Here is a 57,671-nt window from a genome sequence, read left to right as displayed (position 1 = left end):
CTAAGGTGATGCTGCTCACCTGATCTGCGTAGTGCCCGTTACGAATATCTGAGAGGGAGACCTCTTCCCCTATACGGCGCGACACTTCTCGTTGCAGCACGCGCAATGCGGCATATGCACCGCCTAAGGCCTTGAAGCTTCCAAGACCAAAACGTGGACCTTCATGTTTGTAGAGGATCGCCCCTACCCCAATCTCCTGCGCCAAAGACGGTAAAGAACACAATGGGCTGGGTGCATACCCTTCCCACTGAGTGATCTCGGCAATTGCCTGAGCGAAAGCAGTTTCAGGCAAAACGGAGAGTACTGCCGGGCCGAAATCGGGAGACCCCTGCGTATATGAGATGCTTTTGGACATGGGATACTCCTGCTTACTTACCTTTTGGGAGACGCTGCTTTGCCAACTCAGCCCAGAACCGAGCTCCCGTCTCCAAAAGCTCATCGTTGAAATCATAGTCAGCTGCATGCAAAGGTTTGGCATGGGCGCCTTCCGTGCCGTTTCCCATGAGAAGAAAACAGCCAGGAACTTGCGCGGCAAAGTTTGCGAAGTCCTCAGAAAACGTCATGGAAGGGCGGGCACCGTCATGCTCCAGCCCCATCGCTTTGGCAGCTTCAATCACATGAGAAGCGGCATCGGCATCATTGATCGCTTCAATAAACTCCGTACGGAATTCCACTGAAACATCGAGACTATGGCTCACACCAATACCTTCTGCGATCTGCCTCAGATGGGTCTCGACCTGTTTTCGGTGTTCTGGAGAGGCAGCGCGCACTTCCCCCTTCAGCAGCGTGTGACCCGGCAGGACGTTGCGCTGACCATCGGTGATAAACTCGGTTACTGAAACGACAGCGCCAGAGGACGGCGGTAGCTTTCGAGAAACGATGGTTTGAAGCGCCAGAACCAACTCGGCAGCTGGGGTCATCGTTTCGCGACCGGCCTGAGGCATTGAGGCATGTCCACCCTGCCCATTGATCGTAATCTCAAACAGGCTTTCACTGAAGCAGATCACCCCTGCCCGGGTAGATATCCGCCCAATAGGCTCGCCGGGCAGGTTGTGCAGACCATAGACCTCATCAATCGGAAAATTCTGCAAGACACCTTCGTCAATCATGGCCTGCGCACCTAAACCATGCTCTTCATTAGGCTGGAACAGGAGTACAACCGTTCCATCAAACTCAGGAGATTTGGCCAGAAGCTCCGCAGCCCCCAGCAGCATGGTGGTGTGTCCATCATGGCCGCAGGCATGCATCACGCCCTCATTGCGAGACCGATGTGCAAACTCGTTGAGCTCGGTGATGGGCAGCGCATCAAAGTCCGCCCGTATGCCGATGGCTTTATGGCTGTTACCTGCTCTTAGCACGCCAACAACACCGACGCTCTCGTGGGTTTCAATGCCCAGATCACGCAGATGGCGCGCGATCCGTGCCTTGGTCCACTCCTCCTGAAAGCCAAGCTCAGGATTTTGATGAAACTCATGCCGAAGGGCCTGAAGACGATGCGCAAAGTCAGTCATGGAGTACTCCCGAGAGGCAGCGTGCTGCAGTTCAACTGATTATCTGAATTAATACTTCATCAGATGTGAAAAATGCGCTGAATATAGACGCTTGATATGCAATAATCTTTCACATGACACCTTTAGACTCATATGACCGCGCCATTTTGCGCATCCTACAAGCAGACAACCGCACCTCTCAGCAAAAAATTGGCGAGGCCGTCAATCTGTCCGCCCCCTCCGTCCAGCGCCGCATTCGGCGTATGGAAGCAGAAGGTGTTATTGCTGCCAATGTTGCTGTGGTTGATCCAGCGATGGTGGGACTGCCAATCACAATTTTTGTTGAGGTAGAACTGGTCAGCGAACTGCCAACCGACATCGACGCAGCCAAGCAAAACTTCCGTGATGCCCCGGAAGTTCAGCAATGCTTCTATGTTACGGGAGAGATTGATTTCGTACTGGTCGTCGTCGTGGAAAGCATGTCAGCTTACGAAGAATTCACCCGCCGCATCTTCTTCAAAAACGGAAACATCAAAAAATTCAAAACCTTCGTTTCAATGGACCCGATTAAGACAGGCGTGAAGGTTTCGGTTTGATGGGGAGAGACTAGCGAGCAGGTGGAGTGAAATGCCAAGCTATCGACAAATCAATGAGCTGACGATTTATTATATAACAATTTCAAGAATATAAGTGGTGCCCGGAGGCGGATTCGAACCACCGACACGCGGATTTTCAATCCTGAACTCTTGTCTAAATTTCAATGGCTTAGATCCGTAAAAAACGTCAAACCGCTATTTAAACGTCAAATAACTGGGCGAAATTTGTCAAAGGTTTCTCGCCTACTGAAGTGGGGGAGGAAATGATGGGTAGCTCGACTAGTAAGATACAGCATTGTAACAGTCTAACCATCCAATACAGCGACAAAGCTGTCTGGATTAGCAAGCTGTGCCGGGACCATAACTTTTCAGCATCAGAAAAGGTCGTGGGGATCGCTCTGTGTGACTACTTCAACACAAAGCCGGAGATGCCTGGCCAAGCATCTCTCGCCTTGAAGAAGACGCAGGCACCAGCAGAAGAACGGTGATCCGAGCTTTGAAGAAGCTAGAGCAAGCTGGATATTTTAAAGCTCAACGCGCACGTGGTCGTGGGCAAAGCAATCATTATGCCTTTTGCCATGTAGGGGATGAAAAACGTGACAGCAGAGCACCTATGGTCGCACCAAACTCGCTGTCCAAACACAGTTGCAGTGACAAAAAAGACCAAAAAGCGTGCCAAAATGAGCAGCTAAAGGGTGACGTCAGAGCACCACGAAATAAAGATAAATATACAAATAATAATACAGGTGAACTTCAATCAGTGTCATCTAGCGCAAAAGCAGCAGCAAAGCTGATACTCAATCAAACATCCAAGTTTATCTCGGTATCAGACCCACTCTTTGAGGTTCTTTGTAAGACCTCAAAGAGAAAGGTCTTGTCTCAGAATCTCTCAAAGCATGACGGCAAGACAGGCCATTGGTTCTTGAAAGAAGAAGTTGCAAAAGAAAGGCAACGATTAGAACGCAACCAAGCAGCGCTCCATCATTGAATGCCCTTCTCAGTGCTTTGGGCACCTCAGCAGCCACATACTAAAAAGGCCTGAGAAGCTCACGCTTCCCAAGCCAGAATATTCCTTAAGAGGCAAGCCTCTCATCATTCCAACTTACTTGCTTTTAGAGATTTCCAGTGCACAGGGATCAAGCAGCTCTGAGATCTTCTCGCCGCTTTCCTGCACATCATTGATGTGATTGCGCACAGTATCAAACAGCGTCAGCAACGCTTCATATTCCTGAGTGTGCTCCATTCGTTCACTCATCACCACGCTCATGGAATAAACTAGATTTTTGAGGTGATTGCTTGATAAGCGAAGCTGATCCACTTCATTGCGAAGGGACGTATGGGCACATTTCTCTTTTCCAGTATCAGTCATCAGTAAGCCCTCTCTACTGGCTTGTTGAACAAGCCGCTCAGCAGAAGGCTTTCGACAACCCACTGGCGAGCGGGAGGTTCGAAACCTGGTAGAGTCAGGCGGGTTTATTCCCCCGCAAAGGGTATTGTATTCACCGCCCTCCCGCCCATAAGCGAGAGTTTGCGTTTGAAGACCTAACTCCAGACACAAAAAAACCGCCAAACAAAACGGCAGCGGTGACCGCTCTACGAGGTTTCGAAGCCTCGCTTAAACCATGCGATGGATTGTTTAAACTGTCAATGAGATGAAGGTGAAAAATCCTATAAACCCATAGGATTAGCGGGGTTAGAACATGAGAACAACAACATGAACATAAACACCAAGCCTCCGCAAACCCAACACAAGCGCAAGCCCTGCCCTGCTGAACTCCCCGCAAGACGAGAAAGGGCTGGGAAGGACCCGTAGGCAATCTACTTGGTTTTGAAGGCTTACGGCGACAAGTCACCCTGAAACAGGACCCATTATGGTGGATGATACACAATGGTTGAGGCGAGCTGGCCGCTGATCAGGCCGTTGGAATAAAACGGGGTCGAGAAAGCTACACTCATAGTTGCTCTCCTATCCAGTTTTATCACAATGGCAGACTTCGTATCAGCTCATTTGATTGCAAAGTGGGTAGCTGTGAACGTAAAGCCGAACACGCCAATGCCTCCTCTTTGGCTCGCCACAAGTATACAGCACTCTTGGCTGGGTTAAAAAGCAAACAAAGGCATTTTGTAAGCTCATAACCATCTGAATGGCTCCAAAGGTTCCCTCTGGAGCCACATTGTCTATCAGGATACGTGAAACCCTTGAGAAGTAATATTGCAGGTGTTCTCCCGAGATATTCACTGGACAGTGTTTATTTCAGCAAATCCGGTAGCAGCACAACAAGAGGCAAGTTACTACGCGAGCGCCACTATATACTCACTTCACAAGTTGTCAGACTTTTAGCTTAGAGCTCTCAGCAAGTCTTCTAGCCCGAGCACCCCACCTGCGAACTCAGCAGTTGCGTCTTCCAGCACATCCCAGATGTATGTGGCTGACGCGCTGTCTGTTAGGAAATGGAAGCCAAGCTGTCCACCGAGATCATCGCGAATGATGATCGCACCAAGACGTGCCGCAACTGTTTGAGCTATCTCTTTGTTGGCGAACATTTCGGCACGAAGATCCACGCCGCAGATTTTGGCGAACATATCCGAAGTTTGCGCGCCACTGAGGTAGATCCAGCTGTGTGTGTCCTGACGAGGGAGCGGATAACCAATCCCTTTGTCAGAAGCCACATGATCTGCTGCCCATGCAGCATCTAACTCTGCAATACCTGCTGTTTCGCCCTGCAATGGCGACAACAGAAGGTATTCTTCATCCGACAACCGGCACAGGAGTGTTCCGTCCTTCTGAAGCTCAGCAGTGTTTGGCTTGGCTGGAACTGCCAGACTTTTGGAAGAGAGCCAGTCTGTTGTCCCATTTCCTTTAAAGCCTGAGCGAACCAAACCTGAAAGGTCGCAGAAGTTTACGCCACCGGCCTCATATCCGGAGCCGGATACGGACGATGCCACAGTGTATTCGCCACGGCGTGCAAACTGAGCCTGTTTTGCATTCAGTTTGCGAGAAAACGGGCTTCTGGCCAGCGCCTGATCTGGATGAATGTCTTGTGCATTAGCCATAACTCAGAGCTCCTGCCGTTTGTTTTCTGGATCATAGAAGTGCGGTGAAATCACCTTACCTGTCACGGTCGAGCCATCGCTGTGACGAAGCTCGATAGCAGAGCCGATTTCCGCATCTTCACGCGCTGCGTAAGCAAGTCCGATTGTTTTCTTCAGCGTAGGGGATTTGCAGACAGAGGTAACAAAACCAGCGATCTTGCCGTTTTTGAGGACAAGATTGGATTCCAGAACCGGGTTTGCAGGATCATCTTCCACTGAGAAGCCAACCAGCTTTCGTTCAGAGAGCTGCTTGTCGCGGATTTGCAGTGAACGCTTGCCGACGAAGAATTTCTTCTTCTTGGCAATGGCCCAGGTCATATCCAGCTCTTCTGGTGTTGTCAGACCATCCGTGTCCTGGCCTACGATAACGTGGCCTTTTTCGAGACGCATAACACGTTGCGCTTCTAGGCCGAACGGATGAATGTCGAACTCTGCACCTGCTTCCATCACAGCATCCCAAAGAGCTTCGCCGTAACGGGATGGCACGTGAATCTCATAGCCAAGCTCGCCCACGAAACCTACACGGAAGAGCCGTGCTGGAATACCAGCCACTGTGCCTTCACGGTATGCCAGATATGGGAATGCTTCTGAGGAGCAATCGATGTCGCCTGTCAGCTTTTCGAGGACTTTACGAGCGTTCGGACCAGCCAAGTTGAGCGCTGCATATGCGGAGGTAACATTGACGATATCAACATCGAGCTGCCACTGAGCGTTCCACCAGAGCATATTGCGATAAATGCGCTCTACACCTGTTGTGGTTGCAGTGATGTAGAAATAGTCCTGCGCCAAACGGCACGCTACACCATCGTCAATCACCGTGCCTGCTTCATTGGTCATGAGCAAGTAACGGGTCTTACCTACTGGCAGTTTGGCATAAGCAAACGTGTACATGCGGTTGAGGAACTCAGCAGCATCCGGCCCACGAACATCCAGACCACCAAGCGTCGACACATCGATGATGCCTACATTGCTGCGGGCATTATTGACTTCAAAATCAATGCAGGACTTCATGTCCTTACGATCTGTGTTCGGATAATATGCCGGGCGCACCCAGTTGCCAGCTAAAAGCCATTCAACGCCGAACTCTTCGTGGCGATAGTGCATGGCAGTTTTGCGCTTAGGGTCGAACTGGCGTCCAGCGAGAACTGCGATTTTTTCAGCCGTGAAAGGCGGACGCGCTGTTGTAACACCGATTTGTGCGACTGATCGGTCTGTTTTATCCGCAACCAGACGGGCTGTTGCCAGTGCAGCGTGACGGCCCTGACTTGGGCCCATGCCAACCGTTGAGTAGCGCTTCACCAGCTCCAACTCACGATAACCATCGCCCACTGCATTGCGGATATCTTTGACCTGCAGATCTTCATCGAAGTCTACAAAGTCTTTTCCATCCGGATGCGGGAAGATTGGCCATGGGTGGTTTGGAGAAACCGCAGCGCGAGCCGGTTCTGCCACAGGCTTTGGCACAGTAAGACCACAAAACTGAGCTGCTTTTTGGCCCTGATGGCGGCCATGCGCCAGAGTTTCTTCAATGGCGTAATAGCTGTCGATGGCACCAGCCAGATGCACATTTTCAGGCATGCCTGTCAGCGAGAAGGTTGCGGTTGCGTCTTCATAGCCGATCTTACCACCCGCCTGGATTGGCAGCTGATAGGTTGGGGTGTAACCAACAGACATGCAAACGAGATCACAAGCAATGTTCTCGCGTTTGCTGGTAGCTACGCCTTCATCATCCAAATAGGCAATGGTAACGCCTGTGACGTGGCGGTGCCCTGGAGCTGGATGCGCTTCATAAACACATGCATTGCTTACAATGCGCATTCCTTTAGCTTTTACTGCTTGAGCTAACGGGCCTTTTGAGGTTTTACGCAAATCTGCGACAGCTGCAACTTCAACGCCAGCATCAAGGAGATCTAGAACGACACCGTAAGCATCATCATTTGCTGCCAGAACTACGGCTTTCTTGCCCGGTTGAACCCCATAGAAGCTAATCAAACGCTGCGCGGCGCTTCCTTGCATTACACCGGGCAGATCGTTGTTCCGGAACTGCGACGGCTGCTCAATCAGACCGGTGGCGATCACCACTTGCTTTGCACGTACTTTATGCAAACGCTTACCCTGAATCACTGGCAGCCAGTTATCAGAAAAATAGCCGTTGCAAACCGCATCTACCATAACTGTGATGTTTTTGTGGTCTTCGACATCTGCGATCAAAGACTGGCGCAGGCTTTCAGCTTTTGTCGCTTCAGCATCAAAGCGACTGAACGTGAGTGCGCCACCCAAAATTAGATTTTCTTCAACCAGCAGAACCTTTGCACCAGCATCCGCTGCTTCTAGCGCAGCTGCAAGACCAGCAGGACCAGCACCTACGACAACAACGTCATAGAAACCATAGGCTTTATCATAGTAACCTTCGGTCTCTTTGGTGGTATCGATTTCGCCAAGGCCCGCTTTTTTGCGGATGATAGGCTCCCAGAACTTGTCCCAGATACCTTTCGGCTTAAAGAACGCGCGATAGTAGAAACCGACTGGCATGAAGCGACCGAAACGATTGAGAATGAAGTCCCGGTCCTTCTCAAGAGTTCCATTCACGTTCTGTGCTTTGACGTCCATGCCCTCTTCAATTTGATGGCGATCTGCGAAGACGTTGGGCTCGTTCCCGATCTGCACGAAGCTGTTGGAGTCTTGTGCTGCCATTGTCAGCACACCGCGCGGACGGTGATACTTGAAGGAGCGCGACAGGATCCATTTGCCACTGGCCGCCAGAGCGGAGGCAATACAATCACCTTCCTGCCCCTGATATGTTTTGCCTTCGAAGCGGAAAGAAACAGGCTTATCCGAACGGATCAGCAGCCCTTTGCGTGGCTTTTGTGCTGTGCTCATGAGGGTACATCCGCTGTCGTAGAGCCGGCTTTAGGTGCCGGATAGGTTTTCAGGATTTTGTCGGTGACGGTATGGCGTTCTGCAACGAACCAGTAATTGGTTGGCGTGTGACACCACCATTCGCGCACAACGCCAGCGGTGTTATTGGCGAACCAGATGTATTCGTTCCAGTTATCGTCAGAAACAGCTTCCGGGTCCGGCTGCTCGATGTACTCACCGTGGCACTGAAACTCTGAAATGTTGCGTGGCCCATTCAAAGGGCAGTTCATGATCTTCATGTGTGACCTCAGTGGCTGGCTGCCGTTGCACCCATCTCATTGACGAGCTTGTACTTGTAGAAACGGTCCAGAGCGAAAGGCTTAATCATGTCTGGCATGGCCTGGTTGGCGACGGTTTGCGCCATGTAGTAGCCACTGGCCGGTGTGGACTTGAAGCCCCATGTGCCCCACCCCGCATCGAGCCAATAGTTGTCGAGTGGCGAGGTACCCATGATCGGGCTATAATCCGGCGTCATGTCGGTGATACCTGCCCATTGGCGCAGGATCTTGAGGTCACCGATAAACGGGAACATTTCCAGCGCGCTGGCGGCCAGGCTTTCCTTCATGTCGAGTGTGGAGCGGGTGTTGTAGAGCTCATAAGGGTCTGAGCCGCCACCAATCACCAGCTCACCGCGACCAGACTGGGAGATGTAGCAGTGCATGGCCGTTGAGGAGACCATCGGGTCCAGAAACGGCTTGAGCGGCTGCGTCACCATCGCCTGAAGTGGGAAAGTACGGATCGGGAGCTTGATGCCTGCCATATCCGCAACAACGGAGGACATGCCCGCAACGCACTGCACGACCTGACCAGCTGCGATCGCGCCGCGATTGGTTTCAACGCCAACCACCTTGTTGCCTTCGACCTTGAAGCCTGTCACCTGCGTGCGTTGGTGCAACTCCACCCCACGTTCGCAGGCACGAATGGCATAGCCCCATGCCACGGCATCATGGCGGGCCGTTGCCGCATCCGGGTGCCACAGACCGCACAGGATTGGATGTCCTTCGATGTCCAAGTTGAGCGTTGGGACGAGTTCTTTGATCTGCTTGCGATCAAGGATCTCGTTGCGCTCACCGTGGAACGTGCCGGAATCAGCACGCAACCGCAGCGCCCGCGATACACCGTCTGAGTGAGATAGGGTGATCTGGCCGCGGCGGCTGTACATGAGGTTGTAATCCAGCTCATTGGCCAGGCTCTCATAGAGGCGCATGGACTTGGCGTAGAACTGGATGGAATCAGATGTGATGTAGTTGGAGCGGATCACCGTGGTGTTTCGCGCCGTGTTGCCACCACCGAGGTAACCTTTGTCCAACACCGCGACGTTGGTGATGCCGTGGTTTTTGGCGAGGTAATAGGCCAGAGAGACGCCGTGACCGCCTGCGCCGATGATGACCACATCGTAGCTGGGCTTAAGTTCGGGCGTTTGGGGGATTTCCTCCCGGGCCGGGTGGCGGCGGGATAATCCGTATTTGAGGAGAGCAAATGGCACGGTGCTTATCCAATCTTAGGACGCGGTACTGAGAATTCGTCGTTCTTCTCGATCAGGCGAGCGACATTGAGGATGAGCTTTTCATCGAAATATCTCCCGACAATCTGCACGCCCATTGGCAGACCTTCGCTGTGAAGACCGCATGGGACGGTGATGGCCGGATGACCTGTCATGTTGAAGAAGCTCGTAAACCGGGTGATTGCATTGCCGACCGGCTCGTCCATACCATCAACCTTGGTGGTGACGGTGCCGATGTGCGGTGCAATGGCTGGGGTGGTTGGGGTGAGCAGGATGTCGACATCGTCAAACAGAGCATTGGTCTGCTGACGGTAGACTTCAATGAAGCGTTTGGCGCGGACGTAGTGCTCCGCCAGCAGGCACTGGCCCAGGGCGAGACCTGCGCGGAAGTCTTGACCGTACAAATCACCGCGCTCCTCCAGATAGCGAGAATGGACGCTCAAGGCTTCCGGCATCTGCACTGTGAGGGAGACCGTGCGGGTGTTGGTCATGTCTGGCATGGTCACTGGAACCAGCTGCGCTCCATGGCTGACCAGATAGCGCTGCACACGCTCTACCGCTGCCAGAATTTCTGGGTCTGTGCGCTCGTAGAAGAAATTGGCTGGGATACCGACGCGGAGCCCTGCGATTTCGTTGTCCAACTCAAAGGCGTAGTCATCAACCGGGACGTTGACAGTGACCGGGTCTTGCGGATCGAAACCGGCGATCAAGCCAAGCAGATTGGCGCAGTCGTGCACTGTGCGCGTCATCAGGCCAACGTGATCCAATGTCCAGCAATATGGCATGACACCGCGGGTGGAAACCCGGCCCATGGTTGGCTTTAAACCGACAATGCCATTCAAAGAAGCCGGTGCGCGCACAGAACCGCCTGTGTCAGTTCCCAATGTTGCAGGTGCAAGGCCGAAAGCCAGTGCGGCGGCAGAGCCACTTGAAGAACCGCCTGCCAAGCGTGTAGTGTCGTAGACATTGGGGCACGTGCCAAATTCTGGGTTTTCTCCGGTCGCGCCATATGCAAACTCATGCAGATTGAGTTTACCAAGGGAGATGGCCTTTCCCGCCTTCAGCCGTGCGATGGAGACCGCATCTTTTTCAGCAAGGTGGTCATGGAAAACGCGTGAGCCACCAGTGGTCTTAATACCTTCCACATCGAACAGATCTTTTGCAGCGAACGGAACACCGGCAAAGGGAGATTTTTCCAGATCGTGACGAATGAAGGATGTAGCGGTTATACGAGCTTCGTTTGCCGTTATCGCAATGTAAGCCTTTGAAACACAGTTATATTTCTTGATACGCTTCAAATAGATATCTGTCAGCTCAGTTGCTGACAAATCACCTTTTACCATGAGGTGGTGCAGCTCGGTAGCAGATGCAAATGCGATATCTTCTTCGGACTGAAGTTTTGAGTGCAGCATAAACATGTTCAGTTTCCTTTCTGAACACTCATGGCTGGTGGTGTGTGTCCCAGATCTGTTTTACGTAGAACTTCCAGCTGATCGAGCAGCTCTTGAAAGCCAGTGATGACACCCAGCTTCGGATGAACCAGCTCTTCAATTTCATCATAATGCCAAGGATGAGAAGCCAGCTGATCGCAAAGGTTTACTAGTGTTTCTTTTTTTAGCTTTTTCATTTTTTGCCCACGTCATGAGCGGTACCTTGCAACTTTGACACCGCCTTAAACCTCGTGTTCCGCTAACGAATGATGAGTGTTTCTGGCGTTTGATTTGTCAGGATCTCAGCACCGGTTTCAGTCAAAACCACAGTGTTGGAGATAAAGTAATCAACGCAGTCCGTGTTGGTGAACCAGGAGTGTGCGTGGAACACCATGCCGGTCTTCAAGATGCGTTCGGAGTTAGGTGCCAGACTGGTGACCATGCTGCCTCCAGTCCAACTTGGTGGGAAGCCGATACCAACCATGTAACCACAATGGTGGCGATGGTAATTATGCAAACCGGCACTGTTGGCGACTTCTTTCCACGCAGCATACGCTTCACCCGCGTTTGCTCCGGGCTTAATCGCATCACAAATGGCTTTCATGCCGCTGATAGCCAGTTCAGCGGACTTTTCTGCCCCCCTAGGAGCTGAGCCGACGTAGGCTAAACGCCCCATTGGAGCTTGATATTTCCGGTATGCAGCGCAAGTTTCAAGGAAGACAGCATCCCCATTGCGGAAAACGTCTCCACGCCATGTTGTATGCTCTTCGCCAAGACGGGAGGTTGGGCGGATAAACGGGCCAAATCCCGGGTACTCACTCCCGGCTAGAATCATAGCACGGTGGTATTCCGCAGAAATCTCATAATCGGACGCGCCATCTCGGATAGCTTCCACGGCTGCTTGAGTGCCAACGTCTACGGCATGGGCCGCTTTGCGTACATACTGAACTTCTAGTGGAGATTTCACCTGCCGAATATCATCAACGAGGCCAGAAGCATCGATCCACTGTGCGGCCTGATCGCCAGCTTGAATCATTTCTGCAATACGTGGCGTCATGAAAAGGCTACGCTTTTCAATGCCTATTTTGCCGCCATTGATACCAAGATCCCGCATTGCCTTCAGCACATAGTCTGATGGCTCCTCATGGTCTTTATGACCATAAAAAGTAGCATTCTTAACCTGCTTGTCGACCGTGATCTTTTCCATGCCGCGGCACATCAATGCCATTTTGCAATCGCGCGTCACCACAAGAACGTGACAGGCGAAAAAGCCCCAATGATCCAGACCCGTCAAGTAATAGATGCTCTCTGGAACAGAGATTAAAAGCCCATCGAAATCATGAGTTTCCATAGCTTTACAGACGCTCGCTACGCGCTGCTCTAGCTCTTCTTGTGAAAACGGATCATTCAACGCTAATTCCTCCCGAGCAATAATTAGCCTCAATTTGCCTATAGGTATACCAATTGTCAAAGATTTTTTACGTACAAACGCATACAAAATTTTTCAGCCACCTAGAATTAATTCTATACCATTGATATTATTTATTTATTTGCAATAATATCTAGAATACCTGCGATTTATGTTTCCCATACCTTGCTTTACATAATCTCATTTCAAGATATTGGTGTACCACTTGGCGTATGGAGGTCTTATGAGAAAACTAGAGTCAATTGCCATTGCCGGATTGGGTGCGATCGGCAAACGCGTTGCGCAAGCAGTCATAAAAAATGAAATTCCAGGCTACGAGCTAAAGGCTATAGCTGTGCGCGACATCCAAAAAGGGAAAGAATTCCTGAAAGCACTTCCCGAACATTCCTGTCAGCCCCTCCCACTAGATGAACTTCCACTTGTCGCTGACATCGTTCTGGAATGCCTACCACCGCAACTATTTGAAAAAGTCGCACGACCAACACTCTCCTGCGGAAAATCTCTTATAGTAATGAGCACCAGTCAGTTACTCTCCCGCATGCACCTACTAGATCTTGCGAAGCAAAACGGGGCCAACATCATTGTTCCGTCGGGTGCAATTTTGGGCCTCGACGCTCTCAAAGCCGCCGCAGAGGGGACCATTCAGTCTGTTGTCGTACGAACAAGCAAGCCACCTCAAGGCCTTGCGGGTGCAGCTTACCTCATTGAGAACAGCATAGATGTAGAAAGCTCCAACGTACCTACCTGCATTCTTTCCGGCTCCGTAAACGAAGTTGCCCAGCACTTTCCGGCTAATGTGAATGTAGCAGCAGCACTCGCTCTGGCAGGACTCGGAGCTGACAAAACCACGATGGAGATCTGGGCCGATCCCAACCTTTCAAAAAACACACATACGGTGTCCGTGACCTCAGACAGCTCCGACTTTACAATGACCATCTCAAATCGCCCAAGCGACGAAAATCCCCGAACAGGGCGAATTACAGCGCAGAGCGTTTTAGCTGTACTCCGTACCCGCACATCGCACATTCAGATTGGAAGCTGACACTCCATGATATCTCTTTCCTCCATTCAAGAAGCAGCAAAACGCATCGATTCTGTCATCATAAACACGCCCTTACTGGAGTCCGATTTCATCAACAAGCGCAGTGGAGGGCGAATTCTTTTTAAACCTGAATGCCTGCAGCGCACCGGCTCTTTCAAGCTGCGCGGAGCTTACAATCGCATCGCAAAACTCACTGAAGCAGAACGTAAGCGTGGCGTTGTCGCCTTTTCATCTGGCAACCATGCCCAAGGTGTTGCCGCCGCCGCTGCACAAGCAGGAACCACTGCCCGCATTGTGATGCCTGAGGATGCACCTGCAATAAAGATTGAGAACACGCGCAGCTTCGGCGCTGAAGTGATTTTGTATGACCGGGCAACCGGCGATCGAGCCCAGATAGCAAAAGACATAGCAAATGAAACCGGCGCAGTCATGATTGCTCCTTATGATGACTATGCCATAATGGAAGGGCAAGGAACTATAGGGCTGGAGATTATAGAGAGCCTGCGTGCTAAGGGCCTCACAACTGACGCCGTAATTTGCCCTGCTGGTGGCGGAGGCCTATTGGCCGGAACCTCAACGGCAATCAAAGCTCTTTCGCCGGAAACCTGCATTTACAGCGCTGAGCCGGAAGGGTTTGACGACACCGCCCGCTCCCTACTCGCCGGACAAAGGCTTGAGAACGCGCCAGGCCAATCCATTTGCGATTCCATCGTCACGCACCGCCCCGGAGAGCTCACATTCCCCATAAACCAGCGCAACGTTACTGGAGGGCTGGTGGTTACAGAGGATGATGTCCGGTTGGCTATGAAAGCCGCTTTTGAGAACCTCAAGCTGGCTATAGAGCCCGGTGGAGCTGCTGGACTGGCGGCTATTATGAACGGGCAATATGACTGCTCAGGCAAAGTTGTTGTCGTCATTTTATCTGGCGGAAATCTTGGCGCTGGAGATTTTGCAAATCACCTAAACGCGGCGCCCGGCTGACAACGCACCCCATTCACCCAAACTTCACAGGCTTGCAAGAGAAGCAACCCCTTGCGATTAAACAAGGTGTCATAGTATGACCAGCACAGTGTATGACCTCCTTAGCAAGGTTGGACTGGTGGACGAAATTTACGAAACCCTTCGAGAGCGCATCTGCCTGCTGGATTACCCACCGGGCTGTGTTCTTCGCGAACGAACTCTTGCAGAAGAGTTTGGTGTTAGCCGCACTCCAATCCGCACAGTCCTTCAACGACTGGAGAAAGATGGGTTGATTACGAGCCATCAAGGCCGAGGGACGACTGTAACAACCGTTAACCTTGCCGACTTGCGGGATATCTATTTCATGCGCGTGCATCTTGCTGAAGCAATTGCCTATTCACGCCCGCACGCCCCAAAGCCGGACGCCATTGAGGAGATGCAGAAACTGGAGCAGATGGCATTCTCAGTTGCCGATACACCTGATTATCGAACCTTTGCACAAATCAGTATTGGCTTGCACAAGCAGGTTCAAAGCATCATTCGCAATAAGGCTTTGAAAGACTTTTCTGACCAACTGTTTTATCAGACGGCCCGGATCTGGTTTCTCCTACTTCCCAATCTAAACTGGAAAGAAGAGCTTGAGGATGTACTAGAAGAGATCAAAACCCTGAAGCGCTTTATGACACATGACAATGTGACAGCTATTGGCCGCATTCACAGCGCCTACTTATCATTGGTTCTTTCTCGCCTCGAAGGGGTTGAGCAACTGAATGCAACCCCATCAGAAGTCGCAGAATGATACTAGCTCAGATCTCAAGACGCTTCTGCTCTTCAATGAACCGTTGAACCCGCTTCAGTCCGCGAGAAATATAGTTTCGCTGAGAATACCCCAAAGCTTCTATATCATCACCTTTTAGCGCTCGCACAACATCGCACGCCTCCGCATAAAAGTACTCAGCAACCTCCTCAGCAAAGTAAGGAGCAAGCGAATACCAAATACGCGCGACTTTGAAGTAGATATGATTCCACACTTCCTGAAGCGCGCGATTTCCAATCAGAGTGTAAATCAAATGATTTAGATCGTGATTTAATGTCCAGTAGCGATGAAGGTCAAAAGTCTCCAGAAGCAAAACTGCCTCTTCTTTGATTTTTTCTGCTTCAGCCACATCAGCAGGCGTAATAGCGCGAGGAGACAGCTGACCTATTGTTTCGGCTAGTCGAATACGCAGAGCATAGGCATCGATGTAGTAATCAAAGTCGACGCTAGTAACGATGTAACCAACACCATTCCTTGCGGTAACCAGTCCATCAAACTGTAAGCGATGCATGACTTCTCGGATAGGGGTTCGACTTATACCAAAATCACTCGCGATCTTACCCTCACGCAACACAGTACCAGGAGGAGAGCGAAGCAAGCAGATATCCTCACGCAATTGAAAATAGATTTCCTCTTGCGGAGTTCTCTTTACGCTATGCATCTCACTAGCGCTGTTCGACTTTGCAAACAATGCATCAAGATGTCGATGCTTGGTATCGGCGTCTGGAGCTATCATTCGGCTTCTTTATGATCTATGTTCTCTAAGGTCAAGCTGTCGCTCAAGCTCCCCTTAAGTACTCGTTGCACTTAACTAAGCCTCACCCATTCAACAACCTACCATATCCAGATATCCTAGCCTGCACTCCTAAGAGATTTAGTACATGCCAGAATAATGCCTGATTACTGCAAATTACAGGCTTACCCAGCTCATCCTCAAGCACTTGCACACAATCCAAAGACCTCAACGCACCGCACGAAATAAAGAGCGCATCCGCCTCTGGATGATCATTATAACGCGCGAAATCGCGGATAAATTCAGTTCGCACGCAAACCATTTCACTATCCTTCCGCAATCCCAATCCCTTTATCGAGCAAACCTCAAAACTAGCACTCTCAAGGTATAACTTTTCTTGCTCATTGAGCTCATCAATATATGGAGTGACGACTGCAAGCTTTCTAACTTTTAGAAACTTCAAAGCGCTAACCACAGCAGCAATCAGCGACGTCGCCTTTGCATTCGGAGCTCCAGCATTCAGCTCCTTATTCACCCTACCTTCACCCAACACTAAGCTACCAGAAGTACACGCGTAGGAAACGACATCCAAACTCCCGTCAGGCAAAAGCCGCGCCGCTGCCGCGGAAAGGTCTACACCCAAATCCGTCAAGCTGCTGACCGAAATATCATCAGCGATAGGAACACGAGCAAAGTGAAACCCCACCCCATCAGGACGCAAGCGCATCATTTCATCTTGAATGGTCTGCTCAGTAGCCAATAGCACAAACCCCACCTTCCCCAAAGGATGCGCCCCCTCATCGAATCTATTCATTTCCATAGATAGAGTTCCAGCATTTGAACTGCCCATAGCTGTATTCACCTCCCAATATAGCTGCACATAGCTTAAGGAAAAGCTGCGACATACGCAACTCGAGCACTTGCAAAAAATTATAAACCCGATCAGCAAATCTAATGTATATCTTTATTTTCATACACTTATAGCAAAACCTAAATACACTAGGAAAATTTTACAAATCCACCTGTTGACGCTCAAATTCTTAGCTGTATACACTTATATACGTATTCGGTCGCTTTGACCCCAGACCTTTTGAGCGTTGCAACATCAAAAGAAAGCGCTCAATCGGGTCTGAACAAAGGTTCAGCGATCACGATATTCGGGAGGAGATAAAGCGTGAAAATTTCATCAATAATTGGAAAGGCTACTGCTGCATCAGTTGCACTTTCTTTATTTGCAGCTCCTGTACTGATCAGTGAAGCAAATGCAGCTGAGCCAATCCTCGGCCATGTAATGGATAAGGAACATATCTTTCACAAAGTTTCCGAAAAATTCATGGAGCGTCTAGACGAGCTTTCTGATGGCCAGATGAAAATTAGTTACCATCCAGGTGGCGATCTTGGTGACTGGACTTCAATTGTTGAACAAGTTTCATTTGGATCAGCTCAAATGACCATGGCCTGGAACCATTCGGAAATGGACCCACGTTGGGATATCATGGCTCTTGGTTACGTTGCTTCTGATTGGGAAAAAGGCAAGGCAATCTATGGCCCAGGGTCAAAAATGGAAGCTGTATACAACAATATTTTTTCTGACTTGAATATGGTGCTGCTCGGAACCATTCCAACAGACTATACCGGCTTTGTTGTCCGTAAGGGCGTTGATGTGCCTGTCAACTTCCCCGCAGACGCCAAAGGCTTCAAAATGCGAGTTCCAGCACAGCCAATGTCCATTGAGCGTTACCGTGCGACTGGTTTCTCAGTTGTACCAATGGCTTTCTCCGAAGTTCACACAGCACTTCAGACTGGTGCCATCGATGGCCGTGCCTACTCCCCGCCATCAGAGGTGTTACTCTTCAAAGATGTCGTCAGCACTTATGTATTTACTCGCGAAAACTTTGAACACACTTTTTGGCTTGCCAACAAAGACTGGTTCAACAGTCTGAACAACAATGAGAAAAACTGGATCAAAACGGCCTCCAAGGAAGCTACCGACTGGGCTTGGGGGGTTGCTGAATCTGAAAGTCCTAAGTGGTTGCAAAAAATCCGTGATGCGGGCATCGCGGTTGTTGAGCTTTCTCCAGAGCAACTTGCTGAGTACAAGAAAATCGTTGTGGACGTTGAATATCCGTACATGGAAGGTGTCATCGGAAAACAGGTGATGGACGATATTCGCGAAGCCGCTGGCCTCAAATAAAACCTTAGAAATATGCCGCCAGCACCAGTTTCTGGTGGCATTTTCGCGAGGAAGCAATAATGAGTGATAAAACACTGCTCCACATTGACGGCCTAGACGACATTATGACGCCTGAACCCGTCTTACCAGTTCCCAATAAAGCGACTGCCCATAAAGATGAGTACAGCGGACTAATCTATAAGCTGGAAGCACAGCTCGCCAAAATTTTACGACTGGCAATGTTTCTAACCTCACTTGGACTGGGGTTACTCATGGCAGCACAAGTTTTCATGCGATATGTCATCCAATCACCATTCCTTGGAATGGAAGAGCTAGCCCCAATGTTGGCACTGTGGGTTTACTTCCTGGGAATGTCTTATAGCAGTCGTGAGCGAGACCATATCTCGGGTGGCGTCCTCGCTCTTATCACTCACAATCCTAAAATTCTGATGAGTATCCGCTTTATCGGCACTCTGCTGTGCTTGATGGCTGTGATTATCTTTGGTTACTACGCCTGGAAACTTACTGCATTCAACCTCAAACTTAACCGGACTAGCGTTTACATGAGATGGCCAAAATATCTATGGGATTTCAGTATGATAGCAGGTTTCTTCTTAATGGGGTTTTACTATCTGCTTCAACTCATCGTTGAGTTCAAAGCACTCGTTACGATGAGAGGCAAATAAGATGGTCTTTTTCTTTGCTACGATCGCGGCTGTCCTTGTACTTTTACTTTTAGAAGTCCCTGTTGGTTTTGCATTTGGTATTGGCGCGCTGCTTTATGGCTTCTTATCCGGGACTGATATCTCATTCCATGCCGGTTTCGGATATGCTCAGATCAGTGCATTTTCCCTTCTTGCTTTACCGCTATTCGTTCTTGCTGGAACACTTATGGGAACGGCGGGGATCTCTGAACGTCTACTCAATTTTGTGAATGCGTTTGTTGGTCGGACAAAAGGTGGACTCGGAGCTGTAACTGTGCTCACTTGTGCTATGTTCGGTGCCATTTCCGGAAGCGCATCTGCCGCTATTGCTGCCATCGGAAAAATTATGGTGCCTCGCATGATTAAGGAGGGATACCCTCCAGGACACGCAACCGCACTTGTAGCAGTCTCTTCTGTGTTGGCTCTCATGATCCCGCCCAGTATTCCGATGATTGTGTTTGCAATTGCTATTCGAGAATCTGTTGCAAAGGCATTTCTTGCCACGATGGGTCCCGGGATCATGTTGGCACTGGTTTACTGCGCTTTGAATTTCATTTTTCTGCGCAAAAACAAGACCATTACTGTTCAACCCAAAATTAGTGCAGGTGCTTTGGTGAAAGAGGTGAGTCGCACTGGTAAAGAAGCAAGCCTCGCTATCATCATGCCAGTTATTATCTTAGGCGGCATCTACAGCGGCATCGCCACTCCAACTGAGGCCGGAGCCGTTGCGCTAGTATACACACTGGTCGTTGGGTTGTTCATCTATCGTGGCATGAACTTCAGAGATCTTTATAGCTCAACCATCGATGCCGCTCGATTGACTGGCGCTGTGATGATGGTGCTGTTCTTCCTGTTTATTATGAGCCGGGGCATGATCCTCGCACAGGTTCCGAACCAGTTCGCTGACATGCTGCTGAACATCTCTGACAATAAGATTGTCTTACTGCTGCTCATCAACTTACTGCTACTTATAATGGGTATGATCATTGATGATGTATCCGGTGGAGTTTTGGCAGCCATTATCTTGCTGCCTGTGATCCAGAAAATCGGGGTTGATCCAATTCACTTCGCAGCGATTGTGGGCACAAACTTGGGATTGGGCAACGTGTCTCCCCCTTGCGCACCCCTGCTTTACATGGCTGGAGGGGTAACAAAGATGGAGCTTTCTGAATACATCGGTCCAACAATGAAGTTCCTGCTTCTTGGTCATCTTCCGATGGTTCTGATTGTCACTTTTATACCGGAACTATCACTCTTTTTACCAGGGCTACTCGACTAGCTCCTAATAACCAACAATCTGAGTTCACGTTCTTGAGTGTGTACTCGTTCCGAGGGGAACACTCCCCTTCGTTCACATTCTCAGATTCAGCTGCCGGCTAAATTGAGGGTGCCGGGGACGTTCGTCCCGATTTTTGAAAAAGCAGTCGAAGAGCTGCACGACCGAGCCTCGGCTGCGCCTAAACACCAGCTCATACACATGGTCGTCGAATAATGGGAAGTGATCTATGCTCGAACAAGCAAAACAAAGAACAGCTGACTTTCAGCGCCGTCTGAAAGAAAACAACATTGAGGTCGCAGTTCTAACCGATGAAAGCTCAATTGCATATTTTGCAGGCTTCTGGGGATACCTCAGTATTGAGTTTGGTCGCCCGACATTCCTTGTCATTCGCCCAGATGAAGCCCCTGTTGTTATTACACCGCTCATGGAAAGCGAGATGGTAGAAGCCATGACCTGGGTCGAGAATGTTATGACTTGGGAAGACTTTGGCGAAAACACCTGGTCCAATGTTTTGCGTCGGGCAATTGGTGATACAAAAGCTCGAAACATTCATGTCGAGCTGGACCAAATCCCCGCTATCGTTCGCAATTTCTTTGACAAAGAAATGCAAGGTACTCAGCTCAAGGACATTGCAGCAATTATGGGCGTGATGCGCACGATTAAATCTCCAGAAGAGATTGAAGTGATGCGCCAGGCTGGCCAAATTGCTGGCGCTATGATGGCAGCTGCTGAAGGTTCATTGCGGGAAGGAGCTCCAGAATATGAAAGTGCGCTTGCAGTTATCAATGCAGGTACCCGGAAAGCCGCAGGCTTCTTAACAGCCAAAGGCTGGGAAGCGTTTGTCTCTCCAATGATTCATAACCTGCAGATCATGCAGAGTGGAACTGATACATCCATGGTTCACCGTCGTGCCAGCGTGAAGAACTACAAAGTCGGCGACCCTGTCTACTTCTGCTTCTGTAACATGGCGCAGTTTAAGCAATATAAGCTTGGGTTTGACCGCATGTTCTTCGTGGAAGAAGTCAGCGATGAAGCCGCCAAGGTTCAGATGGCTGCGATTGAAGCACAGCAGGCTGCTCTTAAATCTATCAAAGCAGGTATTTTGGCTGAGGATGTTGCCGAAGCCGCAAACGAAGTTTACCGCGCTCGCGGTTACGAAACCGGTTACCGTACTGGCCGCTCTATCGGCATGGCTTATCTGGAAGCTCCTGAGCTTAAAGCAGGTGACAAAACCGTTCTGCAGCCGGGCATGACCTTTGCCGTAGATGGCGGCATTTCCGTTGATGGTCAGACCGGTGGCCGTATTGGTGACTCCATTGTAGTCACCGAGACCGGATTTGAGTACCTGACCGATTATTCACGCGACCTTCTGGTCGTTTAAGCCCCCTAACTACTGAAACATTGCGTGTGGAAAGCGTCTTTCCATACTGCCATGCGAGCATGAAATCATGAGTCTGATTTTGAAAATGACCTGCCCCGACCAGCCAGGTGTCGTCGCGGATCTGAGCAATCGTCTGAACCAAAACGGTTGCAACATTTTGGAGAGTTCCCAATTCTTCCAGCCAGAACCTGGCACGAAGCAGGAAGATGGCATCGGTAAATTCTTTATCAGAATGAGCCTCCAGCCATCCGGCCAAACCGACCGAGCGGCACTTGATGCAACTCTTGAGGAGTTTGCTGATGCTTTTAAAGCCGAGATTTCGGTTGAAGATACCGCTCGTGTTATTCCAACTATCCTGATGGTTTCGAAGTTTGATCACTGCCTGATCGATATCCTGTATCGTGTTCAGACCGGCAAACTACCCATTGAGATCAAGGCTGTAGTTTCAAACCACGCTAATAGTCGGGCAGATGTTGAACGACTAGGTATTCCGTTTTACTTGTGGCCAGTCAATAAAGAAAACAAAGCTGAACAAGAAGCCAAGCTTGATGAGTTGATTGATCGCATAGGAGCTGAGTTAGTGGTTCTGGCTCGTTACATGCAAATCCTGTCAGATCAGCTTAGTTCCAAACACTTTGGCAAGATCATCAATATTCACCACTCCTTCCTGCCCGCGTTCAAAGGTGCGATGCCTTATAACCGCGCATGGGAACGTGGTGTGAAGCACATTGGTGCGACGGCGCACTATGTGACGCCTGATCTGGATGAAGGTCCTATTATTGAGCAAGATGCAGAGCGTATCAGTCATGCAGAAACTCCTGCGGAGCTTATTCGCCGTGGGCAGGATATTGAAGCACGTGTGCTTGCTCGCGCCTTGAAGCTTCATGCTGAAGGTCGCGTGTTCATCCATGGTAATCGCACAGTGATCTTCCAACAATGACACAGGCAAAAACTATCTGCGGCAAAACCCTTGCCACAGTTATTGACGGGGAAGTTAAAGAGGCCATTGCCTCCTTGCACGCTAGCTTTGGCAAAACGCCTAAGCTGACGGTAGTGGTTGTTGGAGATGATCCGGCAAGCGCAATCTACGTCAACAACAAAGTCAAGCGTTGCCGTAAAGTAGGTATCGAAAGCGAGAAACTAGCACTTGATGCCAACATCACTCAGGCTGGCCTTACTCAAGTTATTCGTGACTTAAGTGCTGATCCTGAAAATCATGGCATTTTGTTGCAACTGCCATTGCCTAATGGCATGAATGCTCGCGAAATCCTCCATGAAATTGCCCCTGAAAAGGATGTCGATGGCTTCCACCCACTTAACTTCGGAAGCTTCATGGCGGGCGCGCAAGATGCTCTAGCTCCTTGCACACCTCAAGGCTGCCTGCGTCTCTTAAAGACTGTGATTGACGACTTTCATGGGAAGGATGCTACTGTCATTGGTTGCTCTAACATTGTTGGGAAACCCATGGCAGAACTTTTGCTTCAGCAAGGCTGTAGCGTCACCTCAGTTCATCACTTAAGCCACGATATTAAAGGTAAAGTTCGCGCTGCAGACATTATCGTAGCCGCAGCAGGATCTCCGCATCTGGTAAAAGCTGAGTGGGTGAAGCCCGGTGCCGTGGTGATTGACGTTGGCATCAACCGCCTACGCGATCTGGGCAATGGAAAGTCTGGTATCGTCGGTGATGTGGATTTCGATGCAGTAAGTAAAATTGCAAGCGCCATCACTCCTGTTCCAGGAGGCGTTGGGCCTTTAACGATCTCTTATTTGCTGGTCAATACTGTCCGAGCGTTTGCTCACCAAATCGGAGCCGATGAACTCCAGCTTTGATGTGTCAAACCGTACACTTTGGCACCTCGCGTCAAAGTGTACGGTGTTGACCATTTGCTGCCATTCAACCTAAATCTAGGATCTCTAGCCAGCGCATGATTTCAACCATAGGTCAATCTCTTTCGGCTTGTTGCTGCTGTGGGCGGGAAGCGGACATTAGCTGTAGATTCGAAGAACTCGATCAGAGTTCTCCGAACCCGACATTACTTAGAGTGACTTGATGGTGGCAAGTGGGTCTATTCAGTGGTTCTCGGCTGAATACTAAGTCACCATCATGCTATGAATACCCGGCGTCCGGCCACCACCGAAAACACTGCTTAGATCATACTTCGTCAGGCTGGACGATATTGTCACCGTCCTTTATGACCACCGAGTCGGGATCATGCTGACCAATCTCATAGGCATACCTGACATGGAGATTGCGACATAAGATTGAATGCTCAATCAGCAAATCAGGCATTGACGCGCTTTCAGACACTACGACAGGAATCAAAAAGAACATTCCGAACTTATTGAATTGCTCTAAAAACATCTCCAGATTTTCGGAACTTTCGGGCTCCATGTTATGTATCCGTGACACATTGTAGATCCGGCTGCCTGGATTTTCTTGTCCCAGGCCGTTCTCGATCGATCTGGAGATGTGGACACGATAGTGGTGTTCTTGTTCCGCCTTGACCCCTCGAATAATTGAAATTCTGATTTGGTCATCAACGTCCTTCCGGCCAAACTTCTTGTTCCATTCCTTAAAGATGCCAGTGGCTGCGTCCCGGTCGGATAGCACCAAACCTAACATTGGAGGTTGCTGATCTTCGGCTCCGTTGTGCGCATAGAGCACACCTTGCCATCCAGCCTTATCCCAGAGCGGCAAATTGATGATGCTGCATGATTTTATTGCTTTGTGACTTTGCGGCGTCTCGAACTCATCAGGCACCTCGTTGCTTCCAGCCCACTCATTAGACTGGGATATTCCACCCTGTTTTGAAGACTGCGGGACAACGTCAGGCAACGGATAAATAGGCGGATATGATTTTTCCCTAAGGTGTTCGAAGTCATCCAAAGACGATGCATTGGTTCCCATAACACGTTCCAACGCAAAATGTGCGAAGCTGAACGAGAGAGCTCGCTCAAGCACCTCTTCTTGTGTCACCATCTGATCTAACGACTTTTCCGTTTCAGGCATCATCGAAATCGCGCTTAGGACAAGCGCGCACAATTCTAACAGATGAGGCTGAGCCACCATGACGGCTTGTGAATTCAAAACCGATTGAACCTGAGGCCACATGACGGTGATGCGGCTGCTACTCTCGTCAAGCTCGATAGAGACCTCTTCAAGATCAATTTGCAACGAAATGAATACATCCAGCCGCTCGACACGAGGGAAAACCTGATGTCTGAAAGCTGTAGCCATGAAACTTTCAACCGCCGTTAGGCATGTTTGGCACAGCAGAACATCGTCCAAGGTGTCTCCACCGTGAAAGTTGATCTCTACACCGATTATGGTGGTTTGAGCTTGGAAGGCATGACCTTGGTTTAGTCCCAAAGCCTTTGGCATGCTGGAGCGTGCTGGTTGTGCGGCTAATAGACTGGTCATATCGGCAACTTCAGAAACTTCAGTGCCTTCTGGGATCAGTTCCATTTCAACAAGTTTCTCTCCCCAGCCGAGCCGGTACAGCAATATGAACTCAGATTGATACATGCCCAGTGCATCAAGAATGTCAGGAAGGCCAGACAATACCGGGATCGAAGAATTGGGAAGCCCCGCGATGAAACAAGCGTGCAAGCGATCAAGCTCAGTGATCCGCTCTTCGAGGTGAGCTTTGCTTTCTTTAGCAAGAGGCAACGTCTGTAGGAGCCCCATCAACCAAAACATACATAGGATGAGGTCAGAGGTGCGCCCCAGCTGCACGCTCAGCATGCCCAACAATGAAACCGTTGGGATTGTTTCTATTTTCGTCTCGGCGTTTTTGGACGAGATCTTGTTTGCATTGACAAGTGCAGACAAACAGGTAGAGCGAGCCGCCCACAACAATCCAGCACTACGATACGCAACAGCGATGTAATACAGGGTGTTGAACTGCTCTTCGGTGTATTCGTCTTTCCTGAAACGTATCGACGCCTTGCCAAGCCAATAGATGGCATCAATCGGCATTTCATTTTTTGCCTTCCCAAGACCACGCCGAAGGTAAATCTCGCCTGCTTTCCCGTCTTGCTCCCGCTGTCCCATGAACTCTGCGAGTGTCTCCGTCAGTCTGTCAAGAGCTTCGCTTTCTGGTGACATCGAAGATATTCGTTCCACAATGTCGTCAATCAGACTTATCGGGAACTCAGCAAGCCCTTCTGAGCGGCCAACGATTTCATCTAGGTTACCCCAAATGCTCTCCAGCGCTTCGGGATCGTTTCGTGAGCCTTCGTCGTGTAGCCTCATGAGAACTAAAAGAGTTTCGGCGTGGAGCGCGTTATTCGGTTGAGACGCGTTCTGGCTCATGGCTGTGAGCTGGTCGGCCATTCGCGCTCTTCTTTCGTCGAGCTTTAAGTGTTCTGCGGTTTCGAAGTTTTGAGCAGCGTGGCTCGACATGACACTTAGGTAATTGCCGACTTTTGACAGGTCCGCTGCCGTCCCAGAACTCAAAGCGAGGTTTTCAACCTCTTCATACATGCGGTTCATCGGTTCGACGTCGTCATGGAACCAAAACATCGCCCAGCAATACTCGTAGTTAGCGCGCAAGACCTGATCATGAGAACCGCTTTTGTTTGCCACATTGATCGCGCGATGATAGCGACCCTCTGTCTCAAAGCGTGGGCGCTCTAGGTTTCGTGACAGGCGAGCAGCTTCATAGGTGTCTGAGACAAGTTGGGTCTGATCGCTCCTTTCGTCGCCCAATTTTTTGATGCGCTCTTCGATCTCTTCCAGTTCTTGGTTCCGACGGAAGTCATTGGGGCCAACCAGCTCTTTTTCAGGCTCATAGGTTCCTGCACCAAGATCCTTGTAGGCCAGGTCCTCAAAACCGTTCTCAATTGTCTTCTCGATCAACCACTCTCGGTCCAAAATGGTCACGGGAACACCGTACTTATCGGTGAGTTCCTTCTCGATGTCATGGCAGCGTTTCGCCTTAACTGGACGACTGGTTAGAAAGTATATGCGATCGTACTTGCGACCCGTTTCGATGATCCCTTTGACGTCGCTGCGAACTTTGGGTGCCCACTTCTCCTTGGCACTCATCGCAAAGGCCCAACGTTCGGTGGCTGCGTTCGCATCACCCACAAACCAACGTTGTGCGATCTCTTCTGCAACCGCGTAAGTCTCAGTATCGACTTTTCCATCGCCTCCACCCTCGGGACCAGTTTGTGTCCTTAGGTTAGGGCAAATGACACGTTCACAAAGATGACGACAAAAAATTTCGAAGTCTTTGTGTTGATTGCGTTCCGTTAGTGTTTCCAACCAATGGCTGAATTCCGATCTATCGAGTTTGTATGCACCAACTCGGCTGCTGTCCGAAAAAAGGTACGGGCGCCATTCTCTCATTAGCTCAGATGGTTTTGGGTAATCTCTCATACTGTCCCGATGTTTTCTAAATTTCTAGCTCTTTGAAATTGGCCTCAATCCAAGCTGAAGGCGAGTATACTAGATAGTATCGGAACCAGCGAAAGCAGGCAAAGCTTTAATGTAAAAACACTATAGGGCGACCGCAAAGTCAGCCATTGTATTTTCGCCTACATTGAATGGCCGCTTTTGCACTTTGCAACAGCGAAATTGCTGCCATAGGCTAAAGTCGGCTGTTGGGGCCTTCGGGTGGTTGCAGATCGTTTGCGAGGACTACTGAAGAAGTCTCTTGGTGGAACTGATTCAACCCGTGATAGAACCTCTTGAATGTCAGCCTTTGGCCCAAAGCGGATTTTTGCATTGCTAGTGAAAACCCCATCTCGGCTAAGTTTCAGTTCTAAAATAGGCTAAATCGTCTCTCGGCCCATCATTCATGTATAAACTCTGCTAAGCTTCCGGACTGCTCTGCTTCCAACTCAGCTTGAGCTTTTCTTCGAGTTGATCGGGTTGCACCTGGTGTCTGTTTGTATTGCTTCTTATAGTAGCGCGTTAGGTGCGAGAGATCTGAGAAGCCGCAACCGAGAGCAATGTGATCTAAGGGTTGGTCGGAGTTCTCGAGAAGCCATCGCGCATGACGAAGACGAAGGCTACGGTAATAAGCACTCGGAGACATGCCTGTATGCTCTAAGAATAAACGACTGAGCTGGCGCTGACTAAGGCTTAGGGTGTTGGCCAGTTGTGCGATCTCAAGAATCTCTTCGAGGTTCTGCTCCATCAGAAATACAGCTTTGCGTAGTCTCACATCGCTAAACTGAGGGATATCCAGATCAAAGGGTGTTTGAGATTGCCGAGCTTCTCTGGCAGAAATTAAGATCAGGTGCCGCAAGCATTTGATGACTTTCCCCTTACCCAAGTGTTTATCCACCAGGTACAAGGCCAGATCTGAACTAGCCGCTCCTCCTGCACATGTGATGATGCCACGATCTTCGATGAAGAGCTCGTCTGTAACCGCTATTGATGATGGAAAGTGTCTCTTAAACTCCTGATAATGGTACCAATGCAGCGCAGTCCGTACGTTTTTCATAATACCTGCACGTGCAAGAGCAAATGTACCGGTACACATACCGATCATTTTATTACCTTGCTGACGGCATCTTTTGATGAACTGGATATAGGCATCAGGATACAAGCAATCCTTGGGAAGCTTACCTCCGATAATGACGATGTAGTCATAACCTGTAAGATCGCATTCAAGCGTTTTGTTGGGTGTGACCGCTATTCCAGAGCTGGACATGATTGGGTTCGTTGAGACGGATAGCAGATCCCACGAACAGTTGATCTGCCTGCTTTCATCACCATCGTCCGCAGCATGGCGTAAGACCTCAGTCATACAGCTCAGTGCAAGAAGCGTGAAATTGGGAAGCAGCACCATCGCAACTTTCATCTTACACTCTGCTCTCCGGCTTAATGATTGAGGTCTCATCTTCATCACTCTTAAAGCAAGTCACGTACTTTTCATCGTGAGTAAATCAAGAAACGCATCATTCTCAGATCGATCCCAAACCTAAGCGATGCTCGAATGAGATGCCAAAAGAGATTTGCAATAAAGCTGAATGCAAACCTCTTTTGAACTTCAGATTTCTCCTCAACTAACGGCTTCTGCCTTAACTGAAACACTGGACTTCAGTTGTTTAGCGATCATAAAGCCGAGTAGTACAATGCCAACATATCCATTCACCACATAAACAACGTTCAGAAGCTGATCGAACGGAATAAAAAGACCCAGCGTTGCGCCAACCAGTGTAAGACCGGCTGTGATTAACTTAGACTTTGGCGTTCCCTCTGGAGTGATCCGAGCCGATACATTCCAAAGCAGCGGTGCTGTTGTTGTGTAAATGCCTGCAATGATGATGAATGAAAATGCGCTTGCAATGATCGGACTCACATCAGCTGCCAACACAAGCATCGGGATTTGTGTTCCTGCAACATTGTTCAACTGCCCCATCAAACCCAAAGCAACTACGATAATAGCGCCTGAGAAAAGCATCGCACCCAAAATGCCTCCACCTTTCACTTCGGAGTCATTTGATGTTTTTGAGCCAATTGCGGCCATGAAGGCACCAAGCAGCAACATGCAAAAGCCAACATAGTTGAGAGCTGCAAAGAACCAGTTGCTCGAGGCTTGCAGAACAACACCTTCCTCAACTTTGCTTTCAATAAGCGGTGTGACATCACTGGGTGTTAAATTACCGAGGTTACTGAAGATAGAAACAAGTCCAAGAACAATTGCAACACCGGCAATGACGGGTCCAAGTTTCCCAATAATGTCAACGATACGATTCAGGCCCATAATCACTGTGACAAACGCCAGGATTGCAATCAACGAACCACCAAAGATCGTTGGTAATCCGAAGTGTTGGTTCAAGGCTGCGCCTGCGCCCGCAACCATTACTGAAAATGTCAGGAAGCAGAACAATGTCGAGAAGTAATCATAGAACATTCCGACATGTTTGCCGCAATAATACTGGTAGACGTCGTTTGCTTTGTTGAGCTTTTGATGTCGCCCAACAGACATGAAGCAAATAGATACGTAAGCAAATAATATAAGGGTAAGAGCAGCGCCCAAGATGCCCCAATATCCATAGGATACGAAGTACTGAAGGATCTCTTGTCCCGTCGCAAAACCCGATCCAATCTGATAGGCGGTAAATGCTCCCGCAATAGTAACAATCTTCATCAGCGAGTTTGACTTCGACTGCATGACCATTCTCCCGTTGGTTGTGTTGTCGATTAGTTGTTATGTGTCGGAGCTTTGACGTCTGGGCCCCAGGTGTCAGACATCGTGTAGCCAAGAGGGAAAGGATCGCTAGGATGGACGCCATGTTGCTCAATTGAGTAAATCCAACAGCGGCCTGTCAGGCGTGGAACAATCGCGTCCCTATCACCAACCTTACATGTGGCAGCAATCTCGGCTTCAAACCGTCCTCCAATCGTGGACTCCATGAACACCTTGTCGCCAATCTCCAACTCGCCACGGGCATATAGACATGCCATTCGGCTGGAGGAGCCAGTGCCGCATGGAGAGCGATCAACACGGCCAGGGAAGATAATTGTTCCGTTCTTGTAGACAGTTGTCTCGGTTGGGTGCACTCCGGTGAACATGACATATTCAACATGGTTGAACTGCTCGATCTCAGGGTGTTGCACCCTCACCTGCTGATCAACGGCCTTTTTGATTGCATGCGCTGTATCAACCATCTGCCGTGCGTTCTCTGGTGAAATCTCAAAGCCAAGGCCTTCAGCATCCACCATGGCAAAGTAACAACCACCAAATGCCACATCGACTTTGATTTCACCGAGACCATCCACCTGCACCAGATGATCAAGGTGCTCTACGAAGCTTGGGCAAATATCGATTGTGACCTTTTGAACTTTGTGGTCTTTGCAATGTGCAACGACTGGAATGAGGCCTGCTGGTGTATCAATTGTCAGGGTATTCTCACCATCTTGCATAGGCAGCATGCCAGATTCCAGAACAGCAGTTGTGACGCACATTGTGTTGGAACCTGATAGTGCGTGGGCAGCATCCGGTTGCATGACGATAAAGCCCACATCAGCTTTCGGGTTTACTGGTGGAAGAAGCAGGTTCACTGACATCTGCGCACTTCCGTGGGGCTCGTGAAGTGCAAAGCGGCGAATGCTGTCATCTACGTTGTTGATGTGGAGCATTTTGTCCAACATCGTTTCACCCGGAATGTTGATCACTCCACCCGTAATGACGCGGCCGACCTCACCCTCGGCATGCACGCCGAGCATGGTAATACTTCTATTCCATTGCATTGGATTTTCTCCAGTTATCGAAGAACTAGCTTTTTGCTTTTTGTTTCAGGAGTTCCCGCGCAGTTGCAGTTACTGCGCATCCACCTCTGGCGGTGCAGAGCATGTCCGAATGTGTTTTGCTGGCCACTTGCATCATGGAGCCGATGAGTTCATCCATCGGCAAGACAGCTTCAAAGCCACCAAGGACCGCTGTGACCGAACTGATGGCGTGAGAAACCCCACCAATGTTTCTTGCGTGACACGGAATTTCTACTTCGCCGTTTACGGGATCACACACCAGTCCCATGGTGTTCATCATGCAAATTGAGGCAGCATCAAATGCTTGTTGTGGTGTTGCACCCAGCACATGTGCAAGGCCAGCTGCAGCCATTGCAGCTGAGACGCCTGTTTCTGCGTTACAGCCTGCAACTTCTGCAGCGAATGTAGCTTGCTGTGCGACAATCGCTCCCACCAAAGCCGCTACTTCCAAAAGATTGATGCAGTCATCTTTTGTGAAACCACTTCTCAAAAGAGCGTATGCGATACCCGGAACTATTCCAGCAGAACCGGCGGTTGGTGCAGCCACTACAATGCCTCGGCTCGTACCAGACTCCATTGTAGCTAATGCCGCAGCAATAGCGCGGCTCAAGATTGGGCTGGCGATGGCAGAAGCTTGGGTAGACGCTATCAATTGAGACGCCTTGGGAGAAAGGAACTTCATCCCCTTTGAGTCTTGTTCTAGCGCTTTTTCTATGGAAGCAAGCATGGTTTCCAATCTTTGCAGAAAAAGCTCGCGTACTTCTGCTTTTGTCAGACCAAGTTGCTTGGCCTCATATTGCTCTGCAAGCTCATGGAGAGGCGCCTGAGTTGCTGCATTCAGAATATGGCTGGAACTCTCAAACAGGGGTGTTGCATCTTTAATGATGAGTTGTGCCGGTTTGCATTGTCTTACACGAACAACATCATCCAATCGCCGTAGGTTTGCGATGACATCAGGCCTAAGAGGCACCAGAGTTTGAATTTCGATGGTGTTATCCGAGCAAAAGGTCGAGCAAACTCCAAGATCAGCAAGAAAATAGTTTTCTCTGATATGGGCAAGTGTTTGCTCGACTACCTGCCGACTGCTGGCTTCGACCAGCGTAGCGTAGAATGCACCACTGATCTGTAAGTCGGCCCCATTAAGGGATGTAAGCTGAAACATGCCCCCGCCAACTGAGACAGAACGCCAGTTCTCGTGTCTGATTGAGCCATCCTGTTGCATTATCTGCAACTCAAACTCAGCATCATTGGGATGGCTAGCCGCTTGCAAAGGCTTGATATTAAAGCTGAGGTCGAACAGCCTATCCTTCGCAATATCATCTTGAGCATGAGCGTAAACTGGATGAGTCATTGCTCGACCCAATAGTCCTGCCGCAATACCTTGGTCGGAGCCCTGGTTTTTATAAACACGCGCATAGGAGCCAGTAGGATCGAAGTTGATACGTGCTGAGAGTAATCGTTCACCATCGACAAGACTGAGTTGCCGAATACAATCTGCGATAAAAAATGGCCCTGCGGTATGAGAACTCGATGGCCCCCGCATGACTGGACCTAACACTGAATTAAGCAAGCTGTAGCTCATAGTTAACCTACGTATCCCAATAAGAGACCTTTATTCAGTACTGACCAGACAGAAATGGAAGATACTGCAGAGACACAAATGTATCGGGATACCTGCCCTTTACTTGCCAAAGATCAGTTGACTATTTGCTCTTCAAAATACTTTCTCAAAACCACCCATCAAAAGAGCCATATGAGCTTTGTATTTCTTGCTTAAATTTATAGATATAATTGATTTTCAATAATAGGACAAACTGGACATCACGTAGGAATGATAGGACGTCTAGTCCTTGTGCAACTACTGAGTAACTCAGTTGCCAAACAAAACAGCACTGTCTTGCCTGAAGCCTACAAGCAACTATTGCCTTTTTGCAATGGATAGTCCGCTAAGTCAGAGTGATTGCTTCCTTTGAATATTTTGAGTATCCCCTAGTATAGCGCAATGAATGCTTGTTTGCGGAACAAGCCACCAGATCAAGGTTGGCCATCAAGACCAAGCGTGTTGCCAAAACAAAGATTTTGTAGCTGCAGTTTTCTCCTCCGATTACCAGTCTCAATCAGAAAGCCGTGTAGTCTTTCATATTGCTAGATGAATGTTCTCTTCGCAGACGCCAACAATTACATTTAGCATCGCGCGAATGGCTGCTGTTGCCCCTCGTCGGCTGCAGAGGTCTCAGACTGACTCGACTTTTTGCAGTGCAGCCAACGACATCCTTACCCAATGTTACCAGTTAAAAATTATTAAACTTGGGTGAATACGCCTCAATGTTCCCTTGTTGTTCTTCTCGACGCTCAAATATGCACGTTCAGTCCAGTTGGGCCTAATTGGAACGAGCTTTGGTGTTGGCCATATACTCAGCGCTATCTGATCTTGGACGTTGCAACGTCAAACATGTCATAGGTGCATATCAGAGTTAAAGGCCATTTTATCTAAGGACTTCAAACACGATCAGGGCAACTCCAGACAACAAAAGCATCACCAGTACTACATGTCGAAACAGCGTGGCGCTCATATATTGACCGAGATAATTGCCTGTTTTCGTCCCGCCATAAACGATACCTAGCCCGACGAAAGAAACGGCAAATGCACCAATATGCAACAACCCCAGATATGTGAGGCCTATCATCATGCTAAGGGTGAGGAATGTAAAACATGTATTGATAGCCTGAATAAACTCAGAGCGAGGTAATCGAAGAGAAATGAGATATGGCGCCACTGGTAACAATTGAGAGCCAGTCATGCCGCAAAGAAGCCCTGTAATAAATCCGACTGGGCTTGCGAAAGCGCTCTCCAGATGGGGAGGCAAACTGAAATCCTTCGATGCTATAGAATAAAAATAAAACAAGATAATAAGAGTGCCCAAGGTTATGGTGAGCAAATGCATCGGTGCAGTACTCAAAAGCCATAAACCCAAAACCACTCCTGGAATCGTGAAGATGTGCAGTTTTTGAAATCGCAAAAAAGAGGTTCTTACATTACCAGATTCGTAGACAAGAATGATGTCTATCGCTAACGCAGGTATAGTAATGAGAGGTATTGCGCGATCCAAGCCTATGAAATGAACCAGGATTGCAAGGCAACTCGTCGTGAACCCAAGTCCCGCGAACCCTTTGATAAAGGCTGCAAAAAAGTATGTAGCTGCAATCAACGATAGTTCGATGTAAGAATAACCCAGAACCCCGGCTTCATCCATATTGCAGCCTCTCCAACAGTTAATCTGATGTGTAATAGGCTTTCATAAATGATCAAACAACCAAGTAACGATACCAGTAAAAATGGATCGGTGTGGAGGAGCCAGAATTGCATTATCAGATTGTCTTGAATGCAAATAACCAGCTCAAAGCATACAATGTTTGAGACATATATAATGACCTGTAAAGCTCCGACAAAGAGATGCTATTGGCCAGAGCTAAGGGCCTCCGTAGTCAATTGGAGGTTCTAGGCCGATCGTAAGGACCTGCAAAAGAACATTCGGTGTTGCTTGCTTCGACTTCACGTAGAAGTATTTCAATCTCCACTAAGGCTCGATTACGAACACTACATTCCATTATCACTTTTTATCAGCATGCAATACACTTACTAAACCAATCAGTTAGAAGATTCATTTTCGTTTCACTTGACCCATTCGGATAAAATGGTACTCTCGACCCAATTCAAGAAGTGAGTCGTGCATGATTGGGAAGAGTGACACTTATAGCCGGACCTACACGGCGTCCGAAGTTGCCAAGATCGTTGGGATGAATATTGAGACGTTGCGGGTCTGGAGGCGGCGGAAGCAATTGGTGCTTGAGGGCGAGCGCCAAGGCTGGACCCGATATACCTTTAATGATCTGATGGCCGTTGCCACCTACCACAACATGGTACGCTCTCACTGCACAAATACGATTGCAGAGCTGATTGCCGGGACTGTCTCACAGCAGCTCGCCAACAAATGGTCTGGTATTCTTGGCACAGAAAGTAGTGTTTTCTGCCTTTGCAACAATGCAATGGATGAGGAAAATATTCAGATAGAGATGCATCTCGGACTGGAAGAGCTTCTGAAGGCGATCACTCAGATTATGCGAAGCTCAAAACGTCAGCCTGCCTATCATATTGTCGATTGTGGTGCTTTGTTTTTGAAAGTGCTGGTATCTTGCACAAAGGTTCGTGAGGAGAGCGAGTAATCACTTTGGCTCATTAAATCACAGGCCCATGCTGTCGGCATCAAAACATCTATAGCCTGAAGATCGAGAGGGGATTGATATGGCGAGAGCGCAGTTGAACTTGAGTATCCAGCCGTATCGCATGCTGAAGAGAGCTGATGCGGCTTCCTATTGCGGACTAAGTGCAACCAGCTTCCTGGCCAATTGCCCGGTTCCCGCTGTTCTTCTTCCCGGAGGGCGCAAGGTCTGGGACGTCAAGGATCTGGATCGCTGGATTGAATGCCTGAAAGAAAACAGCCATCCATCTGATGATGATCTCCTCAATCAGCTGGGAGCCTGATATGACGATGATCCGGGTTAAAGGCTTCAAGATCTTCAATGACCAGCATGGCAAGCTCCGGTGTTATCATCGCAAGACTGGAGAGGCGATCAATCTGGAAAAAGCGCCAATTGGCAGCGCTGCCTTTCTGGCGGAATGCGAGCGACTGACAAGCTTGATGTCAGTGGCTGATACCAACAGACCGGGCACGCTCGGCAATCTGATTGACAAGTATCGCGCCAGCTCTGCCTTTCTTGAACTAGCCGATCGCACCAAGTCGGACTACCAGAAGGTCTTTGATTATCTGGCGCCAATCAACAACACCCCCCTCACCCGCTTTACCTCACCCTTCATAGTCAAACTCAGAGATAAAGCAGAGGAGCAGCGTAAGCGGCGCTTTGCAAACTATATAAAACAAGTGCTCTCTGTTCTGTTTTCTTGGGGCAAGGAGCGCGGGTTCGTCAAAGAAAACCCTGCGGGTTAAATCCATTCGCAATCCTAAGAACGCTCCAATCGCCAACAGGCCCTGGACGGATGACGAGCGCAGGATCGTTTTAAAACACGCATCTCCTCAAATGGTTCCTGCCCTTACCTTGATGATGTATACGGGACTTGGTCCACAAGACGCTCTAACGCTTTCCAAGCAGCAATACCAAAATGGTTTCATCTCAACACGGCGAGCCAAAACAGGGGCTCCGGTCTTTTGGCCTGTCATTGCACCTTTGAAAGCAGCTCTTGATGAAGCCCCTACCCACTCGGCTCCAACGCTTTGCGCAAACTCCAGAGGGCAATCATGGACTGTCTCGGGGTTCAGAGCATCATGGCGCAAACTACGCATCCAATTAGAAGACAAGAGCCTGATTGAGCCGAGCCTCACTCTTTATGGCCTGCGGCATACGGTGGCGACCATTTTGCGGGAGATTGGGCTGAACGACAGAGACCTTGCTGCTGCGCTGGGACATGAGACAGAAGCCATGGCGCGGCTTTATGCAAAAGGAGCTGATTTGCGCAAAAGCATGTCGGACATTGCTGTCCGATTTGAGAAGGAAATCACGCTACGCGGGGAAGAATTCAGCAAACAGTTGGAGCAAAAGTGTCAAACCATGCCGGAAAAAGTGTCAAACCTTGATAAAGAAGAGCAAATGCTCGGTTTATCATCTAATAATTTCAAGGAGATAAGTGGTGCCCGGAGGCGGATTCGAACCACCGACACGCGGATTTTCAATCCGCTGCTCTACCAACTGAGCTATCCGGGCCTGTCGCGTTGGGCAGTGTGCCCCGCTGAGGTGAGGGTCTTATAGGGTGGGAAAGTTTGTCTGTCCAGCACCTCAAAGAGTTTTCCCAAAGGCTTTTAGGGGGTTAAATCTTTTTTTTCGCTGAAGGCCTTGTGGCTGAGAAATCACAGCACAAAAAAGGGCGTGGCTAAAGCAGTTCGCATCTTCGTAGAAGCACATGAACTGCTTTAGCCTTTGTTTCCCGCGTATCTTTATCTGAAAACTGGTTCCCACTTTTCAGCGATACGCTTTAGAGCGCCTTTTTCATTCCGATGTCTATGGATCTTAAACAGAGACCCAACCAGACTGTTCGTGAGATTTGGCCATGGACTGAACGAGGCCTTCGATGAAGATGCCGCGTTCGAAGTCGATCAGGTGGCTTTCCTGGCCCTGCAGGCTCTTCAGGATCTCATTGACTTCGATGATCTTCAGGTCGTTGAAGCCGAGGCCGTGGCCCGGAGCTGGAATGAAGCGGTCGTATGGTTCGTGTGCTGGGCCTGCCAGAATGGTGGTGTAGCCCTGCCCTGCGACGTCGCCTTCCGCCTTGTAGACGTGCATTTCGTTCATGCGTTCCTGATCATAAACGATGGAGCCTTTGGAGCCGAAGATCTGTACGGCGATGCGGCCTTTGCGGCCCCATGCGGAGCGGTTGAGCTGCAATGTGCCGTTGCCGCCGTTTTCAAGTTCAAACAGCACGGTGGCAGCATCATAAGTCTCGACAGCCTTGTCGTTGCCTGCTGCGTCTTTGCGGGTCGCGTATGGCTTGGTCATGTGGCACATGACTTTGGCAATGCGCAGGTTGAGCGCCATCAGCAGGGACATGGTGTGTACGCCGAAGTCGTCCAGAGCACCGAAACCTGAAGCTGCACCGCTCTTGATGCCCCATTCATCATCCGGGTTGGCCATGAAGTCTTCGTCCATCTCAAGACGGATCTGAAGCACGTCGCCAATCTCACCTGCGTTCAGCAGGTCGCGGATGCGGCGCATCATCGGGTTCTGGATGTAGTTGTAGCCGAGGAAGGTTTTCTTGCCGGACTTGCGGGATGCTTCGAGCATCTTCTGGGCATCTTCAAAGGAAGGTGCCATCGGCTTTTCGCAGTAAACGTGCTTGCCAGCTTCCAGAGCTGCAATCGCCATTTCCGGGTGGAACTCGTTCGGCGTGGTAATCGAGATAATATGAATATCAGGATCAGCCAGCATATCGCGCCAGTTGCCCGTTGACTTGGCAAAGCCGAAGTCTTTTGCGCGCGCTGCTGCCAGTTCTTCATTCACCTCAGCAAGCGTTACCAGTTCTGGCTTAAGCTCACCACCAAACACACCGGATACGGCATTCCATGCCAGAGCATGACATTTGCCCATATATCCGGTTCCAATCAGACCTACGCCGATTTTTTCCATCTCAGTAATCCTGAAAGTGCTCCCAGAGCGAAGCGGGTTCTTGTTCTTAATTGGTTCCCACAGAACGCGCTTTGAAACGGAGCATTGCTAGAAAGAAGGAGCGGCACGATCGGGTAATGCCGCTCCTCAATGTGTCATTGAACAACCTGTATGTTGCGTATGCCTGGACCGGGAACTGAGTTTAGCTCCCGGAAATACGCATCACACGGTGCCGCCCAATGATGCCTCCAGACTGGCAAGCTCCTGCCCGCCAGCCATCAAGTCTTGTAATTCCTCAGCGGTGATCTCGCCCTTCTTCGCCGTGCCGAGGGTTTTGCCCCGGTTCAGCACTGTGAAGCGATCACCCACTGCCATGGCGTGGCGAACGTTGTGCGAAATGAACACGACGCCAACACCTTTCTTGCGGACCTTATCCATTGTCGAGAGCACATTGGACGTCTGACGTACGCCCAGAGCAGAGGTCGGCTCGTCAAGGATGAGGACCTTCGCACCGAAGTATACGGCGCGTGCGATTGCGACTGTCTGGCGTTCACCGCCGGACAGTGTGCCCACAGCCTGATCCGGCTCACGCAGGTTAATGCCCATCTTGGACATCTCTTCCATGGTCACTTCGTTTGCGTACTTGTGATCAAAGTAAGAGATTGGTCCGAACTTTTTGACCGGCTCGCGGCCCAGCCAGAAGTTGCGGGTGATGGACATGAGCGGGATCATGGCCAGATCCTGGTGCACCGTTGCGATGCCAGCATTCATTGCATCACGCGGGCTTTCAAAGACCTGCTTCTGACCGTCAACAAAGATCTCGCCCTTGCTTGGCTTGTGCACGCCGGACATGGTTTTGATGAAGGTGGATTTACCTGCACCATTATCACCAAGCAGACAATGCACCTCGCCGGGCATGACGGAGAAGGAAACACCAGCCAAAGCAATTACGGAACCGAAGTGCTTTTGGATATTCTTCATCTCTACGATAGGTGATGTCATGATCAGCGCTCCCCTGTGACGCGCTTGCGGATCATGTTGTTAAACAACACCGCAATCAGCAGCATGGAACCGAGGAAGACCAGATACCAGTCCTGATCGATATTGGTGTAGCTGAGGCCGATCAGCACCATACCGAAGATGATGGAGCCGAAGAACGCACCAATCGCAGACCCGTAACCACCGGTGAGCAGACAGCCGCCAATTACCGCTGCGATGATAGCTTCAAACTCCTTCTGGAAGCCACGACGGGCATCGGTGGAGCCTGCATCCATCACGGTGAGGATTGCAACAAGCGCTGCACAGCATGCGGTGAACATGAACAGGTACATCTTGACCTTGCGCACTGGCACACCGGAGTTGCTTGCTGCGTTGCTGTCGCCGCCAGCTGCAAAGATCCAGCTGCCATAGCGAGAGCGCAGGAGCACCCAGGTGGCAACAAGAGCGAGCAGCAGGAACCAGATGATATCAACCGGAACACCGTCGACTTTTGGTTTGCCGGACTTAAAGGTGTCGATCCAGCCAGATTCCGCCAACCAGTAGAACAGAGGTGTAAACGCTTCGCCGCTGAAGAACTCAGCCAACCACGTGCCTTCAAACTCCTGACGGATGCCGCGGAGCTGGGTGGAGCCGCCGGTTGCGGCCTTGAGGCCAACCAGGGATAGACCACGCAGGATAAAGAGGAACGCCAGCGTTACAATAAAAGACGGCAGACCTGTGCGGATAACGATCTGCCCGTTGAGGGCACCCATCGCAGCTGCCGCCATGAAGGTGACAATAATCGCTGCAAACAACGGCAGGTCAAAGGTGACCATTGCCGCGCCGAAGATCAGCCCTGTGAACGCAACCATGGATCCAACGGAGAGGTCGAACTCGCCGCCGATCATGAGAAGTGCTGCTCCGATTGCCAGAATGCCGAGCTGGGCAGCAGGCGTCATGAAGTTCATGATCCCCGCAAGGGTGAACATCTTGGAGTCAGCAGTGAAAAGAAAGAAGATTGTTACGAGAGCAAGGCCAGCAATAGCGCCGAGTTCCGGACGCTTCATGAGCCGGGAGATGAGCGAGATTTTTTTTACTCTTTCGTCCGCGCTCTCAACAGCAAGATCGGACATTTTATTTCCCTCAGTTTGCATGGATGAGAGGGATGCAGGCACCCCTCCCATAGCAAAGCTCCTTAGCGGATGCCTTGAGCGGACAGCTCAACAACCTGGCCTGCTTTGTCAGCAGTGATCAGGTTTGGACCGGATGGAACGTTGCCACCTGGAATAAGTCCGTACTCTGCATTGAGAGCGAGGAAGATAACTGGCAGGTAGCCCTGCAGGAACTGCTGCTGGTCAATTGCAAATGCTGCTTTGCCGTCAACAACTGCCTGCAGGAAGCCTGCGGACATGTCGAAGGTTGCTACATTTACTTCACCAGTGCGTCCGACAGCTTCAACCGCTGCTACTGCTGGCTCACCCACGAGAGAAGCACCAAGACCCATGATGGTGTCGATGTCTTCGTTGGATTCCAGAGTTGCCTTGATTTTAGCTTCTACTTCTGCCGGATCGTTGTTGGTTGGAACAACGGTCACGTTGCCACCGAAGCCAGCTGCAAAGCCTTCACAACGCAGGTCGAGGGAAACGTTGCCCACTTCCTGGTTGACGCAGATGCCGACCTTGCCGCCCATATCAGCAAGCTTCTTACCTGCTGCTTTACCGGCGTCAAACTCGTCCTGACCTACGTGAAGCAGGGTGCCGAAGCTTGCGGACACGTCACTACCGGAGTTCATGGAGATGACAGGGATGCCAGCTTCCACGGCTTTGGTGATGGATGGACCAAGCGCGTCGCCATCTGGAATGGACACAACAATTCCGTCCGGCTCCTGAACGATGGCCGCATCGATAAGCTGGCTCATGGCCACCATGTCAAAAGTTTCTGGAGCACGGTAAGAAACGTTAGCGCCGCTGTCTTTTGCTGCTTTGTCTACACCGTTTTTAACAACAGACCAGAATGGGTCGTTTGCCTGGCCGTGGCTCACAACAATAATGTCAGCAGCCATTACAGCAGGTGCAGTCATGATCGCAGCAGCAGCTACGAACGCGCGTAAAGTCTTTTTCATATAAACCTCCCAAGATTGGCGCATGCCAATTTTAAGTCAGGGTTTCCCCTAGAAGTCCGGTGTGTATCTCGTCCATAAACACCAGAGTTCGAATGCGTCTCCGCATATATTGTAGTGCTCAGCCGTCCCACGGGCGAAAGCACCCATCCCCTTTTATATCAACGCAAGCCTGTTTGCGGCAAATCCGTGCTGGATCTGCAAGATACAAGGTAGATGGACAGAGCGCGTGTTACCGGCCCTACAATCGTAGAATTCATCCAAATTTTTCCAATTCGGAAAATTCATTCCAAATTTATAGAACGTACATTGCGGTTTTTCAAGTTTTGGAATAGATTTTTTTCATGACACAGAATTTAGATGCAATTAGCCCAGACATTCCCTCGGATTACGAGAGCCTGAAGGCTAGAATAAGTACTCTTTCAGAGAGCATGCCGAAGAGACTTTTGCAGTGCGCACGGTACGCATTGGCAAATCCGGACAGAATCGCTCTTGGCACAACAGCGGAGATTGCCAGCGCTGCAGGCGTGCAGCCGTCTACTCTTGTACGCTTTGCGCAGACGCTGGGGTTTGACGGTTTCTCGCAGATGCAGCAGATCTTCCAAGGGCAACTGGTTGGCCGCAGCTCTGAGTATACAGAGCGCCTGACCAAGATCCGTGAAAGCGGAACAAACACCCCTGGCAGCATTCTGGGCAACTTCGTGGAACGCTCCAAGCAGTCGCTGGATGATCTGCTACGGCAGGTGGATACGGTGGCACTGGAACGCACCATTGAAGCGCTGTCAGCTGCAGAAAACATACACTTATTGGGACTTAGACGTGCATACCCAGTGGTTAGCTACCTGCACTATACATTGGGTAAGATGGGCGTCAGAACCAATCTTTTGGAATACACGGGAGGTATTCTGGAAGAGCGCGTTCAGTTCATCAATGAGAACGATGCATTGTTTGTGGCGACCTTCAGCCCCTACTCTCCAGAGGTGGTTGAGTTTGCCAGCAAGGCCTTTGGCCGCGGCGTGGCGGTAGTGTCTTTGACGGACAGTGTCCTGTCTCCAATCGCCCGCGTTTCATCAACCGTTCTGGAGGTAAATGAGGCAGAGCACGGCGCATTCCGTTCACTCTCCACAACCATGTGCCTTGCAACTTCTATCGCTGTTGCAGTTGGCGATGCGCGAAAGTGGACCTCCCTCTCCTAGAGTATCTCTAAGGAATCAAAGGGAAGCCCACACAGCACCGAAAATGGAAGAGAGCTTCTCCAAATTTTGGAATGAAGCTCATTCTATTTTGAACATACATTCCACTTGTGATTATTTTTGGAATATGTAATCTTTCAGGAAATGCTAGTACCTGATTGGGAGAATCCGTTGAAATCACTTGATGTCATCACAATCGGCCGGTCATCGGTCGACCTGTATGGAACGCAGGTTGGCAGCCGACTTGAAGACATGTCTTCGTTTAATAAGTATGTCGGCGGCTCACCAACCAATATGTCAGTCGGAACAGCTCGTCTCGGGCTGAAGTCTGCCCTGATCTCCCGCGTAGGGGATGAGCATATGGGCCGCTTCATTCGTGAGCAGCTGGTCAAAGAAGGCGTTTGTGTCGATGGTCTTGTCACCGACAAAGAGCGTCTGACCGCACTTGTTATTCTTGGTATTCGCGACAAAGAGCAGTTTCCGCTGATCTTCTATCGCGAGAACTGTGCCGACATGGCGCTGTGCGAAGATGACATTGATCCCGACTTTATTGCCCAAGCAGGCTGTGTGACCGTCACAGGTACTCACCTTTCGCATCCACGCACTGAAGCTGCTGTTCTTAAAGCGCTGCGTCTTGCGAAAGAGAACGGCGCGCGCACTGCTCTGGACATTGATTACCGCCCGAACCTTTGGGGTCTTGCTGGTCACGGTGACGGTGAAGAGCGCTTCATCGCATCTGAGAAAGTGACTGCCGAGCTGCAAAAGCACCTGCACCTGTTTGATCTGATCGTGGGTACGGAAGAAGAATTCCATATTGCAGGCGGTTCCACCGATACGCTTGAAGCACTGAACGCGGTGCGCAAGGTCAGCAAGGCTGCTCTTGTTTGCAAGCGTGGCCCAATGGGCGCAGTGGTGTTTGAAGACGAGATTGGCGCGAGCCTTGATGACGGCAAGTCCGGTCCGGGCTTCCCGATTGAAGTGTTCAACGTGCTTGGCGCGGGTGACGGCTTCATGTCTGGCCTGCTGCGCGGCTGGCTGAAAGACGAGACCTGGGAAACCACCCTCACCTATGCAAATGCATGTGGTGCGTTTGCGGTATCCCGTCACGGCTGTGCGCCGGCTTACCCAAGCTGGGAAGAACTGCAGTGGTTCCTTGAGAACGGTTCCACCGAGCATGCTCTGCGCAAAGACAAGAAACTGGAGCAGATCCACTGGGCGACCAACCGCAAGGGCGATTGGTCCAACATGAAAGTGTTTGCCTTCGACCACCGCTCTCAGCTGGAAGACATGGCTGCCAAAGTTGGTGCTTCTGAAGACAAGATCCCTGAGTTCAAAGAGCTTTGCCTCAAAGCCGCTCAGCAGGTTCGCGCTGGTGGCGACGACTACGGCATTCTGTGTGACGGTCGTCTTGGTGAGGAAGCGCTGTTCAAGGCAACTGGTTCCGGTCTCTGGATTGGCCGCCCTGTTGAACTGCCGGGTTCCCGTCCGCTAGAGCTGGAGATCGGCCCTGACCTTGGTAGCCAGCTGGCAGAATGGCCGGTTGAGCATGTGGTTAAGGTGCTTTGCTTCTACCACCCAGATGACAGCGCTGAGATGAAAGCGCGTCAGGAAGAGACGATCCTTCGCCTTGCACATGCGTGCCGCGAAAATAATCTGGAGTTTTTGCTGGAAGTCATCCCGTCCAAGGTTGGACCGGTTGATGATGACACCACCGCGACCATCATTCAGCGCTTCTATGATCTGGGTGTTTACCCTGACTGGTGGAAGCTGGAGCCATTGAAGACCGATGCAGGCTGGCAGAAAGCTTGTGATGCGATCAAGAAAAATGATCCTTGGTGCCGCGGTATTGTTGTTCTTGGCCTTGATGCACCGGCTGAAGAGCTCGCAGCGAGCTTTGAGGTTGCAGGCAAGTACGACCTTGTGAAAGGTTTTGCTGTTGGCCGTACCATTTTTGCTGAAGCTGCTGAAAAGTGGCTTGGCGGAAACATTTCTGACGAAGAAGCCATTGCGAACATGGCTACGAAATTTGAAGGTCTCGGTTCTGTCTGGGAGCAGGCCCGAGCGGATAAGAAAGAAGTTGCATGAGTACGATCAGATTAACAGCCGCACAGGCTCTGGTTCGCTATCTAGCAGCCCAGAAAACGCCTGAGGGAGACAGCTTTATTGCTGGCGTCTGGGCTATTTTTGGTCACGGTAACGTGGCGGGTCTTGGTGAAGCGCTTTATCACGCTCAAGACACGCTGCCGACTTATCGCGGTCACAACGAGCAAGGCATGGCCCATGCGGCTATTTCCTATGCCAAAGCGTCCAACCGTCGCCGTGCGATGGCTGTGACCACTTCCATTGGTCCAGGTGCGACCAACATGGTGACTGCTGCGGCTCTGGCTCACGTGAACCGTCTGCCGGTTCTGCTGCTTCCAGGTGATGTGTTTGCAAACCGTGCGCCGGATCCTGTACTTCAGCAGATCGAAGACTTCCAGGATGGCACCGTCAGTGCAAATGACACCTTCCGCCCTGTGAGCCGTTACTATGACCGCATTCAGCGTCCTGAGCAGCTGCTGACTGCCCTGCCACGCGCCATGGCGGTTATGACTGATCCGGTCGAATGTGGTCCTGTAACTCTGGCGATGTGTCAGGACGTGCAGGCAGAAGCGTTTGACTGGCCGCTGAGCTTCTTTGAAGAGCGCACCCTGCACTTCCGCCGCCCTGCACCTGATGCGCTGGAGCTGGAAACTGCGGTTGCTGCTATCCGCGCTGCCAAAAAGCCAATGATCATTGCAGGTGGTGGTGTGCACTACTCACTGGCAACGGACGATCTGAAGAGCTTTGCTGAGACACACAATGTACCGGTTGCTGAAACGCAGGCTGGTAAGTCCGCTCTGCCATGGGATCATGAGCTGAATCTGGGCAGTATTGGTGTGACCGGTTCTGCCGCTGCAAATGCGATTGCGGAAGATGCTGATCTGATCATCGCTGTGGGCACCCGCCTGCAGGACTTCACCACAGGCTCCTGGGCGCTGTTTAAGAACCCGGATCGTCGTATCCTGCAGCTGAACGCAGCCTCTTATGACAGTGGCAAGCACAACGCACTTCCACTGGTGTGTGATGCGCGTGTTGGCCTGCAGGCTCTCAGCCGGAACCTGGGCAACTGGAAAGCTGAAACCGATGGTGCGTCTCACCGTGCGACCTGGCTCGCCGCTGTTGAGAGCGCAACTGCAGCACCTGATGGTGGCAATGAGCTGCCAACTGATGCGCAGGTGATCGGCGCTGTTCAGCGTGCATCCAACGCAGACACCACTGTTGTGTGTGCTGCTGGCGGTCTGCCGGGCGAACTGCACAAGCTTTGGAAGACCGATAAGCCGGGTGGTTACCATCTGGAATACGGCTTCTCCTGCATGGGCTACGAGATTGCCGGCGGTCTTGGCGTGAAGATGGCCAAGCCTGAGAATGAAGTGGTCGTCATGGTTGGCGATGGCAGCTACATGATGATGAACTCCGAGCTGGCGACCTCCGTCATGCTGGGTCACAAGATCATCGTGGTTCTGCTGGACAACCGCGGTTACGGCTGCATCAACCGTTTGCAGATGGCGACCGGTGGTGACAACTTCAACAACCTTCTGGATGACGCGTATCACGTTGAGCCATCCAACATCGATTTTGCTGCACATGCGGGTGCAATGGGGGCAACCTCTGAGCACGTTAAGAGCATTGAAGAGCTGGGTGAAGCTCTTGAGCGCGCAAAAGCCAGCACCAAGTCCTACTGCATTGTGATCGATACCGATCCGCTGCCAACCATGCCGGAAGGTGGTCATTGGTGGGATGTGGCTGTGCCGGAAGTATCAAAAAGAAAAGAAGTAAATGAAGCTCGCAAGGGCTACGAAAGCGCGCTGACCAATCAGCGTTTGGGGGACTAAGGCCAATGATCCGTTACGGAACCAACCCAATTGCATGGAGCAATGACGACGACCGTACTCTCGGTGCGCACATTTCTCTGGAGCAGTGCCTCAAAGAAGCCGGTGAAATCGGCTTCGACGGCATTGAAAAAGGCCACAAGATGCCAACCGAGCCAGAAGCGCTGAAAGCAGCACTGGCACCACACGGTCTTGCCTTTGTTTCTGGCTGGCATTCTCTGAACCTTCTGGCGCACAGCGTTGAAGACGAGAAGAAAGCAATCCAGCCTCACCTCGACCTGCTGAAAGCAATGGGCTGTAAGGTTTGCATCACCTGCGAAACCTCCAACGCCATCCACGGTGCTGATGACACCGCGCTTGCAGACAAGCCTGTGCTGGCTGACGAGCAGTGGGCAAAGTTTGGTGCGGATGTGGAAGCGATTGCTGCTTACTGCGCTGAACAGGGCATCTCCCTCGTTTACCACCACCACATGGGTACTGTGGTACAGACAGGTGAAGAGATCGATCGCTTTATGGAAGTGACCGGCCCGAACACCTACCTGCTGCTGGACACTGGCCATGCATGGTTTGGCGGTGCGGACCCGGTTGAAGTTGCCAAGAAGCATATGGCTCGTGTGCGTCACCTGCACGCGAAGAACGTTCGTCCAACCATCCGTGAGCAGGTTGAAGGCGAGCGCCTGAGCTTCCTGGAAGGCGTGCGCCGCGGTGTGTTCACCGTTCCTGGCGATAAAGAAGGCGGCGTTGATTTTGAACCTGTGCTGAAGATTGCAGCTGAGCATGGCTATGAAGGCTGGCTGGTGATTGAAGCAGAACAGGATCCTGATCAGCGCAATCCGTTCACCTACCAGAGCATGGGCCTGAAAGCACTGCGCGAGATGGCTGTGAGCGCTGGTCTTGATAAGAAGGTAGTCGCATGAGCAAGCTTCTCGTAAAACCTAATGGCAAAGAAGGCAAGGTGCATGACATCACGCCTGAAAGCGCCGGTTGGGGCTACGTTGGCTTTGGCCTTTATCATCTGGAGCCGGGCGCAAGCGCCAAGGAACTGATGAAGGGCAAAGAAGCCATTCTGGTTATCGTGGAAGGCAAAGCAACCATCACCTCTGATGGTCAGGACTTTGGCACCCTTGGTGAGCGTAAGAACGTGTTTGAGCGCATCAAGCCATGGTGTGTGTACGTACCTGCCGGAGCTGAGTGGAGCGCAACCGCGGTTACCAAGCTGACACTGGCTGTGTGTACTGCCCCTGCAAAGGATGGCAGCTACCCTGCCCGCGTGATTGGCCCGGATGACATTCCAAGCGTTGAGCGCGGCGTTGGTGCCAACACCCGCTACATCCACCCAATCGCCATGGAAGATCAGGACTTTGCAGAGAGCCTGCTGGTGACTGAGGTTTACACCCCTCAGGGTAACTGGTCCTCTTATCCTCCACATCGTCATGACGAAGATAACTTCCCGGAAATGACCTATCTGGAAGAGACGTATTATCACCGTCTCAACCCGGAGCAGGGTTTCGGCTTCCAGCGTGTGTTCACTGAAGATGGTGAGCTGGATGAGGCGATTGCGATGTCCAGCGGGGATGTTGTGCTTGTACCAAAAGGTCACCACCCATGTGGCTCGCCTTATGGCTACGAGATGTACTACCTGAATGTGATGGCTGGCCCGATGCGTAAATGGCGCTTCCAGAACCACCCTGACCATGACTGGATTGCTCAGCGCGACGCAAAACCTGCGGACGCCTGAGGCACTTGATATCCGCATGTTCCCGTTAATTCTTAAGCGGGAGCATGCGTTTAATAAACGCGCCTTCTTTTGGGAGACCCACCAGGCAACTCTGCTGGAGTGCGCGATATAAACGCTGTTGTGAAAGATAAGCTATGACTGTTTCAATTGGCCTGTTGGGAGCTGGCCGTATTGGCAAAACCCACGCAAAAGCTGTAAGCCAGCTTGCAAATGCAAAACTGGCGGCTGTGTACGACCCGTTTGAAGACGCTGCAAAAGAAATTGCAGCTCAGACTGGTGCACGCGTTGATGGTCTGGACGCCATCATGAATGATCCTGCGATTGACGCTGTGATCATCGCGACCCCAACCGATCTGCACGCTGAGCAGATTGAGCAGGCGGCACGCGCTGGTAAGGCAATCTTCTGCGAAAAACCGATCCATCTGGATGGCGACCGCGTTCGTGAGTGCCTGAAGGTTGTTGAAGAGACCGGCGCAAAGCTGATGGTTGGCTTCAACCGTCGTTTTGACCCGAACTTCGCTGAAGTAAAGCGCCAGATCGAAGCTGGTGTGATTGGTGATGTTGAGATGGTTCAGATCACCTCTCGTGACCCTTCCCCGCCACCAGTTGACTACGTGAAGCGCTCTGGCGGTCTGTTCAAAGACATGATGATCCATGACTTCGACATGGCTCGCTTCCTGCTTGGCGAAGAAGTCGTTGAAGTGAACGCAATGGGCAGCGCGATCGTTTCTGAAGAGATCGGCGCAGCTGGTGACGTGGACACAGCTACTGCAACTTTGAAGACTGCAAGCGGCAAGATCTGCACCATCACCAACTCCCGCCGCGCGACCTACGGCTACGACCAGCGCGTGGAAGTTCACGGTTCCAAGGGCATGGTTTCTGCTGAGAACATGCGCACCACCACCGTGACTGTTGCAAACGGCGAAGGTTACACTGCAGAGCCTCTCATGGACTTCTTCATGGAGCGCTATGAAGCAGCATACCGCATTGAACTGACAGCTTTTGTTGACGCACTGACCAGCGGCTCCGAGATCTCTCCAAACGGTTTCGACGGTTTGAAGGCTCTTGAGCTGGCAGAAGCAGCAACAGCTGAAGTTGCAAAAGCACGCGAACTGGCAAACGCTTAAGTCTGCTTTCAGATATGAATACGAAAAGGGCCGATGCATTGCACCGGCCCTTTTTTATTGTCTCAAAAATCTAGCTTACGCCATGGCTGCCTGTCTTCGCACTGTCGCGATACGGAAGCGGTTGGCGACGTAGGCGCCGTCTGTGAGGCTGGCGTTGCCGGCTGGGTTGGCGCCGGTGACGTGGAAGTCAGAATAAGCGGCTGACTGGTTCACGTAGATGTTGCCAGTGAGGTTCACAGAAAGCGGTGCGCCTGCCCAGGCATAAGCATCGGTGGCCTTGTCGATCACAGCTTCATCGGTTGAATACAGCGCTGCCGTGATGGCACCGTGGCTCTTTGCGGAACCGGCTGCACGGGCGATGGCGTCGTCAATATCATCACAGGCGATGATGAAGGAGATCGGGCCGAAGCGTTCCTGCATGTAGGCTTCTTCGTTCTTGGAATCGACCGCCACCAGTGTTGGTGTTGCAGAACGAGCGCCGTTCATGCCTTCGACAGGCTCGGATGAGCGGATCACCTTGCCCAGCTTGCCAGCAGCATCGATTCGCTCCAGCGTCGCTGGATTTTGCACGGCACCGAGGATCGCAGCTGCACGGGCCGGATCACCAAGGAGCTTGTCCAGTGAGATCTTGATGGCGTCTGCCACTTCCTCAAAGCTCTTTTTGCCGTCGTTGGTTTCAATGCCATCACGCGGAACGAAGATGTTCTGCGGTGTGGTGCACATCTGACCGGAATAAAGCGATAGGGAGAACGCGATGTTGCTGGCCATACCGCGCAGGTTGTCGGTCGACTCGATGGTGATCGCGTTGACGCCTGCTTCTTCGGTGTAGACCAATGCATCACCTGCATTTTCACGCACCCACTCACCAAAGGCGTTAGAGCCGGTGAAGTCGATGATCTTCACAGCATCAGCGGTGACCAGTTCCTTGGTTTTTGGTGCATCCGCAGTATCCGCAGCCAGCAGCAGGACGTTTGGATCGAAGCCTGCTTCTTTTAGCACATCACGGCCAATCTGAATGGAGATGGCCATTGGCAGGATCGCCATTGGATGTGGTTTGATGATAACCGGGTTGCCGGTGACGAAGCTTGCGAACATGCCCGGATAGGTGTTCCAGGTTGGGAAGGTCGCGCAGCCGATGACCAGCGCAACACCGCGTGGCACAACGCGGAATTTCTTGTCCAGCACGATTGGATCATGCTTGCCCTGCGGTTTGGTCCAGGTCACCTCAGTTGGTGTCTGGGTCATGGCATCATAGGCGTAAGCAACAGCCTCAAGGCCTCTGTCCTGCGCGTGTGGGCCACCTGCCTGGAACGCCATCATGAACGCCTGACCGGAGGTGTGCATCACCGCGTTGGCGATGAGGAAGGACTTTTTGTTGATGCGGCTCAGCATTTCCAGCGCGACGCCGACACGCTCTTCAACGGATGCTTTCGCCCAGCTCTTACCAGCTTCCTGCGAGGCCTTGACCAGTTCTGCCGGATCAGCATCTTCATAAGTCACGCCCAGCTCCTTGCCATAGGGTGAGGCCTCGGAGCCAGTCCAGTTGCCGTTGGTTGGCTGGCCCAGTGCGAATGGCTTGCCGAGAATCCCCTCAAATTCTGCAAGCTGATCGTCTTTTGCTGTTTCGCCATAGATCTTGCCAGAGGCGATCTCAGGGTAAGCAGACCAGTAATCTCTTGATTTACTTGTCTTTACTGCCTGAAAGAGCGTGTCTTTATGTGCTTCAAAAAAGTTACTCATTGTTCCTCCTCGAAAAACCTGCGGTTACCGCAGTGTTTCTTCGACCAATGTGTGAGTTGAATTCCAATTGACAGCGGTTTCACTTCCAGACAATAATTTACCGACCGGTCAGTCATTTCAAGCAAAAATTGCTAGAACCATCGACCAGCCTACGAAGTGATTAGGTTTTCCAGAGGGCTCTCCTCATAAATTTGGAAGTTCATTGGAGGAGATTCGGTGGTTCACTGGGGAGTGATGACAGACCTATATGGAGGGAGAGACCATGAGCGAGACGAGCGTCATTTCCGAGCAGAGCATTCTGGTGGATGTGAAAGACACCTACCATGTGATTACACTGAACCGTCCTGACAAACTGAACTCGTTCAATGACGAGATGCACCGTGCGCTATACGCGGCGCTGGAAGCAGCCGACGCGGATGAGAACTGCCGCGCTATTTTGCTGACGGCGGCGGGCAAAGGGTTCTGCGCAGGGCAGGATCTTGGTGACCGTGTGAAGCCGACACCCGACTCCCCTCCGCCGGATCTCACCCAGACTATCGGTGATTTTTACAATCCCCTTATCCGCAAGCTGAAGTCGATCAACATGCCGATCGTGTGTGCGGTCAATGGAGTGGCAGCTGGTGCTGGCGCCAACATTGCCATGGCGTGCGATATCGTGATTGCCTCTGAGAAAGCCAAGTTCATTCAAGCGTTTGCCAAAATCGGGCTGGTGCCGGATTCTGGTGGCACTTACTTCCTGCCGCGACTTGTGGGATCGGCCCGGGCGCGCGGACTTGCCATGCTGGGCACGCCGATCACGGCCGCGCAGGCAGAAGAATGGGGCATGATCTGGAAGTGCTCTTCTGCCGAGACATTTCTGGAGGAAGCCACTGCCATGGTTCAGGAGCTTTCTGTTGGGCCGACCATTGGTCTTGGCCTGATCAAACAAGCGCTTAATGCCTCTGAAGGCAACACGCTGGATGAGCAGCTTGATCTGGAGCGGGATTATCAGGGCGAAGCGGGCCGCACGCCGGATTATCTGGAGGGTGTGACTGCCTTCATGGAAAAGCGGGCTCCGAAGTATTCAGGCAAGCGATAATGGACAAGCAGGAATTGGCGGAGGCCGTTGCGGCCTCCATGTGGGAAGAAGACGAAGCAACACGCGCACTGGGCATGACGCTCGATGAGATTGCACCGGGCCGTGCTGTGATCTCCATGAAAATTCTTGAGCGCATGACCAATGGGCACAAGACATGCCACGGCGGGTACATTTTTACCCTGGCGGACAGTGCGTTTGCTTTTGCATGCAACAGCCATAACCAGCGTGTTGTGGCGTTTCAATGCTCTATCACTTATCTCGCCCCGGCCTTTGAGGATGATGTTCTGACGGCGACTGCCGAGGAAATTACCGTGCAGGGCCGATCCGGCGTCTATGACATTCATGTGTGCAATCAGGACGGTGCACGCATTGCAGAATTTCGCGGAAACTCGAGGACCATCAAAGGCACCCATATCGAGCTAAGCACCTAATTTATTTGGATGACCAGCATTTGAGGAGGAGAAAATGTTGGAGGTTGAAGAACGCAGGCCTGATCTGGAGCCTATTGAAACGGCTGGACGGGATGAGCTGCAAGCGCTGCAATTGGAGCGCATGCGCTGGTCAGTTCGCCATGCATATGAGAACGTAAAGTTCTATAAAGATAGTTTTGATGCAGCTGGCGTGCATCCGGATGATTTGCAGAGTTTGGCTGATCTGGCGAAGTTTCCTTTCACCACCAAACAGGATTTGCGCGACAATTATCCGTTCGGGATGTTTGCTGTTCCTGAAGAAGACATCTGCCGCATTCATGCATCCTCCGGCACCACGGGCAAGCCGACTGTGGTGGGTTACACCAAGAAGGACATTGAGACCTGGGCGGGTGTTGTTGCCCGTTCCATTCGTGCAGCCGGCGGTAAGCCGGGTGATAAAGTGCACATCGCTTATGGCTATGGGTTGTTCACTGGTGGCTTGGGTGCACACTACGGTGCCGAAGCGCTTGGCTGTACGGTGATCCCTATGTCTGGCGGTATGACAGAGCGTCAGGTGCGTCTGATTGAGGATTTCAAGCCTGAGATCATCATGGTCACCCCGTCTTATATGCTCTCTATTCTGGATGAGTATCGCAAGGAAGGTCTGGATCCGCGCAAGAGCTCCATCAAGATCGGCATCTTTGGTGCTGAGCCGTGGACCAACTCCATGCGTGAAGAGATCGAACAGGCGTTCGACATGCATGCGGTTGATATCTATGGCCTTTCAGAAGTCATGGGGCCGGGTGTGGCGCAGGAGTGCGTTGATACCAAGGACGGGCTGCACATCTGGGAGGATCACTTCTATCCTGAGATTATTGATCCGGTGACCGGTGAGGTTCTGCCCGACGGATCTGAGGGTGAGCTGGTGTTCACTACGCTGACCAAGGAAGGTCTGCCGATCATCCGCTACCGCACCCGCGACCTGACACGTCTGATGCCGGGCACGGCCCGCAAGATGCGGCGCATGGAGAAGGTCACCGGACGTTCTGACGACATGATGATCGTGCGCGGTGTGAACGTGTTCCCAAGCCAAATTGAAGAGCAGATGCTTCGCTGTGATGGTCTCTCCCCTCACTACCAGATCGAGCTGGCCCGCAAAGGTCGCATGGATCAGCTGATGGTGAAGGTGGAAGCGGCTGCCCATGCCACCTCTGATGCAGATCGTCTGGCGAGCGCAAAAGAGCTGGCGGTTCATGTGAAAAACAACATTGGAATTTCGGTTGGGGTAGACGTGGGCCTGCCAAATTCCATAGAACGAAGCCAAGGCAAGGCTAAGCGGGTTGTGGACCTGCGGCCTAAAGAAGACTAACGGAAATACAAAAGCATGGCGCGCACCAGAGCAGCGGATTATGACGATAAACGCAAATCCATCTTGAAGTTATCGGCGCGCGCCTTCGCGCAGCATGGCTACGACAAAACATCCATGGCGCAGATCGCCAAGATCTGCGGCTTCTCCAAGGCTTTGCTCTATCACTACTATGAGAACAAAGAGACGCTGCTGATTGACATTATCAGTGCGCACCTTGAGGAGCTCGTGGATGCGGTGGAGAGTGCTGGTCAGGCTGAGCAAGAGCCACTGGAGCGTTTGCGTAGCCTGTGCCGTGCTTTGATGATGGCCTATGAGGACGCAGATTCAGAGCACAAGCTGCAGATCAACGAGCTTTCATTTCTTCCAACCGAGAAGAAGCAGGATATCATTGAGCTGGAGCGCAAGCTGGTTGCCATTTTTGCTGATGCTGTGGCTGCCACCAATCCGCAATTTGGTGATGGCGACGCGCTGATCAAACCCGTCACCATGAGCCTGTTTGGCATGCTCAACTGGTCTTACCTCTGGTTTAAACCGGGGGGCGATCTGAGCCGCGAAGGGTATGCGGATCTGGTGGTGCAGCTTCTGCTGAATGGCTCGCGTTCCATACAGGGAACTGCGGCAAGCTGATCTCCCCTGCCCTTATCCAGATTTTACCAATGCCTGCGTAGTGAGCTGTTGCATCATGTCTATGTAGCGGTCTTGCGTCCAGTTGCAGGTGATACGCAGCTGTTCCCAGTTGCGTACGGAAAGGAGTGTGAGGAGCAAATCGGTTGCTTCTTCTTCGCTCATTTTATCCGTTAGCTTGCCATCAAATTTCAGTGCCTGCACCGCCTTTTCGCAGCCATCGCGAATGGCAAGGATTCGGTCGTTCCACGCGGCTGCGGCTTCTTCATCCGTTTCCTGCATGGCCATGAGCGCCTTAGCCACACCAAAAATCGTCGGGATGTAGTTGCCCCAGGTCTCGACCCAGGCTTCCAGTCTTTCCGTACCGGATGCAGCACTCCGGCTTTTTGCCAGTTTTGCATCAATATCGTGTACTTCATCCAGATAACGCGTTGTGGCAGTGAGCAAATCTGCGCGATTGGGAAAGTGCAGATAGAGCGCCTGACGACTGATTTTGGCAGCCTTTGCGATATCTGACATGCGCACAGCATTGCCATTCCCTGCTTCCAGCAATTGCCAGGTGAACTTCAGGATACGATCTCGGGTGGGAATATTCTGACTTGACATGGTGTCAATATAGATGCGATTGACATGATGTCAACTTGACACCATGTAAAGTTAGAAAGGCACGACAATGAAAACGATCATATTCGGTGCAACAGGCACCGTCGGCAGGCTCGCGACTGAGAGGATGTTGGCAGATGGGCACAGGGTGACAGCCTTTGCCCGCACACCCGGCAAGCTGAAGATTGAGCATAAAAACCTGATGCTTCTGGCAGGCAATGCGGCCTCTGCTGATGAGGTTGCAGCAGCGGTTGAAGGGCATGAGGCGGTGGTGATTACACTAGGAGCCGGCATGTCACGCAGCAGCACGATCCGGTCAGACGGCACCCGCAATGTCATTCTGGGCATGCAAAAGCACGGGGTGAAGCGGCTGGTCTGTCAGTCCACCCTTGGGGCACATGAGAGCTGGGAGAACCTTAACTTCTTCTGGAAGGGGATCATGTTTGGTGCGTTGTTGCGGCCTGTGTTCAAAGACCATGAACTGCAGGAGGAGCTTGTGCGGGTGAGTGGTCTGGACTGGACCATCGTGCGGCCCAGCGCGTTTGCCCCAGAGCTGGCAACCGGCAGCTACAAAGAGAACTTCCCCGCATCTGAACCGCGCCTTTCGCTGAAGATCAACCCAGCAGACATCGCCGGTTTTCTCAGTCGCCAACTTTCAGATGCGCAGTACCTTCGCCGTGCCGTGGGGATTTCCACCTGAGGCGTGCGGTCAGATCAGAGAGGCCTTGCAGATGCCACTGCTGTCATAGACCTCTTCAGCCGCCAAAACGGCTTCCCACTTACTGAGACGGTGTCCGTCTTCGATGAACTCCCGACCTTCGGACACCACATAGTACCAGCCTATCGCACCGTTCTCCTGGGTGAAGCGGTCAACACGCATGCAGATCTCAGGATTGTCGGGGACACGGCCAATGCCTCTGCCGTCGCCTACCTTTGCTCCTTCAGCGGGGCCCCAGATGTATTTCGGTTTTCTCATTTCTTCTCTTTCAGGTGGTTGCGCCATGAGCGAGCCAACATAATGGCAGTAGGCGATCTGAGAGGAGATGGTGCCAAGCGGCTTTGTTGCTTCTCCTCCGGATGCTCGCACATAGGCTTTATGCAAAATCTGCCATTGCCACATGAGGCATGGCGGCATTGCCAGCTCTTCCCAAAGCAAGATTGCGACTTCGAAGGACAGCAGCGAGCCGCCAACAAACATGTTTCTCTGGCCGTCTCTCTCCTTCCAATAGAACCCAGGTAGCCATTGCATCTCCAGCTCCATTTGTTCACTATATGTTCTATATCGCATTTTATGGCAACGCAAACCAGCAGATTCCGCTGATGCGCTGCTCAGGCTATAGCGAAATGCAGGTGACAGTGAAAATGCTGCTTGCAAGACTCTTCGATTTTTCCGAGAGTTACGGCAAGACTCAAGGAATGGCCTCACATGAAAACAGAACGTGAAAAGATGGAGGCAGGTGAGTGGTACACCTGCATTGATGATGAGCTGGAGGCGATGCGTCAGGCGGCCTATCGCGCCGTGCATGAACATCGCACACTGCACCCAAGTGAACGTGGGCTGATCAGCCCTGCCCTACGTGCCTTGCTTGGCAGCGCCACGGACAGCACGATCATCGAAACACCGTTCCATTGCTCTTATGGCGTCAACATTCATCTGGAAGAGAGGGTCTTCCTCAACGCGGGCTGCACCATTCTGGACAGTGCCACGGTGCGGATTGGGGCGCAGACCATGCTGGGGCCGAATGTGCAGATTTATTGCGCACAGCACCATAAGGATGCGGAGAAACGCTGTGCCGGGCTAGAGGTTGCCAAGCCAGTAACCATCGGCAAACGCGTCTGGATTGGCGGGGCTGCGATCATCATGCCGGGCGTGACAATTGGCGATGAGGCCATTGTTGGTGCTGGCAGCGTGGTGACCAAGGACGTACCTGCCGGGGCAACCGTGGTGGGCAATCCCGCTCGCGTTCGCGGGTAAAGCAGAGGCTGCCGAGGACATCCCAGCAGCCATCTCTTACTCCGGTCAGGCCTTCAATGCCTGAGGTGTTTTTTCTGCCTCAGAAGACAATTTTCGCTTGCCGAACCACATTCTGCTGAACAGACGATCTTTCAGGATGAACTGGTGGAAGGCCCATCCACCGATGTGCAGCAGGATCAGCACGCTCAGTAAGGTGGCGATCATTCCATGGGCGGCTCGTGCCGGAAAGATCATCAGGTCTGCCGGGAGTGCCTGGCCAGAGCCGCCAAATGCGACCGCGAAGAGATCTGCGTTTATGGCCATGATCAAGCCAGAGACAACCATCGCTGCAATGAGCAGGTAAATCGCCCAGTGCGCCAGCCCAGCGAGCGTGTTAAGGGCGGCGTTGCCCGCATCAGCTTTGCGGGGTTTATTCGTCACAAAGCGGGTGATGAGGCGTAAGATGATCAGCACACCAACAGTCATGCCCCAGATCATATGCCCTGTCATACCTGTCAGCTTTTCCGGGTCAGCACTATCCATTTCGGCCAGCATGGGGCCACCCACCACCAGTGCCATGAAGATCATCAGGGCGACAATCCAGTGCAAGGCGACCAAAACCGGGTGATATCGAGTTGTCATTGCATGCTCCATCCATTTTCAAGGAACCTGCCTACGAGTTCCTGATCAATTCTGGGCACATTTTACGTTACTTGATGAGAACAAGAATGCTATCGTTCGCAACAGTGTGTTACTTGAGAGAAACAGTGGAGCATTCATGAAGTCATCCGATTGGGAGTTGATGCCCGCCTTTCTCGCCGTGGCGCGGGCTGGCAGTTTACGGGCTGGGGCAGAGTTGCTTCACACCAACTACG

General features: G+C 51.3%; 52 protein-coding genes, 1 tRNA gene and 2 pseudogenes (2 of these 55 cut by a window edge). 28 read left to right on the top strand and 27 right to left on the bottom strand.

Going from position 1 to position 57,671, the window contains the following annotated elements:
- Together PSE_RS08995 and PSE_RS08990 are read right to left on the bottom strand one after the other, a co-directional pair.
- Window positions 1-355, bottom strand: partial view of a diaminopropionate ammonia-lyase gene (locus PSE_RS08995; protein WP_014284551.1) — the 5' end (the start) only. The gene continues 815 nt to the left of window position 1, outside the view; the window shows 355 of its 1,170 coding nt (coding positions 1-355); it begins with the start codon at window positions 353-355; its stop codon lies off the left edge, out of view.
- 13 nt (window positions 356-368) lie between these two features.
- Entirely contained in the window at window positions 369-1,511 is a 1,143-nt protein-coding gene (locus PSE_RS08990) for an amidohydrolase (RefSeq protein ID WP_014284550.1), read from the bottom strand.
- 113 nt (window positions 1,512-1,624) lie between these two features.
- Here PSE_RS08990 and PSE_RS08985 point away from each other — a divergent pair, with 113 nt between their 5' ends.
- Both PSE_RS08985 and PSE_RS08975 read left to right on the top strand, forming a co-directional pair.
- The gene (locus PSE_RS08985) at window positions 1,625-2,086 is read left to right on the top strand and encodes an Lrp/AsnC family transcriptional regulator (RefSeq protein WP_041768195.1); all 462 of its coding nucleotides are present in this window, start codon (window positions 1,625-1,627) and stop codon (window positions 2,084-2,086) included.
- A 427-nt stretch (window positions 2,087-2,513) separates the two neighbouring features.
- Window positions 2,514-3,074: pseudogene (locus PSE_RS08975) on the top strand (helix-turn-helix domain-containing protein); the annotation flags it as partial.
- 114 nt (window positions 3,075-3,188) lie between these two features.
- Here the strand turns inward: PSE_RS08975 and PSE_RS08970 are convergent.
- From PSE_RS08970 to PSE_RS08935, 8 genes are all read right to left on the bottom strand, one after another.
- On the bottom strand, window positions 3,189-3,455 hold the full coding sequence (locus PSE_RS08970) for a hypothetical protein (protein ID WP_014284547.1): 267 nt from the start codon (window positions 3,453-3,455) through the stop codon (window positions 3,189-3,191).
- A gap of 968 nt (window positions 3,456-4,423) precedes the next feature.
- Complete coding sequence (locus PSE_RS08965; RefSeq protein WP_014284546.1) at window positions 4,424-5,140, bottom strand: sarcosine oxidase subunit gamma; 717 nt, start codon at window positions 5,138-5,140, stop codon at window positions 4,424-4,426.
- Window positions 5,141-5,143: 3 nt separating this feature from the next.
- Window positions 5,144-8,059: a 2Fe-2S iron-sulfur cluster-binding protein gene (locus tag PSE_RS27840; RefSeq protein WP_014284545.1), complete on the bottom strand. Its 2,916-nt coding sequence runs from the start codon at window positions 8,057-8,059 to the stop codon at window positions 5,144-5,146.
- Complete coding sequence (locus PSE_RS08955) at window positions 8,056-8,337, bottom strand: sarcosine oxidase subunit delta (RefSeq protein ID WP_014284544.1); 282 nt, start codon at window positions 8,335-8,337, stop codon at window positions 8,056-8,058. Before PSE_RS08955 ends, PSE_RS27840 begins: the two co-directional genes overlap by 4 nt.
- An 8-nt stretch (window positions 8,338-8,345) precedes the next feature.
- Window positions 8,346-9,584 (bottom strand): FAD-dependent oxidoreductase, encoded by a 1,239-nt coding sequence (locus PSE_RS08950; protein ID WP_041768191.1) that lies wholly within the window; start codon window positions 9,582-9,584, stop codon window positions 8,346-8,348.
- A gap of 5 nt (window positions 9,585-9,589) precedes the next feature.
- Entirely contained in the window at window positions 9,590-11,020 is a 1,431-nt protein-coding gene (locus PSE_RS08945; RefSeq protein ID WP_244421369.1) for an amidase, read from the bottom strand.
- Between the two features lie 2 nt (window positions 11,021-11,022).
- On the bottom strand, window positions 11,023-11,229 hold the full coding sequence (locus PSE_RS08940) for a hypothetical protein (RefSeq protein ID WP_014284541.1): 207 nt from the start codon (window positions 11,227-11,229) through the stop codon (window positions 11,023-11,025).
- A gap of 62 nt (window positions 11,230-11,291) precedes the next feature.
- Window positions 11,292-12,443 carry a Xaa-Pro peptidase family protein gene (locus PSE_RS08935; protein ID WP_014284540.1) on the bottom strand — a complete coding sequence of 384 codons (1,152 nt, stop codon included), beginning with the start codon at window positions 12,441-12,443 and terminating at the stop codon, window positions 11,292-11,294.
- A 241-nt stretch (window positions 12,444-12,684) separates the two neighbouring features.
- On the opposite strand from PSE_RS08935, the gene PSE_RS08930 reads away from it, so the two are divergent.
- From PSE_RS08930 to PSE_RS08920, 3 genes are all read left to right on the top strand, one after another.
- A complete protein-coding gene (locus PSE_RS08930; protein WP_041768190.1) occupies window positions 12,685-13,503 on the top strand; it encodes an aspartate dehydrogenase in 819 nt (272 codons plus the stop codon).
- Between the two features lie 6 nt (window positions 13,504-13,509).
- Window positions 13,510-14,484, top strand: coding sequence for a threonine/serine dehydratase (locus PSE_RS08925; protein WP_014284538.1), 975 nt, complete (start codon window positions 13,510-13,512; stop codon window positions 14,482-14,484).
- Between the two features lie 76 nt (window positions 14,485-14,560).
- Window positions 14,561-15,262 carry a GntR family transcriptional regulator gene (locus PSE_RS08920; protein WP_051125896.1) on the top strand — a complete coding sequence of 234 codons (702 nt, stop codon included), beginning with the start codon at window positions 14,561-14,563 and terminating at the stop codon, window positions 15,260-15,262.
- 7 nt (window positions 15,263-15,269) lie between these two features.
- Here PSE_RS08920 and PSE_RS08915 read toward each other — a convergent pair whose 3' ends face one another.
- Both PSE_RS08915 and PSE_RS08910 read right to left on the bottom strand, forming a co-directional pair.
- Complete coding sequence (locus tag PSE_RS08915) at window positions 15,270-16,016, bottom strand: GntR family transcriptional regulator (protein ID WP_051125895.1); 747 nt, start codon at window positions 16,014-16,016, stop codon at window positions 15,270-15,272.
- Between the two features lie 82 nt (window positions 16,017-16,098).
- Window positions 16,099-16,863: an arylmalonate decarboxylase gene (locus PSE_RS08910; RefSeq protein ID WP_244421368.1), complete on the bottom strand. Its 765-nt coding sequence runs from the start codon at window positions 16,861-16,863 to the stop codon at window positions 16,099-16,101.
- A 324-nt stretch (window positions 16,864-17,187) separates the two neighbouring features.
- Between PSE_RS08910 and dctP the strand changes: the two genes are divergently transcribed.
- The 6 genes from dctP to PSE_RS08880 all read left to right on the top strand — a co-directional run bounded on the left by dctP (window position 17,188) and on the right by PSE_RS08880 (window position 23,380).
- Window positions 17,188-18,207 (top strand): TRAP transporter substrate-binding protein DctP, encoded by a 1,020-nt coding sequence (dctP, locus tag PSE_RS08905; RefSeq protein WP_014284534.1) that lies wholly within the window; start codon window positions 17,188-17,190, stop codon window positions 18,205-18,207.
- A 59-nt stretch (window positions 18,208-18,266) separates the two neighbouring features.
- Window positions 18,267-18,872, top strand: a complete 606-nt coding sequence (locus tag PSE_RS08900; RefSeq protein ID WP_041768188.1) for a TRAP transporter small permease — start codon at window positions 18,267-18,269, stop codon at window positions 18,870-18,872.
- A 1-nt stretch (window position 18,873) separates the two neighbouring features.
- Window positions 18,874-20,169, top strand: coding sequence for a TRAP transporter large permease (locus tag PSE_RS08895; protein ID WP_014284532.1), 1,296 nt, complete (start codon window positions 18,874-18,876; stop codon window positions 20,167-20,169).
- Between the two features lie 226 nt (window positions 20,170-20,395).
- Complete coding sequence (locus tag PSE_RS08890; RefSeq protein ID WP_014284531.1) at window positions 20,396-21,550, top strand: Xaa-Pro peptidase family protein; 1,155 nt, start codon at window positions 20,396-20,398, stop codon at window positions 21,548-21,550.
- 67 nt (window positions 21,551-21,617) lie between these two features.
- Entirely contained in the window at window positions 21,618-22,490 is an 873-nt protein-coding gene (gene purU / locus PSE_RS08885; RefSeq protein ID WP_014284530.1) for a formyltetrahydrofolate deformylase, read from the top strand.
- Entirely contained in the window at window positions 22,487-23,380 is an 894-nt protein-coding gene (locus tag PSE_RS08880) for a bifunctional 5,10-methylenetetrahydrofolate dehydrogenase/5,10-methenyltetrahydrofolate cyclohydrolase (protein WP_014284529.1), read from the top strand. The genes purU and PSE_RS08880 overlap by 4 nt, the downstream gene beginning before the upstream one ends.
- A 322-nt stretch (window positions 23,381-23,702) precedes the next feature.
- On the opposite strand, the gene PSE_RS08875 is transcribed toward PSE_RS08880, so the two are convergent.
- The 6 genes from PSE_RS08875 to PSE_RS08850 all read right to left on the bottom strand — a co-directional run bounded on the left by PSE_RS08875 (window position 23,703) and on the right by PSE_RS08850 (window position 34,033).
- Entirely contained in the window at window positions 23,703-26,819 is a 3,117-nt protein-coding gene (locus tag PSE_RS08875; protein ID WP_148266118.1) for a hypothetical protein, read from the bottom strand.
- Between the two features lie 529 nt (window positions 26,820-27,348).
- Window positions 27,349-28,365 carry a GlxA family transcriptional regulator gene (locus tag PSE_RS08870; protein ID WP_051125894.1) on the bottom strand — a complete coding sequence of 339 codons (1,017 nt, stop codon included), beginning with the start codon at window positions 28,363-28,365 and terminating at the stop codon, window positions 27,349-27,351.
- Between the two features lie 201 nt (window positions 28,366-28,566).
- Window positions 28,567-29,682 carry a hypothetical protein gene (locus PSE_RS08865; protein WP_148266117.1) on the bottom strand — a complete coding sequence of 372 codons (1,116 nt, stop codon included), beginning with the start codon at window positions 29,680-29,682 and terminating at the stop codon, window positions 28,567-28,569.
- Window positions 29,683-29,711: 29 nt separating this feature from the next.
- Complete coding sequence (locus PSE_RS08860) at window positions 29,712-30,761, bottom strand: proline racemase family protein (RefSeq protein WP_041768184.1); 1,050 nt, start codon at window positions 30,759-30,761, stop codon at window positions 29,712-29,714.
- A 25-nt stretch (window positions 30,762-30,786) separates the two neighbouring features.
- Entirely contained in the window at window positions 30,787-32,361 is a 1,575-nt protein-coding gene (locus PSE_RS08855; protein WP_041768182.1) for an L-serine ammonia-lyase, iron-sulfur-dependent, subunit alpha, read from the bottom strand.
- 904 nt (window positions 32,362-33,265) lie between these two features.
- Window positions 33,266-34,033 carry a sulfite exporter TauE/SafE family protein gene (locus tag PSE_RS08850; RefSeq protein WP_014284521.1) on the bottom strand — a complete coding sequence of 256 codons (768 nt, stop codon included), beginning with the start codon at window positions 34,031-34,033 and terminating at the stop codon, window positions 33,266-33,268.
- Between the two features lie 478 nt (window positions 34,034-34,511).
- Between PSE_RS08850 and PSE_RS08845 the strand changes: the two genes are divergently transcribed.
- From PSE_RS08845 to PSE_RS27620, 4 genes and pseudogenes are all read left to right on the top strand, one after another.
- Window positions 34,512-35,003, top strand: coding sequence for a MerR family transcriptional regulator (locus PSE_RS08845; protein ID WP_014284520.1), 492 nt, complete (start codon window positions 34,512-34,514; stop codon window positions 35,001-35,003).
- A gap of 79 nt (window positions 35,004-35,082) precedes the next feature.
- Window positions 35,083-35,322, top strand: a complete 240-nt coding sequence (locus PSE_RS08840) for a hypothetical protein (protein ID WP_208998123.1) — start codon at window positions 35,083-35,085, stop codon at window positions 35,320-35,322.
- Window position 35,323: 1 nt separating this feature from the next.
- Window positions 35,324-35,785, top strand: a complete 462-nt coding sequence (locus tag PSE_RS27625; RefSeq protein WP_051125893.1) for a hypothetical protein — start codon at window positions 35,324-35,326, stop codon at window positions 35,783-35,785.
- Between the two features lie 91 nt (window positions 35,786-35,876).
- Window positions 35,877-36,239: pseudogene (locus tag PSE_RS27620) on the top strand (hypothetical protein); the annotation flags it as partial.
- Window positions 36,240-36,481: 242 nt separating this feature from the next.
- Here PSE_RS27620 and PSE_RS08830 read toward each other — a convergent pair.
- The 5 genes from PSE_RS08830 to PSE_RS08810 form a co-directional block, all read right to left on the bottom strand.
- Window positions 36,482-36,557 (bottom strand) — tRNA-Phe (locus PSE_RS08830).
- Window positions 36,558-36,860: 303 nt separating this feature from the next.
- Window positions 36,861-37,973 carry a Gfo/Idh/MocA family protein gene (locus PSE_RS08825; protein ID WP_014284518.1) on the bottom strand — a complete coding sequence of 371 codons (1,113 nt, stop codon included), beginning with the start codon at window positions 37,971-37,973 and terminating at the stop codon, window positions 36,861-36,863.
- Between the two features lie 201 nt (window positions 37,974-38,174).
- On the bottom strand, window positions 38,175-38,954 hold the full coding sequence (locus tag PSE_RS08820) for an ATP-binding cassette domain-containing protein (RefSeq protein ID WP_041768180.1): 780 nt from the start codon (window positions 38,952-38,954) through the stop codon (window positions 38,175-38,177).
- A 2-nt stretch (window positions 38,955-38,956) separates the two neighbouring features.
- Window positions 38,957-40,084: an ABC transporter permease gene (locus tag PSE_RS08815; protein ID WP_208998201.1), complete on the bottom strand. Its 1,128-nt coding sequence runs from the start codon at window positions 40,082-40,084 to the stop codon at window positions 38,957-38,959.
- Between the two features lie 41 nt (window positions 40,085-40,125).
- Entirely contained in the window at window positions 40,126-41,052 is a 927-nt protein-coding gene (locus PSE_RS08810; RefSeq protein WP_008549715.1) for a sugar ABC transporter substrate-binding protein, read from the bottom strand.
- 341 nt (window positions 41,053-41,393) lie between these two features.
- On the opposite strand from PSE_RS08810, the gene PSE_RS08805 reads away from it, so the two are divergent.
- The 6 genes from PSE_RS08805 (at window position 41,394) to iolG (ending at window position 49,018) form a co-directional block, all read left to right on the top strand.
- The gene (locus PSE_RS08805; protein ID WP_008549568.1) at window positions 41,394-42,245 is read left to right on the top strand and encodes a MurR/RpiR family transcriptional regulator; all 852 of its coding nucleotides are present in this window, start codon (window positions 41,394-41,396) and stop codon (window positions 42,243-42,245) included.
- A gap of 141 nt (window positions 42,246-42,386) precedes the next feature.
- Window positions 42,387-44,327 (top strand): 5-dehydro-2-deoxygluconokinase, encoded by a 1,941-nt coding sequence (gene iolC, locus PSE_RS08800; protein ID WP_193384388.1) that lies wholly within the window; start codon window positions 42,387-42,389, stop codon window positions 44,325-44,327.
- Window positions 44,324-46,156 (top strand): 3D-(3,5/4)-trihydroxycyclohexane-1,2-dione acylhydrolase (decyclizing), encoded by a 1,833-nt coding sequence (iolD, locus tag PSE_RS08795; protein ID WP_014284514.1) that lies wholly within the window; start codon window positions 44,324-44,326, stop codon window positions 46,154-46,156. Before iolC ends, iolD begins: the two co-directional genes overlap by 4 nt.
- A gap of 5 nt (window positions 46,157-46,161) precedes the next feature.
- The gene (gene iolE, locus PSE_RS08790) at window positions 46,162-47,070 is read left to right on the top strand and encodes a myo-inosose-2 dehydratase (RefSeq protein WP_014284513.1); all 909 of its coding nucleotides are present in this window, start codon (window positions 46,162-46,164) and stop codon (window positions 47,068-47,070) included.
- Entirely contained in the window at window positions 47,067-47,891 is an 825-nt protein-coding gene (iolB, locus tag PSE_RS08785; RefSeq protein ID WP_014284512.1) for a 5-deoxy-glucuronate isomerase, read from the top strand. Before iolE ends, iolB begins: the two co-directional genes overlap by 4 nt.
- Window positions 47,892-48,025: 134 nt before the next feature.
- Window positions 48,026-49,018 (top strand): inositol 2-dehydrogenase, encoded by a 993-nt coding sequence (gene iolG / locus PSE_RS08780; RefSeq protein WP_008549805.1) that lies wholly within the window; start codon window positions 48,026-48,028, stop codon window positions 49,016-49,018.
- A gap of 75 nt (window positions 49,019-49,093) precedes the next feature.
- On the opposite strand, the gene paaN is transcribed toward iolG, so the two are convergent.
- Window positions 49,094-50,758: a phenylacetic acid degradation protein PaaN gene (gene paaN / locus PSE_RS08775; RefSeq protein WP_014284511.1), complete on the bottom strand. Its 1,665-nt coding sequence runs from the start codon at window positions 50,756-50,758 to the stop codon at window positions 49,094-49,096.
- 247 nt (window positions 50,759-51,005) lie between these two features.
- On the opposite strand from paaN, the gene paaG reads away from it, so the two are divergent.
- The 4 genes from paaG to PSE_RS08755 are packed head-to-tail and all read left to right on the top strand — an operon-like array spanning window position 51,006 to window position 54,242.
- Window positions 51,006-51,836, top strand: coding sequence for a 2-(1,2-epoxy-1,2-dihydrophenyl)acetyl-CoA isomerase PaaG (gene paaG, locus PSE_RS08770; RefSeq protein ID WP_014284510.1), 831 nt, complete (start codon window positions 51,006-51,008; stop codon window positions 51,834-51,836).
- The gene (gene paaI, locus PSE_RS08765) at window positions 51,836-52,267 is read left to right on the top strand and encodes a hydroxyphenylacetyl-CoA thioesterase PaaI (protein WP_008550030.1); all 432 of its coding nucleotides are present in this window, start codon (window positions 51,836-51,838) and stop codon (window positions 52,265-52,267) included. Before paaG ends, paaI begins: the two co-directional genes overlap by 1 nt.
- Before the next feature lie 34 nt (window positions 52,268-52,301).
- Window positions 52,302-53,615 carry a phenylacetate--CoA ligase PaaK gene (paaK, locus tag PSE_RS08760; protein ID WP_014284509.1) on the top strand — a complete coding sequence of 438 codons (1,314 nt, stop codon included), beginning with the start codon at window positions 52,302-52,304 and terminating at the stop codon, window positions 53,613-53,615.
- Between the two features lie 15 nt (window positions 53,616-53,630).
- On the top strand, window positions 53,631-54,242 hold the full coding sequence (locus PSE_RS08755; protein WP_008549518.1) for a TetR/AcrR family transcriptional regulator: 612 nt from the start codon (window positions 53,631-53,633) through the stop codon (window positions 54,240-54,242).
- Between the two features lie 12 nt (window positions 54,243-54,254).
- Here the strand turns inward: PSE_RS08755 and PSE_RS08750 are convergent, their stop codons facing one another.
- Window positions 54,255-54,845: a TetR/AcrR family transcriptional regulator gene (locus PSE_RS08750; protein ID WP_014284508.1), complete on the bottom strand. Its 591-nt coding sequence runs from the start codon at window positions 54,843-54,845 to the stop codon at window positions 54,255-54,257.
- A 67-nt stretch (window positions 54,846-54,912) separates the two neighbouring features.
- Between PSE_RS08750 and PSE_RS08745 the strand changes: the two genes are divergently transcribed.
- Window positions 54,913-55,542: an NAD(P)-dependent oxidoreductase gene (locus PSE_RS08745; RefSeq protein ID WP_014284507.1), complete on the top strand. Its 630-nt coding sequence runs from the start codon at window positions 54,913-54,915 to the stop codon at window positions 55,540-55,542.
- 9 nt (window positions 55,543-55,551) lie between these two features.
- On the opposite strand, the gene PSE_RS08740 is transcribed toward PSE_RS08745, so the two are convergent.
- Window positions 55,552-56,091 (bottom strand): hypothetical protein, encoded by a 540-nt coding sequence (locus PSE_RS08740; protein WP_208998121.1) that lies wholly within the window; start codon window positions 56,089-56,091, stop codon window positions 55,552-55,554.
- A gap of 177 nt (window positions 56,092-56,268) precedes the next feature.
- Here PSE_RS08740 and PSE_RS08735 point away from each other — a divergent pair, with 177 nt between their 5' ends.
- Window positions 56,269-56,817 carry a sugar O-acetyltransferase gene (locus PSE_RS08735; RefSeq protein WP_014284505.1) on the top strand — a complete coding sequence of 183 codons (549 nt, stop codon included), beginning with the start codon at window positions 56,269-56,271 and terminating at the stop codon, window positions 56,815-56,817.
- A 45-nt stretch (window positions 56,818-56,862) separates the two neighbouring features.
- Here PSE_RS08735 and PSE_RS08730 read toward each other — a convergent pair whose 3' ends face one another.
- A complete protein-coding gene (locus PSE_RS08730; protein ID WP_148266116.1) occupies window positions 56,863-57,438 on the bottom strand; it encodes a cytochrome b in 576 nt (191 codons plus the stop codon).
- A gap of 136 nt (window positions 57,439-57,574) precedes the next feature.
- On the opposite strand from PSE_RS08730, the gene PSE_RS08725 reads away from it, so the two are divergent.
- A protein-coding gene (locus PSE_RS08725) for a LysR family transcriptional regulator (RefSeq protein ID WP_014284503.1) crosses the window boundary here: on the top strand, window positions 57,575-57,671 show its beginning. Its footprint extends 806 nt past the window's final position; 97 of the gene's 903 nt are visible here — the first part of the coding sequence; its start codon is at window positions 57,575-57,577; the stop codon falls past the right edge of the window.

Origin of the sequence: Pseudovibrio sp. FO-BEG1 (genome assembly GCF_000236645.1) — a bacterium.
GTDB lineage: Bacteria > Pseudomonadota > Alphaproteobacteria > Rhizobiales > Stappiaceae > Pseudovibrio.
The sequence above is the reverse complement of the archived record's forward strand: the minus strand, read 5'-3'. Positions and strand labels throughout refer to the sequence as shown.

Excerpts from the sequence above, each read along its gene's own strand:
- PSE_RS08990 (WP_014284550.1), bottom strand. The coding sequence starts at position 1,511 with ATGACTGACTTTGCGCATCGTCTTCAGGCCCTTCGGCATGAGTTTCAT.
- PSE_RS08985 (WP_041768195.1), top strand. The coding sequence starts at position 1,625 with ATGACACCTTTAGACTCATATGACCGCGCCATTTTGCGCATCCTACAA.
- PSE_RS08970 (WP_014284547.1), bottom strand. The coding sequence starts at position 3,455 with ATGACTGATACTGGAAAAGAGAAATGTGCCCATACGTCCCTTCGCAAT.
- PSE_RS08965 (WP_014284546.1), bottom strand. The coding sequence starts at position 5,140 with ATGGCTAATGCACAAGACATTCATCCAGATCAGGCGCTGGCCAGAAGC.
- PSE_RS27840 (WP_014284545.1), bottom strand. The coding sequence starts at position 8,059 with ATGAGCACAGCACAAAAGCCACGCAAAGGGCTGCTGATCCGTTCGGAT.
- PSE_RS08955 (WP_014284544.1), bottom strand. The coding sequence starts at position 8,337 with ATGAAGATCATGAACTGCCCTTTGAATGGGCCACGCAACATTTCAGAG.
- PSE_RS08945 (WP_244421369.1), bottom strand. The coding sequence starts at position 11,020 with ATGTTTATGCTGCACTCAAAACTTCAGTCCGAAGAAGATATCGCATTT.
- PSE_RS08940 (WP_014284541.1), bottom strand. The coding sequence starts at position 11,229 with ATGAAAAAGCTAAAAAAAGAAACACTAGTAAACCTTTGCGATCAGCTG.
- PSE_RS08930 (WP_041768190.1), top strand. The coding sequence starts at position 12,685 with ATGAGAAAACTAGAGTCAATTGCCATTGCCGGATTGGGTGCGATCGGC.
- PSE_RS08925 (WP_014284538.1), top strand. The coding sequence starts at position 13,510 with ATGATATCTCTTTCCTCCATTCAAGAAGCAGCAAAACGCATCGATTCT.
- PSE_RS08920 (WP_051125896.1), top strand. The coding sequence starts at position 14,561 with ATGACCAGCACAGTGTATGACCTCCTTAGCAAGGTTGGACTGGTGGAC.
- PSE_RS08915 (WP_051125895.1), bottom strand. The coding sequence starts at position 16,016 with ATGATAGCTCCAGACGCCGATACCAAGCATCGACATCTTGATGCATTG.
- PSE_RS08910 (WP_244421368.1), bottom strand. The coding sequence starts at position 16,863 with ATGGGCAGTTCAAATGCTGGAACTCTATCTATGGAAATGAATAGATTC.
- PSE_RS08900 (WP_041768188.1), top strand. The coding sequence starts at position 18,267 with ATGAGTGATAAAACACTGCTCCACATTGACGGCCTAGACGACATTATG.
- PSE_RS08895 (WP_014284532.1), top strand. The coding sequence starts at position 18,874 with ATGGTCTTTTTCTTTGCTACGATCGCGGCTGTCCTTGTACTTTTACTT.
- PSE_RS08890 (WP_014284531.1), top strand. The coding sequence starts at position 20,396 with ATGCTCGAACAAGCAAAACAAAGAACAGCTGACTTTCAGCGCCGTCTG.
- purU (WP_014284530.1), top strand. The coding sequence starts at position 21,618 with ATGAGTCTGATTTTGAAAATGACCTGCCCCGACCAGCCAGGTGTCGTC.
- PSE_RS08880 (WP_014284529.1), top strand. The coding sequence starts at position 22,487 with ATGACACAGGCAAAAACTATCTGCGGCAAAACCCTTGCCACAGTTATT.
- PSE_RS08870 (WP_051125894.1), bottom strand. The coding sequence starts at position 28,365 with ATGAAAGTTGCGATGGTGCTGCTTCCCAATTTCACGCTTCTTGCACTG.
- PSE_RS08865 (WP_148266117.1), bottom strand. The coding sequence starts at position 29,682 with ATGCAGTCGAAGTCAAACTCGCTGATGAAGATTGTTACTATTGCGGGA.
- PSE_RS08860 (WP_041768184.1), bottom strand. The coding sequence starts at position 30,761 with ATGCAATGGAATAGAAGTATTACCATGCTCGGCGTGCATGCCGAGGGT.
- PSE_RS08855 (WP_041768182.1), bottom strand. The coding sequence starts at position 32,361 with ATGAGCTACAGCTTGCTTAATTCAGTGTTAGGTCCAGTCATGCGGGGG.
- PSE_RS08850 (WP_014284521.1), bottom strand. The coding sequence starts at position 34,033 with ATGGATGAAGCCGGGGTTCTGGGTTATTCTTACATCGAACTATCGTTG.
- PSE_RS08845 (WP_014284520.1), top strand. The coding sequence starts at position 34,512 with ATGATTGGGAAGAGTGACACTTATAGCCGGACCTACACGGCGTCCGAA.
- PSE_RS08840 (WP_208998123.1), top strand. The coding sequence starts at position 35,083 with ATGGCGAGAGCGCAGTTGAACTTGAGTATCCAGCCGTATCGCATGCTG.
- PSE_RS27625 (WP_051125893.1), top strand. The coding sequence starts at position 35,324 with ATGACGATGATCCGGGTTAAAGGCTTCAAGATCTTCAATGACCAGCAT.
- PSE_RS08825 (WP_014284518.1), bottom strand. The coding sequence starts at position 37,973 with ATGGAAAAAATCGGCGTAGGTCTGATTGGAACCGGATATATGGGCAAA.
- PSE_RS08820 (WP_041768180.1), bottom strand. The coding sequence starts at position 38,954 with ATGACATCACCTATCGTAGAGATGAAGAATATCCAAAAGCACTTCGGT.
- PSE_RS08815 (WP_208998201.1), bottom strand. The coding sequence starts at position 40,084 with ATGCAAACTGAGGGAAATAAAATGTCCGATCTTGCTGTTGAGAGCGCG.
- PSE_RS08810 (WP_008549715.1), bottom strand. The coding sequence starts at position 41,052 with ATGAAAAAGACTTTACGCGCGTTCGTAGCTGCTGCTGCGATCATGACT.
- PSE_RS08805 (WP_008549568.1), top strand. The coding sequence starts at position 41,394 with ATGACACAGAATTTAGATGCAATTAGCCCAGACATTCCCTCGGATTAC.
- iolC (WP_193384388.1), top strand. The coding sequence starts at position 42,387 with ATGCTAGTACCTGATTGGGAGAATCCGTTGAAATCACTTGATGTCATC.
- iolD (WP_014284514.1), top strand. The coding sequence starts at position 44,324 with ATGAGTACGATCAGATTAACAGCCGCACAGGCTCTGGTTCGCTATCTA.
- iolE (WP_014284513.1), top strand. The coding sequence starts at position 46,162 with ATGATCCGTTACGGAACCAACCCAATTGCATGGAGCAATGACGACGAC.
- iolB (WP_014284512.1), top strand. The coding sequence starts at position 47,067 with ATGAGCAAGCTTCTCGTAAAACCTAATGGCAAAGAAGGCAAGGTGCAT.
- iolG (WP_008549805.1), top strand. The coding sequence starts at position 48,026 with ATGACTGTTTCAATTGGCCTGTTGGGAGCTGGCCGTATTGGCAAAACC.
- paaN (WP_014284511.1), bottom strand. The coding sequence starts at position 50,758 with ATGAGTAACTTTTTTGAAGCACATAAAGACACGCTCTTTCAGGCAGTA.
- paaG (WP_014284510.1), top strand. The coding sequence starts at position 51,006 with ATGGAGGGAGAGACCATGAGCGAGACGAGCGTCATTTCCGAGCAGAGC.
- paaI (WP_008550030.1), top strand. The coding sequence starts at position 51,836 with ATGGACAAGCAGGAATTGGCGGAGGCCGTTGCGGCCTCCATGTGGGAA.
- paaK (WP_014284509.1), top strand. The coding sequence starts at position 52,302 with ATGTTGGAGGTTGAAGAACGCAGGCCTGATCTGGAGCCTATTGAAACG.
- PSE_RS08755 (WP_008549518.1), top strand. The coding sequence starts at position 53,631 with ATGGCGCGCACCAGAGCAGCGGATTATGACGATAAACGCAAATCCATC.
- PSE_RS08750 (WP_014284508.1), bottom strand. The coding sequence starts at position 54,845 with ATGTCAAGTCAGAATATTCCCACCCGAGATCGTATCCTGAAGTTCACC.
- PSE_RS08745 (WP_014284507.1), top strand. The coding sequence starts at position 54,913 with ATGAAAACGATCATATTCGGTGCAACAGGCACCGTCGGCAGGCTCGCG.
- PSE_RS08740 (WP_208998121.1), bottom strand. The coding sequence starts at position 56,091 with ATGCAATGGCTACCTGGGTTCTATTGGAAGGAGAGAGACGGCCAGAGA.
- PSE_RS08735 (WP_014284505.1), top strand. The coding sequence starts at position 56,269 with ATGAAAACAGAACGTGAAAAGATGGAGGCAGGTGAGTGGTACACCTGC.
- PSE_RS08730 (WP_148266116.1), bottom strand. The coding sequence starts at position 57,438 with ATGACAACTCGATATCACCCGGTTTTGGTCGCCTTGCACTGGATTGTC.